Source organism: Alteromonas sp. BMJM2 (assembly GCF_027257845.1).
Lineage (GTDB): Bacteria > Pseudomonadota > Gammaproteobacteria > Enterobacterales > Alteromonadaceae > Alteromonas.
Genome location: NZ_JAPVOT010000025.1, coordinates 1 through 42,595, shown reverse-complemented (window position 1 = coordinate 42,595; position 42,595 = coordinate 1). Strand labels below are relative to the sequence as shown.

Here is a 42,595-nt window from a genome sequence, read left to right as displayed (position 1 = left end):
ATTTGCCTAACATCAACCATGACAGACGAAGTAAACGAGTTCTAAAAAGGCAACGGTATTGATCTTGAAATAGCGGTCAAAGGGCTATCTTTTTTCATTGACAGCCCGGAGGCTCATATGTGTTATATGCCATTGCTGAACTTTACCTTTTCTGCCAATAAAGGTGACCAAGGAATAAATAAAGGGTGATCATCTTTACTATCTTCAATTTCTAATTTGGCTACTTCGTGGCCCAAACATGTAAGTATTTCTATATCGATTATTTTTTCCAACTCGACTGACCTAAAATGTCTAGACCGCCCAAACAACAAATTGTCCCCTTCGATTCTAGCAGAGCATGACAAAAACTTGTTTGCAAAAGGAACTGCGCCAATTGCATATTCTGACTGATAGAAGTATGAATTTTTGATGCTTTTCCCGAAACTATCTAAGAATTTTGAATGGTGTCGCCTATAGCGATAGATTTTAAAAAAGAATATAACAGCAATAGCTAAAAGAGAAAGAAAAGCTGATAACCAGAGGTTTAGGCCATATAGCATTGAGACAACTAGCACACAAAAAGCAGGTAACACGAAAAGAGCAACTGATTGAGCGACTCTCTGGTGTTTGGGAAAATTTATGTCCATTACATCCTTATGGCATATAACTTTAAGCTAAGGGGCGCTAGCGCGTGGGCTAAAATCCGAACGAAGTGAGTCAGCCCGCGTGTTAGCGTCCCAGCGACCGAAGGGAGTGAACTTGAGCGCTTTGTTAGAAGCAGAGCCTGTTCCCTTGGCATTTTTAAAAACTAATAAAGCCAGCATACGATTGATTATTAACACAAACAAGTAAAACGACGGTGCGGTGATGTTTTTGATTTGACTGAAGCAAGCTGCCCTATGAATTACCAAGTGCAATGGCGCTTGCTGACTGAAAATAAGAACTTGGCGATAAAGCGCCTATTGCGCAACCTGTGAAGTTGAAGCGGCGAAGTTAAAACCACCAAAAGCCAGAGCGATTTTTGAAACAGCAGGTGAGGGCGGTTGAACTGTTATTTGTATTAAGCCAAACGTAGTTTAGGCTGACGCCTTCTAACACCCCAAGAAGGGGCAATTACACGTGGGCTATAATACGGAACGAAGTGACGGGAGCCCACGTGTTATTGTCCCGCTTACTTGGTTTGTTATGTTTCATTTACTCTGTATCTGGGTACTCTGATAAAAATAACTCAATACCTAGCTTTGCCATTATTTCCATAGATTTTGTGCTCAAAACGGCACCTCCTCCGCATGCATCTTTTCGAATATCAAATCCCACATCCGCAACATACTTACCAGTTGGTAACGTGTGCTGGTTTTCTATGAGCCACGTCTCCAAATCATCTATTTGAGTTGGAAGTTCCCAGGAATCATCACTTAGCCAAGCAACCCTCTCTGAATTATCACTGTTGTAAATATTTACTGGCAAAAATTACCTCTAGGAAACTTTTCAATAACGGGCGCAGGCACGTAGGGCATAATGGCGAAGCCGCCCTGCGTGTATGCGTCCCAGCGAACGAAGTGAGTGGGTTTATTGTGTTGTTAGCTGCCGGCGATTTCAAAATAGACTCTTGGTAGGTTTGAACCCCAAGATTGATTTTCGAAAGCCATCATTTTTTCGAAATCGAAACCTGAGATTACAAATTCCTCGTTACTTTTCCAAGTAATCTGATAGCTTACTTGGTCCGGCCTACCTTTTAACCTTATTAATTGACCAGTCTCATTAATTGTAAAAGGTGACAAGGATCTATTTTTTACGCGCTCAACGTATATCTGAGTTGATGGAGTACTAAAACCGCCACAACCCGCCAGTAACACGTATGCTCGATATTCTCCGTTGGGCGAATACAACTCTTCAACTTCGTCCCAAGAACATGCAGTGGCCATTAACATGCCAATTGAAGTTGCTCCTATATACAGAACTGCGCACAACCAAAATATGGCAGCGCCTGAATGCCATAAAAATTTCAAAAATCTTTTCATGCCAAATTCCCTTAAGGCAGCTAACATAACAATTTAATGTACGGAAAAAATCTTTTATGCAAGGTGGAAAATTTCCGTATATCACCAAAATAATCCCACTACCTTCGCACATAACTGCATTTGTATCAACATCCTACGCTTTCTTATAAATCGTTCAGGGGCGAAAAGCGGAAAATGTCCTTTTTATTTTTCGTCTGAATCAAATTTGCAGTTACTGTGTTTGTATACAGTTATATTGTTTGTCTAAGAAGGCTTAAATTTCTCGTATCGTGTTTTGTCGCTAACGCTTAATATTTTCGCTAACACCGCGCAAACGCTTTTGAAACCTACGCGATACGGAGAAGGGCATCACATCAGATTCGTGGGTTTTACTTAAAATGTGCTCACAGGCGTGGGTTATTTCAAACTCAAACCCGCTGCCTTTGCGTTCATCCGAAAAATGCGCTTCTTCCTCTAATCCTTTATAGAGTATGCATTCTGTTGCCTTCCAAAAGTCCGGTATCTTTATGGTTCCTTCAGTGCCAATAAGAAGCGCGTCATTTCCTAAGTTGCTTTTAAAACTGCTGTGTAGCACCGACACAACTTCGTTATATCGATACATCCAAAGTACATCGTTGTCAGCGCCATTTGGTGCTACATCGCTGTTTAGTACCACACAGGGCGCATCATCTGTATTAAAAAGCGCATCTAAAGCAATAGGGTATATCCCCATATCTAGCAAGCACCCGCCTCCTAACTCACGGGCATACTCTCGACTTGTAGCAGAGTAGGGCATGGTAAATCCAAAGCTAGCTTTAACGTGAAGCAGTTTGCCTATTCGGCCGGCGTTAACCCACGCTAGCGCCTCATTAATTGCTGGTAAGAAGTAGGTCCACATGGCCTCCATGAAAAACCGATCTTCTGTTTTCGCCACGCTTATAATACGCTCTAACTCTTCCGGTGACGTCGTAGCAGGCTTTTCACATAACACATGTTTGCCCGCCTTAAGTGCGGCTATCGCATTGTCTGCATGAAGGGTATGAGGGGTGGCAATGTATATGGCATCAATATGTGGGTCGTTGAGTAAATCTTCATAACTGCCGTACGCATGAGGTATACCGTGCGCTGCTGCAAATTCTTGCGCGCTATCGAGGTGCCGAGAGCCTACTGCCACTAACTTGGCGCTTTCACAGTGCGCAATGTCTTTTGCAAATGTATGGGCAATTCTCGCTGTTGATAATATTCCCCAGTTAACCGTTGTTTTCGACATTCGTTAAACCCTTTATTGCCTGTATAAGCGTTGAAATTCTACTAGCGATAGAATTCGCTTTGCGTTGGCACTATAACAACATGCTTGCTCGCTATTGCCAATACAATACTAACGCAATGTGCTTTATGAGATGTTTTTTTAAGAAGCTTTTATCAAGAAGCGTTGTTAAGAAGCTTTGTGATCAAGTTTTGCTAAGAGACTGTGTAATTCTATTTTGACTTTGCGTCTTTTAGGCGGCAAATATCTTCCGCTAACCAGTTCCTTTTTCTCCGCTTTTTCTGTTCACTTCGATGTCGCTTGGCGAATTGTCATTACCATGGCCGCCCTTTATCCCACTCACTCCATGTCATTTGTACCAATTCACATCAACAAAAAGCGTAAAAACCTTGGTGTAAAAATTGCTATACAACGTTAATAGTAGGGTATTACGTACTGATTTAGTCCATCCTCGCCGCTTTTTTGACGGGCAGGTTGATAACACTAAAACCTGGCGTTATTCGAAACCGCGCTTTATTTGGAAACGTATTATGTTTAAACCGCTTAACATCAAGGCATACAGAAGTGCTGCGCAAGTTGTTGCAATGAGTGCTGCAATAGCCGTTGCCGTAACGGGGTGCTCATCGTCAAGTAACGACAATGCACAGAGAATTCAGTCAGACCCCTCCATTTCTGCGTTAGGCAATGTGGAATATTACACATACATGCTGGCCAACGAGCTGTTTTCAGATGTGCGCACACCCCGCCAATCTCGCTATGCAGTTGTTGGTTTCGTTCCGGTCGATACAATGAAATATAACGCTGAACACCAACACCCTCTCATGTTGCTCGGCCATCAGCTCGAACAGGGAATGATAACAGAGGCCACAAAAAGAGGCTTTTCTACTCAAGAATTTAAGTTATCGAACGATATAATTGTTAGTGAAGAAAGCGATAGGATCCTGACACGGGATATCGAAAACCTCTCGGGTATTGAACGGGTCGATTTTTACATCACCGGTACTATGGTGTACCAAGAGTCTGGCGCCATGGTAAACGCCCGCGTTATTGATGCCCGAAATAAAGATATTGTTGCTGCTGCTACACGCTTCTTTCCTGCGGAAATTTTTTGGCAAAAAGAGCAAGTCACAACCCGCAATGGAAAGCTGTACAGAACTGAAGGTGTAAGGTAAGCCCATGAAAAAATTTAATAGCTCGGTAGCCTATATTCTATCCGCATCATTTTTAAGCCTTAGTGGCTGTTCTATGATGATGGGCGATGAAGAAGTAGCAGAACAGGTACCTGCGCGTCCAGCAATGAATGTTATAGATATTACAGCTGAAGATCGCGCGCCTGCAATGCCTCGCAAAGCTGATGACGAGACACAAGAGCAGGGGATGGATGCCTATGGCGCCATTGGTCAGCCGCCACTGTATTCAAGTGTACAGGGTGCATATAAAGGCCGCCCGTTAACTAAACATATTGGCGATTACGTAAAGAATATGACGCAAGATCTCATTGCCAATATGGAATACGTAAACAACAAAACGGCCATTGGCGTTACACACTTTGCGTTATTAGACACAGACCTTCAGCAAACGGATTTACTAGGCCGACAAATGGCTGAGTCGTTTGTGCATGAGCTGCATAAGTTTCGCGTGCCGGTTATCGATTTTAAAGCTACTGAGTATATTCGCATTACCGAGGGTGGCGACTTTGTATTAAGCCGCGATTATCTCGAACTTAGCAGTAGCCTGCCTATTGAGTATGTATTAACGGGCACCATGACTAAGCATCAAGGCGGTGTATTAGTTAATGCTCGCATCTTAGGAATGGAGTCTCGCGCAGTAGTAGCTAGCGCACAAATGCTTGTGCCATTTTACGTGGTCGATGCTCTTATACCCAGCGATGGTAGCGAGAGCAGCACCATGCGGGATGGCGTAAAGTTAAGCCGAGGCTAATGATGAAACTAACAGCGTTTTTTTCTATTGCAGCTGTATCAAGCGTTTTAACACTAACGGGGTGCTCAAGCACGGAATCAATCGGTTCGTTTTGGTTAGGCGAAGACGGTGAAATTACCCATGATGCAGAGCCTGTTTCGGTACCAAGTCGCTCTGGTCTGGTTTACACCCCAGACTCTAGAGACAGAGAGTATCAGCAACATGTTGCGGTAAACCCTGGGTATAAAGACCCTATTCATTCAGGTTTTTTTCCTGCTAAAACCCACAAAGCATTAAACGATTACGCGTCGCAGTTGGCGATGGAGCTAATGGGCAACGCCACAAAACTCACTCAGCAGCACACTGTGGGTATTGCGAGTTTTGTACGTTTAAATGCGGGGCTAAGCGACAGTACAGTGCTGGGCAACCAATTATCTGAATACTTGATCACTGAACTGCAAGACTTTGGCTTAGCCATCGTCGATTTTAAATTGACTGATGGCATAACAGTGACGCCGCAGGGCGACTTTGTGATGTCGCGTAGCGGTAAGCGTTTGGCCAAAAGCGTTGAGATGGACCATGTAGTAACGGGCACCATCATTGAAGACGATAGAGGCGTTAGAGTGAATGCCAGGATCGTTTCACTGCAAAACAAGCAAATTGTTGCCAGCGCAAATGTGTATATCCCAGCGTTTATCGTAATGGATCTGAATAAGATGGCGCGTGTTGAAGCGCCATCATTCATCAATGAGTAAATTTAGAACTCGCCGCGCACGGCCTCACGCACCATAAAGCGTGAGGTGTTAACCGCATTAAGTAAATCGTTGTTCAGCGGTAGTGGCTCTCTTAACAATGTGCTTGCCAATACTTCGGCTAAAAGTGGGGCAGTAGTGAGGCCTCTTGAGCCTAAGCAACTTAATGTAGACACATTGCTCTGCGGTAACGTACTCACCTGTTGAAAGGGTTTTCCTACGCCTAAATCGGCATACTCTTGTTTTAGCGTTTTAAAATTATGCAGTGCGCCAACCACAGGTTGATGATCTGGCGAGCCAAGTCGCGTCGCCGCTCTCGCCGTACCGTCATGCTTTAGTTGGCTCACTATATCTGTGTTCGCAAGAGCCTGTTCATGAGTAGCGAGGTTTTGCTCGCTTTCTTCTTCGCGAGGCTCAACGGCCAAATCATTTTTCACATAGGTAGAGCCCAGTGCATGGCGTCCTTCCATAGCAGGGGTCATATACCCTTTGTGGCAAAGCACTGTTTTTAATGCGTCAATAGGTTGTTGTGATGCAATGGCTTCAACCTGTCCTCGCACAGGCCGCAAAGGAAGACTATCGAATGCATCTGTGCCCACGGCTCCCGCGCCTAATGCAAGCACCACATGATCTGCCTTTATGCTCTTACCATGCGTAAATTCAACGTCTCCATCGCTAGTATGAGACACATAACAATGGTTGGGTTTAAGCGTTAGCTTTCCTGTTGTCTTGGCCAAATCGATAATATCGCTAACAAGTTGCGGGGGCGACAACCATCCGCCTTTGGGAATAAACAAACCTTCATAGGGTAAATCAACCCCAGCAATACGGCGTACTTCTTCACTGTCTACGTGCCTAATAAGCTCTGAAGGCCACACGTCGTCGTTCACCAATTTCGCTTGTCGTACACCCACTTTGTCATTAAATCGAAGCTGAATAACGCCACAAAAATCGTATTTATTCTCTTCTTTTGTGGGCTTTTTATCGTTTGCTTTAGTGATAGTTTCGGTACTGGTTTGCAATTGAATATTGCTGTTAACGCTGTCGTAATAATCTCTTGCATATAAAAAGCAGTGGGCCTGCAAACGACTGGCGATACTCGCTTCACTATGAAGCTGAGGGTAGAAGCCACCCTGAGGATTACCCGAAGCGCCTTGTGCTAGACTATCGCCGTCAAAGCAAAGCGTTACGCGAATATCGCGCTTAGTTAGTGCCAAACACATTGTTGCAGCCGCAAGGCCAGAACCCACCACAACAACATGGCTATCTTCTTTGAGGGGGGCATTGCTGTAACGATAATAAGGCCCCTCTGGCAGTCGCCATTTCTGAGAAGGCTTTTTTTGTGTGGCTTTAGGTACAGACTGAGTAGAATATTGGCGCTCTGGCTCAGGTGATGGCTGCACCACCGTTTCTAAATTGATGTTCTCATTTTCACTTGCCGATGTAAGTTGAAAATAACCGGTAAGCATATCTCGTTTGCGACCAAATCCTGCGCGTTTGTTTATCACAAATCCAACATTGGCCAACCCACGCTTTACAATACCCGCCGCCGTAAAGGTACCAAATGTGGTGTCATTTTTTGACAGCCTAGCCATTTGTGAAAACAAGGCATCGGTCCACATGTCAGGGTTTTTACTTGGCGCAAACCCATCTAAAAACCATGCATCTACAAGCCCTTCTTCTGGTGAATGCCATTGCCCAAGTAACTGATGCACATCGCCTATCCACAAGTCTAGGGTGGTATCAAATGCAGTAAAATGCAGCCGATGGCACCCGTCAAGCCCCATCGGATATAGCGCTATTAATGCCTCTGTTTCGGCCCGTAGCGACGGAAACGTTGATAACGCACGCTGAATATCGGCCTTTGGTAGTGGGTACTTTTCGGTAGTGATAAAAAACAACCGCTTGAGAGGGTGGTGAGGGTTTGCCTGTCTAAACTGCTTAAATTCATGCATGGCTACCAAGAAGTTTAAACCAGTACCAAAACCGGTTTCAGCAATAGTAAAGTGTGGTTTATCCCATAACGCCCAGCGCTGATGAAGGTCATTACCTTTTATAAAAACATGCTGGGTTTCATTAATGCCACTGTCGTTAGAAAAATAAACGTCATCAAAATGATCGGCAATGGGTATGCCGTTTTCATTAAAATGTACTTGCGCATGTTTAGACTTCACTACTTATCTAACCTCTTCTTAAGCTATGTATTTCGTTGTGTTTCTGCGTGTCATAATGGCGTCACTTGCCTGAACTATATTCTACAAGGCCTCAAAAAACTTTACCGTAAAAGTTTTTAATTTATCTAAAGCGCGTTAGCCATTGCCTAACAAATTGTGATGTGCAGCGTGTATAAAAGCGTTAATGAAAGCTTTTTCATTTTCTTACAGCGTTGAGGCAGTGCGATATTCTAAGCCGAAGTTTCATGCTACCTTAAGTACAAGCTGTTTACACAGCGACAGCGTTACCGATAGAAGTAACGCATTAACAATCAAGGTGCGGGGATTGGATTTAACCGTTACAGGTGTTCATAAAAAAGGGTTTTGCGTTGAAGTGCAAAGCAGACCACTTTATTCCGTAAAATCGTTAACATATGCCGCATCAACGCAAAGGGTAAACTATGAGAAGAGCAGTTATCACCGGTCTCGGTATTGTATCGAGCATCGGCGTAAATAAAGAGGACGTACTTGCATCACTAAAAGCAGGTAAGTCTGGGATCACATTTTCAGAGCAGTTCGCCGAGATGGGCCTGCGCAGTCAGGTGTGGGGTAATCTTGATATTGACTTAAAAGAGCACATCGACCGCAAAGCCATGCGCTTTATGGGTGATGCGGCTGCATACGCTTATGTTGCCATGCAGCAGGCTATTGCAGATTCTGGCCTTGAAGAAAGTGATATTTCAAATGATCGCACAGGTATTATTGCCGGCTCTGGCGGTGCGTCTTCTGAAAACCAAGTGCTATCTGCTGATATTCTTCGCGAAAAAGGGGTTAAACGCGTAGGGCCATATATGGTTCCACGATGCATGGCGTCTACGGTGTCTGCATGTTTAGCCACACCGTTTAAAATTCGCGGTGTTAACTATTCAATCGCATCAGCCTGTGCCACAAGTGCACACTGTATTGGTAACGCACTAGAGCTTATTCAGCTTGGTAAACAAGATGTAGTGTTTGCCGGTGGCGGTGAAGAGCTTCATTGGTCGCTCTCAAGTCAGTTCGACGCTATGGGCGCACTAAGCTCAAAGTACAACGACAACCCATCGGTAGCCTCTCGTACCTATGATGCAGCACGAGATGGCTTTGTTAGCTCTGGTGGCGGCGGTATGGTTGTTGTTGAAGAGCTTGCGCACGCTCTCGCTCGTGGCGCGACAATTTACGGCGAAGTAACCGGTTACGGCGCTACCTCAGACGGCTTCGACATGGTCGCTCCTTCAGGTGAAGGCGCTATTCGCTGTATGAAAATGGCGATGCAAAACGTAGACGGTCCAATTGACTACCTAAACACTCACGGCACATCAACGCCTGTTGGTGATGTAAAAGAGTTAGCGGCTATTCAGGAAGTGTTTGGCTCATCGGGCGTGCCCATCAGTGCAACGAAATCTCTCACTGGCCATGCGCTAGGTGCTGCTGGTGTCAACGAAGCTATTTACAGTTTGCTTATGATGCAAAACAATTTCATCGCACCGTCAATCAATATCGACACGCTAGATGACGCAGCCAAAGGCCTTGATATTGTTACTGAGGCAAGAGACGCTCAGCTAAATACGGTTATGTCTAACAGCTTCGGCTTTGGCGGCACAAATGCTACCTTAGTTATGCAGCGCTACAACCGCTAAAACGGTTTGTGCTTTTAATAAAAGCAATGTTGTAGTTCAGACGGCCTAATAAAAATCCCCCAACGAGCTTAATCGTTCTTGGGGGATTTTTTTATGCACTATTTTTCATGCCCCATTTTTTATGTACCATAAATAACCCCGTTATTTTGCGGCTACCTAAATCTGTAGTCGTGAAACAGTTTGTCGGGGTTGGGAATAGTTATCTTACCGTAGTGTAATAAAACGAGGCCTTCTTGCTGCAGCTCACCTAACAGCCGATTCACGGTTTGTCGACAGCTATTTATCATTTGCGCCAGTGACTCTTGAGATAGTGTTAATGTAATGGCGCTGTTTTCAGGCACGTGCTGCCCGTAGCTAGTAGTCAACATTAGAAGCCGCTTTACCAATTGATGCTTCAAACTCAACCCTGTACTTGAATCGATAAACTGAAACGCGCTTCGAACTCTTGCGCAAAGTAGCCTAGCGAAATAAGGGTACAGTTCTGGAAATTTTTTCAGCAGTTCGTTAAACGCATTTTTAGGGATAACGGCAATAGTACTGTCGGTTTCGCAGAAATTATCGTGGGTGCGTGGAAGGTTGTCGAACATAGATATTTCTCCAAACCACGTCCCCGGGCCTAATAGTGCAAATAGCATCTCGCTGCCATCCACACCAATCGTGGTTACGCGAAGTCGTCCTTCACATATTCCGTAAAAACCAACGCCGTCCTCGCCTTTCGCATGAAGCTGTTGACCCGCTTTGAAGTGCTTAAGTCGCGTTTTGCCCAATAGCTCGCTTTGTAAAAGTGCGGGTAGCGACGAAAACCAAGAAGAGCTTGTTAGTACAGGTTTGAAATGTTCCATTTAACAAAATTATTACAATGTCGTTGTAACGACAGTTTATACCGGTTTTCAGGGGTAAGGTAGCAAAAAATTACAACACTATTTGAGGTGAGTTATGAGTGAATCTGTAAAGTCTCAGGTGAGCGAAGAAGAGTGGCAGACCCGTGTAGATTTAGCCGCATGTTATCGAGCTGTGGCCATGTATGGCTGGGACGACCTTATTTTTACTCACATATCTGCACGTGTGCCCGGACCAGAGCATCATTTTCTTATTAATCCATATGGAATGATGTTCGACGAGGTAACGGCATCTAGCTTGGTAAAAGTCGATCTGCACGGCAATAAAGTGATGGACAGTGAGTACGACATTAATCCTGCAGGGTTTACCATTCACAGTGCAGTGCACGAAGCCCGCGATGATGCAAAGTGCGTCATGCACCTTCACACTACAGAGGGCGTTGCAGTATCAGTACTCGAAGACGGGCTTCAGGCCTATTCACAGCAATCGCTATTTCCGCTGGCGTCGCTGTCTTATCATTCCTATGAAGGCGTTGCCTTAAACCCCGATGAAAAAGCACGCTTAGTAAGAGATTTGGGCGATACCCAATTTATGATTTTGCGCAATCATGGTTTGCTAACCTGTGCAGATACCATCGCAGACGCATTCCTATTTATGTTTATTATGCAGCGAGCCTGCGAAATTCAGTTAAAAGCCCAGGCCACAGGCCAAAAGCTTATTCCTATCCACTCTGCAATACTGCAGGGGATTAAAGCTCAGGCAGCCCAAGTCACAAAACAGGCTGGTGGTTCGTTGGCATGGCCTGGTATAAAGCGCAGAGTAGAAAGACGTTTCCCAGGCTTTGACGCCTAAATAAAGAAGCACAACAAACGACCTTTTTCTGATTAAAGCAAGCCTGAAGAAAAATGTTCGATTAAAAAAACGCCTAGCGCACTCAGCGCAAAGCGTGAGCACAAGTTTACCCGTCTAATTGGGTTACTATCGCCCTATTTTGGGGTAAACTTGTGGCTATGAAAATACTTCTTGAAGACACTATCCCATTTGGCGAAAGCTACCTCCATAATGTAGGAGAGGTAAGCACCTACGCATGGCAAAATTTAGCGGCAAGCGACCTTGCTGATATCGATATTTTAGCCCTTCGCTCTACCACAAAGGTAACGCCTGAGCTGCTTAAAGATGCAAACAAACTTCAGTTTGTTACTACCGCCACCGCTGGAACCAATCACATCGATAAGGCCTGTTTAGACGCTAACAATATAGCGCACAGTTCAGCCGCTGGTTGCAATGCTGTGGCGGTTGCAGAATATGTTCTAAGCGTATTGCTGCATGCCCAAAAAAGCAAAAAGCTGGATTTATACTCGGCAACGGTAGGTATTGTGGGCGCAGGTAATGTGGGTACTGCACTTTCTGTATTGCTCGATGCTATCGGCGTGCGTTACAAGCTGTGCGATCCGCCGCTTCAAGAAGCAGGAGATAAAAGAGCGTTTGTAGGAATGGATGACATTGCCGGTTGCGATGTGATTACGCTGCACGTGCCGTTTGTACGTGGCGGGCCTTATCCAACGGGTAATTTGATTGATAGTACATTTTTACGTCTACTTAATGATCATCAGTTACTCATTAATGCCTGTCGCGGCGAAGTCATAGACGAACTCGCTTTGCACGCTCGTTTAGCGTCACCAAACGCACCAACCGTGGTACTTGATGTTTTTAATAACGAGCCTGCTATCGATACCCGTCTTTTCGAATGCTGCTGGTTTGTTACGCCGCATATAGCGGGTCATTCTGTTGAGGGTAAAGTACGCGGTACTCAGATGATATACGAGCAAATTTGCCACCGCACCGGCCAAAAAGCGACTAAGACACTGTCTGATTTCCTACAGTCAATTCCGCCTATCAGGGTTGCGTTACAACACCCAACGGCAACGTGTTTATCTGTTGAGGATTTAATTGATGTGTTTCACCGCATCTACGATATCTCAATTGACGACAAAGACATGAGACAGTCTTTAGAAAAAGTACAAATGGCAAACGATAATGCGCAAAGCGAAAACGTAAGCGCGCACTTTGCCGCATTACGAAAGCAGTATCGGGTGCGAAGAGAGTGCAGTGCGCACATATTAATAGTGCCAAATAACACCAGTAAGGAAATTATGAAAACCTTTGAATGCCTTGGGTTTTCTATACAGCTTGAGCAAGAATAGAGGCGTTTAATTCGAATTTATTGCAAAGCTGTACTACACACTTTAATTAACAGCAATGCTGATGAAAGTGTCGTTATACCCATAATTTAGACACCATATTACATGAACGCATAAAGCGTTTACCAAAATTAGGAGAAGAAAACATTATGTCGCAAGCGTTTGACGTTGCCGTTCTTGGCGCAACAGGTTTAGTGGGGCAAACGATGATTGAGCTATTGGAAGAGCGTGGCTTTCCGATTAACCGTTTATACCCTTTAGCTAGTAAACGCTCTGCAGGCAGCACAGTATCTTTTAAAGGCGAGGATATTGAAGTTGAAGATGCTGATGAATTCGATTGGTCACGTGTCCAATTTGGTTTTTTCTCAGCAGGCGGCAGCATATCAGCTAAATTTGCGCCGCTAGCGGCCGAAGAGGGCTGTATTGTTATCGACAATACCTCGGAATTTCGTTACGACCCCGATATTCCTTTAGTGGTGCCAGAGGTAAACGCACACGCTCTCGCTGATTTTCGCAATCGCAACATTATTGCTAATCCTAACTGCTCCACTATTCAGATGATGGTGGCGTTAAAGCCAATTCAAGACGCAGTGGGTATATCACGCATTAACGTATGCACATATCAATCGGTGTCTGGCGCAGGTAAAGACGCCATGGAAGAGCTAGCAAAGCAAACTGCTGGCCTTCTGAATGCTCGTGAAGTGAAACCCGATGCTTTTAGTCGTCAAATTGCGTTTAATGCTATTCCTCAAATAGATGCGTTCCAAGATAATGATTACACTAAAGAAGAAATGAAAATGGTGTGGGAAACGCAGAAAATAATGGGCGACAATAGCATTTTAGTGAACGCAACGGCAGTGCGTGTGCCTGTGTTTTACGGTCATGCTGAGGCTATCCATTTAGAAACGCATTCCCCCATTGATGCAGAGCAGGTTAAGCAGTTGCTTGCTGATGCACCAGGCGTAACCCTTTACGAAAGTGCAGAACAGTTTCCAACACAGGTTAGCAGTGCCAGCGGGAATGATATGGTGCATGTGGGGCGTATAAGAAATGATATTACGCATCCTTGCGGCCTAAACCTCTGGGTAGTGTCGGATAACATTCGAAAAGGTGCTGCTACAAACAGTATTCAGATAGCAGAAACGCTCATTCGCGACTATATGTAGCAGCACAGTGCTATCACAGGAACAGCACAGTAGCATCACAGTAACAGGGGGGCCGTAAGCGCTAGATAACGTTAGGCCCTAGATAGGCAGTTGTATCGGTAAGTAAATAATAAACATTTTTCACTACTTGCCGATATGACACTATGAGAAGTACTCGCTACTCGTTATACCGGTATGTTCCAAATTAGAATGTTCCAAGCGAGTGGTTTTGAACTGTCAGGTAAGAAAAGGGCACTCAGCACGCATTGAGTGAAAATACCGCTAAAACGGCACCGCTTACTAGATTGCCCTGGTTAACTGGTTTATAGTCTAAAGATTGGGCTTTTAAACTTGCGAAAATTAGTATTCAGTCAGACACTTAGCGAAGCCATTTGCTCTTTTTTGTATTAGGCAAATGACCAAGACAACATTTAGATCGCCATTCACTGTGAATGACGACCCGAAATTGAAAATAAAAATAAAAGCCAGCACGCTTTAGATAAGATAAGTTGGCGCAAAAATCCATCAACCTAAAAGGGTGGTAAAGACGCTTGAGGGCATATAGGACTGCTATGAAATTGCATTTGACGGGCTTACTCGTACTCACATTTTGTTTGTGTGCCCCTATCTCTTCAGTAAATGCGCAAGAAACAGCGACCTTATTGAAAGGACCGAAAGACGCTAGCGATCAATTCTCTGGCCTTGAATACGGTCCCATCGACTCTAACGATACGCTTTGGCGCATAGCCGAGCGCTACAGACAGAACAATAATCTTAGCGTGTATCAGGTTATGACAGCGATTTACGAGCTGAACCCCGATGCCTTTGAAAACGGTAACCTTAACCTGCTAGTTAATGGCGCAACGCTCAAACTTCCTTCAGAGCGTTACATAGCACGCATCAGTAAAGAGCAGGCCCAATTGCGCGCCGAGCAAGATGAGCGTGCCTTTGCTGAAGCCCTTAATAAACCGGGTAGCAGTGTCAAAAATATCAAACCGTCTTCACCACTTGTCAATCAAAACGACCTTTCACAAACGCAAACTGACATCGAGAAAAAAATAACGCGTTTAGATGCAGAACAAACCCGTCAGTTTGACGAGCTGCGCATGCAGTTCGCAGCGTCACTTGAAAACGTTCAAGAAATACTTAATGAAAACAGAAAATTATATGAACGGGTTGAAGCGGTAAACGGCGAACTTGAATCGTTAAGAGGGCAAGTAGAGGGCGACGTAAAAGAACAGCTAGACACGCAAGTGGCGTTACAGCAACAGCTGCTTGATATGATGAAAGCGGAGCAGGCGCAAAGAGCCGCCGAAAAACAAGACTCCCTTGTAAACAAGTTGATGAGCCCTATTAGCTTGCTAATAGGTACCGCGCTGCTGTCTTTGCTGTTAGTTGGGGGGCTTATTGCATGGCTGCTCAAGCGCAACAGTAAGCCTGAAGAATCGCCAATAGCACCGGAAAATACACTGAGCGACGATGACGATGTGCCTGTTCCCGACAGCGATTTAGGCGATCTTTCAAGCGCCCTTGCGCCCGACTTAGGTGACAGTAACGAACTCACTGACGACGACCTATTTAACGACGACGACTTGCTCGATGACGTATTAACATCAGACCTAGAAGAAAGCTTAGACGACGAGCTTGAAAACTTTGCCGACCTCGAAGACGATTTGTTGGTACCAGATGATGATACAGACGACTTATTCGAAGCGGGTGATGATGAGCTTGATCAAAGTGAACTAGACAGTCTATTCGATGATGACGATTTGTCTGACAAAGTGCTGAATGAAAATGAAACTGAAGGTTTAGACGGTATCGACTTATCTGAAGACGATGATCTGTTTAATGAAAGCAGCGACAGTGATGATGACTCTGATGATACAGAAGGTACTGACGCTGAAGACAGCACATCTTCTTCAGACGATGATTTTGATATTGACGATTTGTTAGATGATGTTCAAAGCCAGGCTTCAGCAGAAGAGGAGGTATCAGAAGAGGACTCATCAGAAGAAGTAGACCCTGACGATATATTAGACCTGTTCGGCGAAGACGACTCTTCCGCGAACGAAGATGTGGATGTAGATGACATAGATGCGCTGCTTGAAAACAGTGGGGGCGATGCATCACAAGACGATATTGACGATTTATTAGATAGTGCTACAGAAACGGCGTCACGACCTACTGTTGACGATGAAGACGAAAAGCCCGAAATCAGCATTGACGATCTGCTAGAAGAAAACGCGCCAGATACTTCACTGACTGACGAATTAGACAGCAAAGATGATCTCATTGATGAAGAAATGCTCGAAAAACTCGACGACGAGATACATCAACAAGACAAAGAAATAAATAAAATTACCGACGATTTACTCAATGAAATTGAGCAAATTGAAATGATGGGCGGGCTTGATGACGATGAAGACTTTGACGAGGACGAATTAGAAGAAGAAATTACAACAGCAGCACCTTCGCCTCAATCAATACAAAGCTTTGACTCTATTACTGACGATCTTGACGAAATTTTAAGTGATGATGTTGAAGATGAAGCGCTTGATGACAGTAGTCTAGAGAGTGACGACTTTGTAAATGATGATATTAAAGTCGACGATATAGAAAACGCCGACGATTTCTCAGACCCATTATCCGATGAGCTAATTGCCGAGCTACAAAGCGAAATGCCTGATGAGGATGAGTCTGATACAGAGAAGGCCGCCCCTCAAGAGGAAAACTTTAATGATTCGCTTTCTGATGACCTATTAGCAGAGCTAGAGGCAGAATTAGAGCCAGAGCCTGAAGACAATATAGAAAGCGAGGGCAACGATGAGGGCGAGCCGTACCCTGCCAACTTAGATGATGACGCTGCTTTTGAACAAGAAATAAGCGACCCGTTAACTGATGAATTGCTTGCAGAATTAGAATCTGAAAGCTCAAGCTCTGATGATATACAAGAGCCATCAGCCGAAGAAGAGCCCTCAGCGGAAAATGAGCCCTCAGCGGAAAATGAGCCTTCAGCGGAAGAAGAGCCATCAGCGGAACAAGAGCCTTCAGCGGAACAAGAGCCTTCAGCGGAACAAGAGCCTTCAGCGGAAGAAGAGCCTTCAGCGGAAGAAGAGCCTTCAGCGGAAGAAGAGCCTTCAGCGGAAGAAGAGCCATCAGCGGAAGAAGAGCCATCAGCGAAACAAGAGCCTTCACAAGACCCATTAGATGATGCGTTAAACGACTTCGAAAAAGACATGATGGACGATATTCCCTCATTTGGAGACCCAGAGCCTGATTCAACCGAGCCCGATTCAACAGAAAGTGAGCCTGCTGAGCCTGAAGGAACCGAATCCGAGTCTTCAAAAGAGCAGGACGAAAATGACTATGACGATAGTATTCTTGATGATGCATTCGACGACGTAGACGCGTTTTCGCTGGAGCAAGAAATTGATGGCGAAGAGCCAAATAAAAACAAAGAGTCTGAACTTCAGCAACAACCTGAACAACAAGAGCAATCAAACGACTCAGCTGACTCAGAAAAAAGCGATGACAATATTAACGAGCTGGGCGATGTGCCTGGTCTTGATGATTGGCTGTCTGGTGAAAGTGATGGCGATATTGAAGATGAAGAGATTTTCGATGAATTAGATAGTGCCGAGTTTGACGAATTACTTGAAAGCTTAGAGGCAGATATTCCTGCAGATTCGAATACTGATCAAAACAGTGAACAATCTGGTGATGCATCACAAGAATCACAGAGCCAACCAGTTTCTAAGGCAGCACAGGATGGTCCTAGTACCGATGAATCAACCGGCGAGCCAGCAGAAGAAGACGATACATTCGCGCTGGATGATGACGCTTTAGACCTCGAGGGTGATGAATTTGAGTTAGAGAGTGCATTTGAATTAGATGATGATGACAGCGAGCTGGATGACCTATCATTGCCTGATATCGACATCGATGATATTGGCGAAAATGATAGCTCAGAAGATTCTTCGCTAGAAGCGATAGATCAGGGAAATAAAGAAGCGCTAAAGTTAGACAATCCAGATCTTGATTTAGAAGCGCTGCTCAGTGATGTGCCCTCTATTGAGATGGGTGGCGATAACAAAGAAACTGAAGACTTTTTAGATGTGGAAGCCCTTATGGATGACGGGGATGATGCAACATTCACTGACCCTGATAGTCAGCCTCTTGATTTAGACGTCAGTCTATCTGACTTTACAGGCGTTAGCGATACAGATTCCGTTATCGATATTGATAGAGATGCGGGACAAAACGCGAACCTAGATTTAGCGCGTGCTTATCTTGAAATGGATGATGTAGAAGCAGCAAAGGAGCTTTTAGAAGAAGTCATGCGAGAGGGAAACGAAGAACAAAAGCAGGAAGCTGACACTATCTTGAAGTCCATCGACTAACTGCTTGTTACGTGCCGCGTGAAGGCGTGTTAAGTGTCATAGGATTGCATGTTAAGTGCCATATGACTACACTTAGCGGCTTTTAGTTAAGAGGTAGCAAAATCATGGGGCGAATTGCTTTAGGGATTGAATACGACGGTGCTGCTGTTTTTGGTTGGCAACGCCAACGAGAAGTGCCCAGTGTCCAAGAGCATCTTGAAAAAGCCTTATCAAAAGTGGCTAATCAGCCAATTCAAGTTCAGTGTGCAGGTAGAACCGATGCCGGTGTGCACGCCACAGGGCAGGTGGTTCATTTCGACTGCGATGTCTCTCGCGCTGAACGCGCTTGGACTCTAGGTGTTAACGCCAACTTGCCAGACTCTATCGCCGTAACTTGGGCACAAGATGTCGATGATAATTTTCATGCTCGCTTTTCTGCTACACACCGCCGCTACAGGTACATTATCCACAACAATAAAGTGCGACCGGCAATACTGAATCACGGTGTAACTCACGTTCACAAGCCGTTAGATGCTGCAAAAATGCATGAGGCTGCTCAAGCGTTACTCGGCGAGCAAGACTTCACGTCTTTTAGAGCTTCTCTGTGCCAAAGCAAAACCCCCTTTAGAAACGTAACAAATGTGGATGTCTATCGACAGGGGCGCTATGTCATTATTGATATAAAGGCGAATGCTTTCTTACATCACATGGTGCGCAATATTACCGGCTCGCTGGTTGAAATTGGGGCAGGGGAACAACCTGTTGAATGGATCAAGGAATTATTAGCACTAAAAGACAGAAGCAAGGCAGCCTCTACGGCAAAGCCCAATGGTCTCTATCTTGTAGATGTGACTTATCCCGATGAACATAGGCTTCCCAAAGGGCCGCTTGGTCCACTATTCTTGCCGGAAAGCTAACGTTAGAACCTTATGCATAATTCTAGCGCTGAAGCCTAGGACCAAGGCACAAAGCTCAAGCTCACATTTAGCGTTATAATGCCACACTATAAGCTGACTGCTTAAATACAGCTACCACACAATCAAAACTGGTCCGAGCTAACTTCTTAGACCAGTTTTGTTTTTTCCATTTCGTTGTATTGTGGTCTAATAGCGCGCTATATTAGATAGCTGCTTTTTCAGGTTACGCATTTTTTCTTGTAACATTGTCAAAGACATAAATTAATGTATTGCTGGTACTCAAGATTAAAAACAAATACCGGCAGTCTAAACAAAGGATTCAATTTCCATGAGCTGGATTCAAAAAATACTTCCGCGCACGCAAACTTCAACGAAGGGCAATGTACCTGAGGGGATTTGGACGAAGTGTGGCTCTTGCCAGGCGGTATTGTACAAAACTGAATTAGAAAAATTACAAGAAGTCTGCCCTAAGTGCGACCACCATATGCGCATTACCGCCCGCCGCCGTCTTGATGCGTTTTTAGATGAGGGCGACCGTGTTGAACTTGGGGCTGAGCATGAACCGCAAGACTTATTGAAATTTAAAGATTCAAAGCGTTATAAAGACCGTATTGCCGCGGCGCAGAAATCGACTAATGAAAAAGACGCCTTAGTGGTTATGCAAGGAAAAGTGAAAGGCATGCCTGTTGTAGTAGCGTGTTTTGAATTTGCTTTTATGGGAGGCTCAATGGCCTCAGTAGTTGGTGCGCGGTTTGTTGCCGCAGTGAATGCGTGCCTCGAAAACAATACTCCGCTTATTTGTTTCTCTGCTAGTGGCGGTGCGCGTATGCAAGAAGCCCTTATGTCGCTAATGCAAATGGCGAAAACCTCTGCTGCACTGGCCAAAATGAGTAAGAAAGGTTTGCCATATATATCAGTACTTACTGACCCAACAATGGGCGGTGTATCTGCAAGTTTAGCCATGCTGGGTGACGTCAACGTTGCCGAGCCTAAAGCCTTAATTGGTTTTGCGGGTCCTCGCGTTATTGAACAAACCGTTCGTGAAAAACTTCCTGAAGGGTTTCAGCGCAGTGAATTTCTCGTGGAAAAAGGCGCAATCGATATGATTGTTGACCGCAGAGATATGCGTGATAAATTACACGGCTTGTTGACCAAGTTGCATTACAAAAATTAGTGAATAACGAAAACAATAAAAACATCGGCTCAGAGCAAACGCCACCTGGTGATAAAAAAAGCCTGGGCCAATGGCTATCCTACCTAGAATCAATTCATCCTAGCGCCATTGATATGGGGTTAGAAAGAGTGAAGGACGTGGCAAACGCCATGTTGCTTAACCTTAGTGAATCGCTTGTCATTACCGTTGCCGGTACCAATGGCAAGGGCACAACATGCCGTCTTCTCGAACAGTCGTTGCTGTCCCAGGGAAAAACGGTAGCAGTGTACAGTTCTCCCCACCTTATTGATTATTGTGAGCGCGTTCGTATTAATGGTGAACTTGCCCAACAGCAAGCTTTTGTTGATGCGTTTGAATTTATAGAAAATGCAAGGGGCGACATAACACTCACTTACTTCGAGTTTAGCACCCTTGCCGCAATGAAAATGATGCAAGATTGGCAGGTGGATATCGCCATATTAGAAGTAGGCTTGGGTGGAAGGCTAGACGCCACAAATATTATCGACCCCGATTTAGCTGTGATTACCACCATTGACCTCGACCACCAAGATTGGCTTGGCAATACGCGTGAAAAAATAGCTCGTGAGAAAGCGGGTATAATGCGGTTAAACGGCAATGCAGTTATCGGGGATTTGTTCCCACCGTCAACATTGTATGACGTTGTCGATGAGTTACAGGTGAACGCTCGCTGGGCAACAAAAGATTTCACCGCTGCTGTAGAAGCCGATCATAGTGAATGGCAGTGGAAAGGGGCAAAGCATACTTTTGCAAAGCTTCCTTACCCGAATATTCCGCTTCAAAATGCCAGCACTGCATTAGCGGCCCTGGAAATGCTTGGTTTATTACCCGACGCTACTTCATTGCAAGGTATTTTGCGCAACACAACCATGCCGGGGCGTCAGCAACAAATAAGCGAGCAACCTCTTGTGGTAGTAGATGTGGCGCATAACCCTCAAGCCACAGCGTCAATGCAAGAGTGGCTATCTCGGTATAAGGTCGATAAGTATCGCGTTGTGGTAGGGATGTTGAAAGACAAATCAATCGCTGAAACGCTAGCACCCTTATCGTCACTCAATGCTTCTTGGTACGTTGCAAGTACCCAAGGTTTTAGGGGCTGTGAAGCGCAGGTTCTTGAAAATGCCCTTGTGAATGCCGGCACAACCATAGAGAATATAGCCACATACAACAATGTTACCCTAGCTTATGAAAGTGCACTTGCAGATTATCAAGCAAATGAGCTTATTTTAGTGTTTGGATCATTTGTTACCGTGGCAGAAGTGCTTGTAAAGCAAAGCCAATAAATCGCGAATTCGCCCTTTCAATTGTTAAAGGGAACGGGCGCAGTCATTCAAGCAGGAGACAGCAGTGACATCGGCATTAAAGAATAGATTGGTAGGAACCATTATCATAGTGGCCCTTGCCGTTATTTTCTTACCTGACTTTCTCGATGGCAAAAAACAGACGAACCGAGAGCCTTTCGTTTCAGTGCCTGCAAAGCCACCGATAAAGCCAATAGTAGAGCCTGAGCCATTTCCTTCTGAGCGCGTTGCACGAGCCGCCGTACCAGAAGTAGAAGTTGAAGAAGCCGAAGCACTGGATGATGTATATGAGTCCCAAGAGACGGCAGAGTTGCCGGCCTACGAATTGCAAGCAAGCGAAGACACTCAACCATCATCTTCTTTGCCTGAGCCTAAAGACGAACTTGCCAGCCAAACTGTAGTAGAAGCTAGTAATAAGCTGGCCGAAGAAGACGCTGGGTGGGTTATTCAATTAGGCAGCTTCAGACACGAAAAGAATGTAAAGAGCCTATTGTCCAAGCTTGAGCGTGCTGGCTATCGCGCATTTAGCCGTAAAATACAAACCAGTTCTGGTTTGCTGAATAAAGTATTTATTGGTCCGGATTTAGACAAACAAAAGCTCGAGTCGGCCCTGCCGCATTTAAAGGAACTCACAAATCTGAAGGGCAAGGTTACGACCTTCAAAGTAGAATAACCTGAAAATTAAAGGCGCGTTTTTGTACTAATGGAAGAGCTAATTTGTCACAGACTGTTTACTACAGACTAGTAATATTTTCGGCTTCTGTTAGAATGCGCGCCATCTCGCCAACGGCATTTTGTCTAGCATAGTTTAGGCAACATCAACGCAATAAAGAGACAATGAACTGGGTTGACTTCACCATATTGGGTATCATTGCGGTATCGACTTTAATAAGCCTTATTAGAGGGTTTGTTAAAGAAGCCATTTCGCTAGTGGTGTGGTTTTCTGCACTCTTCATTTCGAGCAATTTTTACGCCGACCTTGCCATTTACTTTACTGCCATTGACGATCCTTACATTAAAAATGGTGCTGCGATAGCGGCATTATTTGTTTCTACACTTATACTAGGTGGCATGGTTAATTATGTGTTTAATCAGCTAGTAAAAGCCACAGGCTTATCAGGCACCGATCGTGCGCTAGGCATTGTATTTGGCGCATTGCGCGGTGTTCTCATTGTTAGCGCTTTACTCTTTTTTATGGATACCTTCACTGGTGCAGCAAGCGCACTGTGGTGGCAGGCGTCGGTACTTATTCCTGAGTTTGGTGTCATTATTGAGTGGTTCTTCACATATGTGAAAGGCTCATCCAGTTTCTTAAATCCCGTTTAAAATAGGTAACGCACATGTGTGGTATTGTCGGAATAGTTGGTAAAACCCCCGTAGCTCAGTCTCTTTATGACGGCTTAACGGTTATTCAGCACCGCGGGCAGGATGCTGCGGGTATAATGACTATCGATCAGAATATGTTTAACCTGCGCAAGGCCAATGGCTTGGTGCGAGACGTTTTCCACACCCGCCATATGAAGCGTTTAACCGGCAACATGGGTATTGGGCATGTTAGATACCCAACAGCGGGAACATCAAGTTCAGCAGAGGCACAGCCTTTCTATGTTAACTCACCGTTTGGAATAGCCTTCGCCCATAACGGTAACCTAACCAATGCCCACGACCTTCAGCAGGAAGTGTTCCGCATTGCCCGTCGCCATATCAATACCACGTCAGACTCTGAGCTACTGCTCAATATCTTAGCCCATGAATTACAGCAAGTTGCTGGCTTAAGCGTAAGTGCCGAGCATATTTTTGAAGTGGTCACAAAGGTACATAAGAAAATTCGCGGTGCTTATGCGGTGGTTGCAGCCATCATCGGACAGGGTATTGTTGCTTTCCGTGACCCCCACGGCATTCGCCCCCTTGCGTTAGGTAAGCGCATGACAGAAGTGGGCGAAGAGTGGATGGTTGCCTCTGAAAGTGTCGCTATTGATGCAGTAGGCTTTCAGTTTGTTCGCGACGTTTCGCCAGGTGAAGCTGTATTTATCACCGAAGAAGGCCAGTTGCATACTCGTCAGTGTGCAGAAAACCCAATCACCTCTCCCTGTATTTTTGAGTTTGTATATTTTGCGCGCCCCGACAGCTTTATCGACGGCATTTCCGTTTATGCGTCACGTGTAAATATGGGCCGAAAACTCGGTGAAAAGATTAAGCGTGAATGGTCTGATTTGGATATTGACGTAGTAATCCCAATTCCTGAAACGTCGATGGATGTAGCGCTGCAAATTGCTACTACCCTTGATTTACCTTACAGACAAGGTTTTGTGAAAAACCGCTATATTGGCCGTACTTTTATAATGCCTGGTCAAACGCTACGTAAAAAGTCGGTTCGCCGTAAGCTAAACGCTATATCCTCTGAGTTTAAAGGCAAAAGCGTACTGCTAGTCGATGACTCCATTGTTCGCGGCACTACGTCAGGCCAGATTATTGAGATGGCAAGAGAGTCGGGTGCTAAAAAAGTGTATTTTGCTTCGGCAGCGCCAGAAATTCGCTTCCCTAATGTGTACGGCATAGATATGCCATCAGCTAACGAGCTCATTGCCTATGGGCGTGAGATTGATCAAATAGCAGACTTGATCCAGGCAGATGGCCTTATCTTTCAAGACATATCAGACCTAGTAGAAGCGGTTCGTGAAGAAAATGAAAGTATTCAGCGTTTTGAAACATCAGTGTTTGACGGAAACTATATTACCGCAGATATTGACCAAGAATATTTAGAGCGAATTGACATGTCTCGCGGCGAAAAATCGAATCAAGCGCCTACTATGCAGGCTGAGCTTAGCAATTTAGATGTTCACAATATGGATTCTAACTAATCAGTGGGCTAACGAGTACTTTCGTGAATACTGTATTGCAGACTTGTTTATAGTATTGTGAAGGCCATTGTGCAGAGATGATCCTCTGAAAAAAACATTAAAAATGCCGCTTTAAAAGCGGCATTTTTGTGTTTATGGCTAATTCGATAACGTCTTTTCACCTAAGCTTTATAGCGGATTAAATTAACCAAAAATAGCGTACACAGGGTTAACCTCAAAGCGCTAGCCTCAAATCTGCTAATATCAGTAAGCTAGTGAATAAAAACAGGCCCGCCTGATAATCCCCATACTAACACCGAACCAGTCATTAGTATTACTAACAGTACAAGGCCGCAGGTTACCACCGAGCTAGAGTAGATAAAGCCCTTATCTTCGTGCATATGCATAAGAATAGGTACGCCAGAATAAAGCAAATAAACCGAGTAGCTAATACCCACTAACAGTGCCGTCATCACCACCCATAATTCGGGGTAAAGACCAGCTAGGCCTACCATAAATAGGGGAGTGGCTGTGTAAGCGGCAAGTTCAAGTGATTGTGTATAGGTAGGCGAGCTGTCAAACGCTTTTGCAAGCTCATGAATTAAAAGCGCCAAAGCAACTACCCCTGCGATTAAACCGAAGTACATACCTATGCCCATCATAATAGCGCTGTTTTCGCTAAGTCTTATAACGTCGCCGGCACCAATACTCCAGCCAGTATGGGCACTTGAATAATAAGCGACAACAGAAGGAATAAGTGCAATAAATGCAATATGGGTAAGCGCGTAAAAATAGTTTTCGTGTTTAGTATCAATTGTCTGCCACTCTTCTCTTGGATGAGTGTAGATACCGATGAGGTGATTGAGAATCATAGTCCCTGCCTTCTTAACAACGTTATTAGTATAAAAACGAACGAGTGTATTGTTTTGGCAGTGAGGTTTGACCCTAAAGTGAATGCAGTATAGCGGACACAGTAAAGTGATCTCGGTAAGGCAAACACAGCGGTTTATTGATATGTAAACCAGTGACCGCCTGTTATTGACTCAAAATACATAAAGCGTGCTTGCTGTTTCTCAAGTTTTGAAATCTTTAGCTTCCAAGTTCTCGAGTTTTCCAGCTTTCGAAGCTGTAAGTTCCAAACTTGCAGTTTTCTAACTTACATTGGCGCTTACATAAGAACTTATATAAGAACTTACATAAGAACTTAATTTAGCACGCTGCTAACTGCCGTTAACAATATTTTTACAATTTTAGTGTGCAGTAAGATCACACGGGCGTCAATGAATATTGACTAAATAATCATCTGTTTGGTGGGGGCGGCAATAACGCCGCCAAATTCAAAGTATCGTTGTAAGTAAAGGCACAGGTACAGCTACTGGTTTAAGCGCGGGGGCAGAGTATCACCAGTAAAGATCAGCAATGATGTTAGGCCGCGGCAGGCATTCCAGAATGGAAGCGAAGCTCAGAGTCTTCGCTTTCAATAAGCTGCTTTTCAACATCGCCGAAAAGTGAAACCCGCTCGGTAATGTCCACGGGCGAAATCGCCGCGGCAAGGGTCAAATAGTCCTCAAAATGACGGGCTTCGGAGCGTAATAACGACACATAGAATTTGCCTAGCTCATCAGACACATGTGGAGCAAGCTTGGCAAAACGCTCACAAGAGCGCGCTTCAATGTAAGCGCCGCAAATTAGCTTATCCACTAACTTTTCAGGCTCGTAGGTACGAACGTGTTTAAGCAACCCGTTAGCGTAGCGACTAGAGGTTACCGATTTATACTCATACCCAAGGCGATGCATTATCTCAAGTACTTGATAAAAATGGTGCAGCTCTTCTTTAATCAACATGACCATCTTATCCAACATGTCTTTTTTAACGTTGTCTAAGCCATCAACATTGAACACGCTCTTTGACAAATGCTTTGTGTTTAGAGACTGCCAGTCGCCAACGTGTCTATACGTAAAGTCTTCATAAGGTTTAAGCCAGCCTAATAGTACTTTACTGGTTTCTTCATCTGCTACATAGCGGCGAAGCAAGTACATTGCGCTCTGGGCAGCTTTTAACTCACAAATTAAGTGGTCGGTAAGTAGCATACGAAGGTTCTCTTCTTTCTTTGCTTCATCTAACCATGCGTCTGGCGTATTACATTGCAAAAATGCGTTTACTGGCTCAAGGAGAGAAGATATTTCTGAAGATGATATTGCAGACATTAATGTACTTACCTGATGAAATGACGTGAAAACTGTTACGATTAGCACTCTTGTAATAATGCTGGATGCATGTACTGACAGCGTAAGCGCTGACGACTTGGCAGCGTTGCTGACCATTCATTGCAAATTTTACCTGATGGCCCCTGTTACACACAACCGAAATAAGAACCAAACGACATTATGAATTATTTAGCTCATCTTTTTCTCGCTAAACCAACGGCAGATTCCCAATTTGGTAATTTGCTAGGCGACTTTCGTCGGGGAGTCGATGTCACTTCTTTCTCATCGGATGTGCGGCGGGGGCTTGAGAATCATTATGCAGTGGACAAATTCACTGACCAACACGACTTAGTAAAAGAAGCGAAAACACTCTTTCATCAAAGCAGACGTCGATACGCTCCCGTCGCAATTGATATCTATTTTGATCACCTGTTAATTAAACATTGGTCTCGTTTTTCTGACCAGTCATTTTCATCATTTTGCTCTCAGCGATTTGAACTGCTAGAAACGCGGCTGCCGCAAATGCCACGCACAATGCAGCATAGCGTTGGCCATATGATCACTCATAACTGGTTCGACGATTACGCAAGAGAAGAGGGAATTGCTAAGGCCATTACGGTGGTAGCAAAACGCATTCGCTTTAAAAACGACTTTCATAAAAGTGTGGATGATATTGCAAGCAATAAAGCTAAATTAGAGAGTGTGTTTCTTTCGTTTCTTCCTGAGCTTATTGAGCATGTTAATGAAAAGGCGATAGAAAATTAATCGCCCGTTGCGGAATCGCCCTCTCTGCCAGTATATGTGTGAATAAGCCTATACAGAGGTATATCGACTAATTTCGTTAACTTATCGTTCTAATTAGAGAGATTGAGCTGCGAGGGTTATAGTGATTGTGTCGATAATCCAAACAAAAAGAAGCGTGTATGAAAATGACAATATCCTACTCAAACACTTGTAAAACAGCAGCGTCGTATTGTCTGCTGTTTCTTTCATTATTTACGTTTAACGCTATTGCACAAGAACACGACCGTGCTATCGAAATAGACAGTAAAGTCGTTACCGAACATGAGACAAAAATTTTAGGCAAGCGCGTTAAATACAGCGCGACCACTGGCACCCAGCCAGTATGGAATGATAAGGATGAAGCGGTTGCAACGCTTTTCTATACTTACTACAAGCGCACTGATGTAAAAGATGATGCCAAAAGACCCCTGATCATTTCATTTAACGGCGGGCCTGGCTCGGCGTCAGTATGGATGCATGTGGCGTATACTGGGCCTCGTATTCTTAATATTGACGATGAAGGCTATCCAGTTCAACCTTATGGCGTGCAAACCAACCCATACTCAGTATTAGATGCCGCTGACATTGTGTTTGTTAACCCGGTTAATACAGGCTATAGCAGAGTATTGCCTAATGCCGAGGGCAAAATGCCGTCACAGGAAGAGCAGAAAAAAATGTTCTTCGGCGTTAATGCCGATATTAGCTACTTGGCAGATTGGGTAAATACCTTCGTTACCAGAAACAATCGCTGGCGCTCTCCTAAATACCTCATCGGCGAAAGCTACGGTACTACGCGGGTGTCAGGCCTTGCACTTGAGTTACAAGAACGCCAGTGGATGTATCTAAATGGCGTTATTTTAGTTTCTCCAACTGATATTGGCATTGAACGAAACGGCCCGGTAAAAGCCGCTAACCGCTTACCGTATTTTGCCGCTGCAGCGTGGTACCACAATAAGCTTGATTCAGAGCTTCAAAGCAAGGACCTGCTTGAATTACTGCCAGAAGTAGAAGACTTTACTATTAACAAGCTAATACCGGCATTAGCGAAAGGCGGCTTCATCGAGCCAGAAGAGAAGCGCAAAGTGTTGGCAAAAATGGCCCGTTACTCTGGGTTAAGTGAAGACGCCGTTTCTCAGAATAATTTAGATGTGAGTACCGCGTTTTTCTGGAAAGAGTTGCTGCGCGACGAAGGCAAAACCCTTGGCAGACTAGACAGTCGTTATTTAGGTATTGATGCGAAGCAAAGTGGTGATAGACCAGACTACTGGGCCGAACTGACTTCTTGGTTGCATTCGTTTACGCCAGCTATTAATTACTACCTTCGCGAGGAATTGGCGTATAAAACTGACATAAAATACAACTTGTTTGGTCCTGTTCATCCGTGGGACAGAAGTAATAATAATACAGGAAGTAATTTGCGCCTTGCGATGGCTCAAAACCCCTATTTAAACGTGATGATTCAAGCTGGTTATTACGATGGTGCGACCAACTATTTTGATGCCAAATACACCATGTGGCAGCTAGATAACAGCGGTGCAATGAAAGACCGTTTAAGTTTTAAAGGGTATAGAAGTGGGCATATGATGTACCTTCGTCGTGATGACTTGAAAACATCGAATCAAGATTTACGGGAGTTCATTAAAAACAGTACGCCTGGTGAAGGTATGCCTGCTATGTATAAACGGTAAGTAAGGAGTTGATAATGAAGGCCGTAGGCTACACTCGCTCGTTAGCGATAGAAGAAGAAAGTGCGCTAGAAGATATCGAAGTAGAAAAGCCCAGTGTAACAGGCACCGATTTACTTGTAAAAATTAGTGCCATTGCCGTTAATCCAGTAGATTGCAAAATTCGGCAACGGGTTGAGCCACAAGGACAACCAAAAATACTTGGTTGGGATGCCGTTGGCGTAGTGGAAGAGGTAGGAAGCAATGTTACGGCATTCGCGGTGGGCGATCGCGTGTATTATGCAGGAGACCTTACTCGTCAAGGCACTAACGCAGAGTATCAATTGGTTGATGAGCGTATTGTGGCATTAGCGCCAAAGTCGCTGTCTGATAGCGAGGCGGCAGCGCTGCCGCTTACTACCATTACGGCTTACGAATTACTGTTTGATCACCTGTTGCTAAAACAGCAACAAGAAAAAAGTAATGAAGTGGTGCTCGTGGTTGGAGCAGCAGGCGGAGTAGGCTCTATTATGCTGCAGCTATTGAAGGTGCTAACTGGCGCTACAGTTATCGCCACAGCGTCTCGAGATGAGACGAAATCATGGGTTAAATCCCTCGGCGCTGATCATATTATCGACCACAGTAAACCTATGGCCGAGCAAATAAAGGCACTTAATGTAGGGCAGGTAACGCATGTTGCCAGCTTAACTAATTCCGAAGCCAATATAGAGATGTTTGTTGAGGTAATGAAACCGAAAGGCAAGCTGGCGTTAATTGACGACCCTGAAAGTATTGATGTATCGAAGCTTAAGCAAAAAAGTTTGTCGCTGCATTGGGAGTTTATGTTCACTCGCTCAATGTTTGAAACCGACGATATGATTGAACAGCACCGTCTGCTAAAACATGTCGCCGATTTGGTTGATAATAAAAAAATCAAAACCACAGTAGGTAAGCATTTAGGGAAAATAAATGCCGAAAACCTTATTACTGCGCACAAGCAGCTTGAGGCCGGAACCGCTGTCGGTAAACTCGTGCTAGAGGGTTTTTAAAAAATACCTATCACTAAGTGACAAAAAGGGCGTTTATACGCCCTTTTTTGTGCCTCACTCGTAGACATCTGATTACACATATTTGGAGCGCTAATGCACTATTGACGCAGCGTTAGTGGAATCAGTTGAATTTTGGCGGTAAAAGACTATTTTTTAAAAAGAGATAAATATTAATAGTAGTGCGGAGTAGAGGTTGGAGAACGTGAACGATATTACTGACGGTTCAAAAGGGGTTACTGATTTAGAACAAGAGAAAGATAATATCGATAAACCATCAATTCTCTGCGTAGACGATGAAGTGTTTATATTGCACGCTTTGCGCCGGCAGCTTCGCTTTCTTGGCGACATTCACATTGAGGAATCTTGTCTCAGTGCACTTGAACTTATTAAGTCTCAAACCTTCGATATTATAATTACTGATATGAAGCTACCCGACATGACTGGTGCTGAATTTTTAGCAGATGTGAACGGGTTGGAGCTTGATGATGTTCCAGAGTGTCTCCTCATTACAGGGTATTCAGATAGCGATTCGTTGGAATCAGCGATTAATACCGGTTTGGTTCAGCGGTTTTTAAATAAACCATGGAAACAAAACGAATTAATCGTTGCCGTTCAAGATCTTCTTCAAAAACGAAAACTAAAAAAGGAGAACCGAAAGTTAAGCCTTGAAATACATCAACGCAACCAGCAATTAAATAGCACAAATAAGCGGCTCACTCGCGCTCAAGTATTGGTCGATAAGTATGTCCTATCTGCCAATATTAACGCTGACGGACGTATTGCTCACGTGTCTACTGCGTTTTCTGAGCTTACCGGTTTTAGTTCTTATGACCTTGTTGGAGAGACTCATAAAGTGCTTTGCGAGCAAGATACACCCTCTGATGTGTTAAATGATATGTATTCTACCCTGCTGAATGGCAAGGCGTGGTCAGGTGAAATTACTGCACGGTCAAAAGATAACACGATGATTTATGTGGATGCGTCCATCGAGCCAGAAACTGATAGTACGGATAAATTACTAGGCTTCACTGGGTTCTATCAAGATATTACCGATAAGAAGCGCATTGAGTTGCTGTCTGTTACCGACCAACTTACTGGAATTTATAATCGTAGAAAACTTGAGCTTGAATTAGAGCATGAGTTAAGTAGGGCGAATCGCTATGAAAATAGCCTGTCGATAATAGTAATTGATATCGACTTATTCAAACAGGTTAATGATACTTATGGTCATCAAGTTGGTGATAAGATTTTAGTGTCAGTGGCAAATCTCATAAAAGACAATATTCGGCGCTCAGATATTCTTGCCCGCTGGGGCGGTGAAGAGTTCATTATTATGAGTACACAAACTGCACTGGCCGGCGCGTTAACTTTGGCTGAAAAAGTGCGAGGCTTATTAGCGTCTTGCAAGATGGATGTAGTAGGCACCATTACCGCTAGCTTTGGCGTAGCAGAGTATCGACAAAATGAATCTACAGAGAGCCTGTTTAAGCGAGCAGATACCTTACTTTATAAAGCGAAAGAAGCGGGTCGTAATCGAGTTGAAGGTGAGTCACTTTCACTTGATGAGAAAAGTCATCTCGATGGCTGAATGTGTGCATAGTAGATATAACTAACAAGCTGGCGATATCACCGTGCTGAAATCCATAAACACTAATTTTTAATCTATCCCCCTTAAATCAATATAAATAGATGTTATTACAAGTTTTATTTAGCCTGATATTACTGCTATGCTATTTTTAATATAACGTTTACAACCCTCTGTAAATGTTCTTCCCAATGAGTGAGAAGAGTTTGGCCTTAACTAATATTAGTAGCGATCATTACCTCTTCACTGAATTAAAAGATTTATTAAAAAGTGATGACCGCTTGTTTAACTTCATTGAGAGTTCTGCTCTTGATGGGGTTTGGTTTTGGGATTTGGAAAATCCTGAAAAAGGCTGGATGAGTCCCACCTTCTGGAAAATACTCGGTTACGACCCTACCAGTAAACAACACCTTCGGTCGGAGTGGCAAAATATTGTTAATCAAGACGACGTTAAATTAGCCCTTCAAAATCTAGAAAATCATTATGCCGATGAGAGCTCAATCTTCGATCAGGTCATGAGATACACCCATAAATCGGGACACACTATTTGGGTTCGCTGTCGAGGCATATCAATCAGAAACAGTGAAGGCAAGCCTATTCGGATGCTTGGCGCGCAAACGGATGTTTCCGACATTAAAGAGCAGGAACGCTCGCGAACAGAGGATGAGGAAAAACAGAAACTTGCTTTTCAAAAGCAGGCTACGCTGCTAGATGAACTCGAAAAAACCGCCAATATCGGTACGTGGGAAGTCAATTTACAAACAAGTAATGTAGTGTGGAGCGACCAAACAAAACGCATTCATGAGGTGCCTCTCGACTACGAACCGAATCTAGAAGAAGGCATCAATTTTTATAAGCCAGGAGAAAGCCAAAGGCTTATTACTGAAGCGGTAGAGAAGGGGGTTAGCAAAGGTGAGCCTTGGAACTTGGAGCTTGAACTTGTTACTGCAACTGGGCGAAACATTTGGGTAAGGGCTCAAGGAAGGCCTCAATTTGAAAATGGCGAGTGCACCGGGCTATTTGGCGTTTTTCAAGATATAACGCCGCAAAAGCAAATAGAGGCACAGAAACAAAAAGTTCGCGAGCGGGCGGTAGCAGAATCAATACGGCTACAGGTCGCTAACGATGCCCTTGGTATGGGAGTGTGGGAGTTCGACCTTATTACCGAAGAGTTGCTTTGGGATAAGTGGATGTATTTGCTTTACGGTGTGTCCGAAGAGCAGTTTACCGGTGCGTTTGAAGCATGGGAAAACACCATCCACCCGGATGACATTGATGATGCAAAAGCATTACTCGACTATTCAATAGAAAACGATATTAAATTTGACACCCAGTTTCGTGTGGTAATGCCAAACGGTAACATTAAGCACCTTAAGGCCAACGCTATTATTCTTCGTAACGACGCAGGGGAGCCAGTAAAAGCCATTGGTGTTAACTACGATATTACCGATAAAGTCGAAACTATGAAGGTGCTCGAGCAAGAAAAGCAGCGGGCAGAGGCAGCAGCAAAAGCGAAAAGTGATTTTCTTGCCAATATGAGCCATGAAATACGCACACCTATGAATGCCATTCTTGGTGGTCTTCAATTGTTGAGAAACTCCGATATCCAAGGAAACCTTCGTACCATTCTCGATAACTCCGCATTCTCAGCACAAAGTTTGCTCACCATTATCAACGATATTCTCGACTATTCAAAAATTGACTCGAATAAACTCAGTATAGAGCTTGCACCATTTTCGTTGCTAGAGGTACTCGATGCCGTTAAATATGACATGGATGAAATGCTAAGCAGCAAGGGCGTGGCCTTTTCTGTCGAAATCGATAAAAACTTTCAAGATGGCTGGATTGGGGACATTGTTAGGGTAAAACAAATAATTTTGAATCTTGTTTCGAATGCTGTGAAGTTCACCAGTAATGGCTCGGTGAGAATAAACGTTGCCAATAGTGAACGCAAAGGCAAACAAGTGATAGCCATAAAAGTTATCGACTCTGGCATAGGCATGAGCAAAGAAGCCCAACAGCGGATATTCGAGCGGTTTTCACAAGCCGACGCCAGCACCACACGGCGCTATGGCGGCACAGGACTTGGAATGGCTATTACATTAAGCTTAATAGACTTAATGAAAGGAGATATTAAGCTCAACAGTATTGAAGGTACGGGCACAACAGTAACCGTATTGTTGCCACTTGAGCCAACACAATTTGATACGCAAACTAGAGCCAAAAAATCATTGTCTGCCCCATTGATGTCTAACAAAAAGATACTGATTGCTGAAGACAACGCTATTAATCAAGTGGTTATTCAAACCATGCTAGAAGAGACGATGGCTGCAATAACCATGGTAGATAACGGCAAACAAGCGGTTGATGCGGTACAAAAAGAAGACTTTGACCTCATTCTTATGGATATACATATGCCGGAAATGGATGGTGTGGAAGCCCATAGACAAATAAGCGCAATGAAAAAGCATATTCCTGTTATTGCGCTTACCGCTAATGTGATGCCTGAAGACGTAGCTCGCTACCTAAAAGAAGGGTTTGACAGCCACTTAGGCAAACCAATAGACATGAATCAATTGTTTGGCATGTTAAAGCAATACAGTCGATAGTTTGCCTTTAAGCGTTACAGTTATTGTTTTCGGCTGTAGGCCTTTTAATCACTCACATCTTAAAAAGTGCATTAGACTCCTGTCTTTTGCACTTTCGCCTTTTGCACTTTCGCCTTTTGAATCCTTGGCTATAGGTCTAAATTTACAAGTGTACGACCAGACAACTGACCTTTTAAAATAGCGTCAATTTTTTCGTCTAGCTGAGATAAACCGACCTCAGTGGTTAATGCTTCAAGTTGATTGAGTTTCCAATCACCGGCAAGCTTATCCCATAGCCTTATTCTAGGAGGCATAGGGCACTGTACTGAGTCTATGCCTAGTAATGACACTCCGCGCAATATAAAGGGAAATACGCTTACATCAAGCTGAGCTGAAGCGGTAAGCCCGCAACAGGTAACAACACCACCGTATTGAGTCGACTTAATTGCCTGAGCAAGAAACTCACCGCCGACTGTATCCACCACACCAGCGTATTGCTCTTTAAGCATTGGGCGCTCTTTATTCTCTAGCAAGCTATCGCGATTTATCACACGGGCAGCGCCTAAAGATATAAGGAAGTCGGCCTGTGAGTCTTTGCCTGTGCAGCCTACCACGCTAAACCCTGCTTGGGCGAGCAACGCCACGGCGACGCTTCCAACGCCTCCCGTTGCACCTGTTACAAGTATTTCGCCGTCTTCTGGCGTTACATTGTTTTCAACTAGCCCTTGTACAGACAATCCAGCAGTAAAGCCTGCAGTGCCTAAAACCATAGCTTCTTTTAACGACAGGCCGTCAGGTTTAGCAACCGCCCATGACGAAGGAATTCGGATATATTCTGCAAACCCTCCAGAGGTATTCATACCCAGATCGTAGCCCGTAATGATGACATCATCACCTTCGTTAAACGCGTTATCATCGCAAGACACAACAGTGCCTGCTGCATCAATGCCTGGAGTGTGAGGAAAGTTTCGGCTTACGCCAGGATTGCCTGAAGCAGAAAGCGCATCTTTATAGTTAAGCGAGGAGTATTTTACTTTTACAAGAAGCGCCCCTTCAGGAAGTTCATCCACATGTCGCTCAACCACAGAACGTGAAAAGGTTTTATCTTCAGATTTCTCTACAAGCAATGCTTGAAATGTTGTCATTGTAGCTTTCCTTAACTGTTATTTACTTGCACTCCATTCTGACGGTAAATTTATTTTGTGCAAGTATGCACTTTTTAGTAGGGTAGTACCCAAAATGATACTATTGAGCTTTATTGAGGGTGCAGCATGGCGCAAGTATTAAAAACGGACAGTGCTCGCTTAAGTGAGCATAAGAGTGAGCTCGAAATAGAAAATGAAAGCGAGCGTGAGAGCAATCAAGACACTCCGCAATATATTTGCGGTGTGGCTGTCTCACTTGAGATTATTGGTGGTAAGTGGAAAGGCGTAATTTTATGGCATTTATGCCACAAAACACTTCGATTCAGCCAGTTAAGACGCCGACTGCAAGGGGTGACACAAAAAATGCTCACCCAGCAGCTGCGAGAATTAGAGCGAGATAAACTCGTAAATCGTAAAGTTTATGCCGAAGTGCCACCGCGGGTAGAATATTCGTTAACTGAGCTTGGGCGAACATTAGAGCCCACGTTGCGTCAGTTATGTGAATGGGGAAAAGATTACAACGACGATCATCGCTAAACGCCGGTCATAAACAGAAAATTGCTTTTAAAAAAGCACAGGTTAGTGAATATACTTTCAATACGCATGTGAAAATATTGGCTGAACCTACACCACGCAAATAAAAGGTGCTTTTAAGAAATACTTTCAAAATAAGTTTCTCAAAGCAAGCCTCTAAATCCAAAGCTCTTAATGAAAGAAAGGCCCGAAACCGAAGTTTCGAGCCTTTTGTATTGACGGAATCCGTAGTGTCTTCGCTGTAATTAGCCTAACAGCTCACTAATTTTTATTGTAGACGCTTTTTCTGCGTCTTTAATATGGATAGCGGCATTCACAGCATTAATATCAGTAGCATTAAAGTCGATTTCAAGACGAGCGCTATCTCCTTGATTTTCCCAGTTCAAAGCAAGCAGGCTATCTTCATACGACACAGAAAAATCACCATTAAAAGCGTTGCTGTGATTTCGTAACTTAATGAGCTCAAACAACCCTTTAACGACCGGCTTTTCAATGGCTTCTTCTACTGTTTTAGTCGACAAATACGGGCGGTTTATATCGCGGCCTACATTCGTCTTAGCCAAAAGCTCCTTGTCGTTATCGGCGGCGAGTAGCCCTCCATAGTAAACTTGTGGAATACCAGGGCTGAAGAATTGGATGGCGCGGGCTAAAAGATAGCTAAAATCGTTCTTACCCAGAGCATCGTAATAAGTACAGTTTACCTGATACAAATCCACATTATTCGCTGCAGCCCCTGTAGCTTTTCTCGACTCGCCGTTTGAATTTGTATGTATTTGTTCAACAAGCGCGTTTATCGCCTCGTTTTCAAGGAGTCCGGGCTTGTCGCCATTTGCACCAACATCAACAATGCCAATACCGTCGTGAGTGTCTAGTACAGTAAAACAGTTGCGTGGAGAAATAGACAACCAGTGGGCTAGGGCACTTGCATCTTGGGTAAATAGGGTATGCAACACCAGTGGTGGCAACGCAAAGTCATACACGCTGTCGCAGCGCTCTGCAATTTCAATTTGTGTTTGATAATGACTGTGAATTTCAACAAGACACTGCATGTTCATAGAGCGTGCTCGTGTGCTTAATTCTTCAATAAACGCAAAAGTCTCTTCAAGCATAAAGCAGTTAGTGCCCGCTCGTTTGATAGCATAACCGGCAGCATCAAGACGGATCAGGTCCACATTATTATCGGTAAACGAAGTAAGGATTGACGATAAGTAGTCTTTCCCAAGGTCAGACTCAACGTCTATGTCAATTTGATTTGAGGTGAATGTGGTCCAAAAAGGCGCCGATTCATTGCCTGCAATATTATAGTCGCTAAAAAACGGTGTTGGACGAGGTCTAAAAACCTGCGCAATTTGCGCATCAGTTTCATCGTCGTCGTTGCTAGTAAAAACGTCTTGTTTAGTCAAAAAGAGAGGCCAGTATTTGGAGTCTCTACCGTGCTGTAGTACATCACGAAACTGCTGACTCTGCGCTGACATATGATTAACAATAAGGTCTGCCATAATATCAACAGACTCCCCCATTTTTTTCACATGGCCCCAATCGCCAAGACGCTTATCGACACTTGTATGATCAATAGGGTCGAAACCGGCATCTTCACCATCAAAGGGATAATAAAATGGTAATAAATGCACACCCTTAAATAAGTTCGCCAGTGCACCATTTAAAAGGCTATTAAGGCTTTCGATACTGCCATCGCCCAATCTATCTGCATAAGTAATTAACTGAACGCCGTTGCTTATAGACATTGAAATTCTCCGAAAATACGGTTGTTACAGTAGGCGCAGTAAGTACGCCTTGGTATGTAATGAATACCATTAAGCAAGAACCGCTTTATTAAAGTCACTTTTAATAAGGTAGAGGTTTAGCTTAACAATCAGTGACACGAGAGTAGAGTCGTTAATCCTAACGACCTTATAACTCGAACTTTTCTTAATCGATTAAGTTGCTGAGGAAGAATATAGCAATGGAATACCTGCTTGTAAATAAGATGTTTACTTCTCCTATCGAGAGTAGAGAGTTAGTTAAAGCGTCAATTTTCTAAGCTCAATTCGTTTGTGCAAAATAGTAATCAGTATGATCATGCCGATTATTAACTAATGGCATATTTGTGAAAGGTAATGAGTATTACATTAATTTTATTTAATGTTTTGTGATTTTTCAACTCAATCGGTCGGTTAAAATTTTACAAATGTCGCTCTGGGGCACCCTTTTTGATGAGACTAGTTAACATTTATCTGATTTTAAAGATTTCTAGGGCTCGATGACAATAAGTTTCACTGGAGTTTCAATTGATAATTTTTTGTTGAATGTTGGTTGATTTCCTGTAGGTTTACTTCGAAAAATTACAGAGAAATATTCAGGGAAGAAAGATGAAAAAAAACTTGCTTAATATGTCAACCGCAATACTGTCAGCCTTGTGGATTAGCGGACTTTCAACCAACACCTTAGCAACAGAAGACGTAGAGCCGATCGTTGAATGGGAAAAGAAGCAAAACGCTGAAGAGCGTCTTGAAGTTTTCGGTGATGGATTTTTGGGTGACTCGATTGACCCTCACACTGGGTCACTGTCGTTTAGTCATACAGATATTGAACTTCCTGGAAATTCATCACTTAGCGTTTCACTTCGCAGACAGCGAACAAGCGGAATGCAGTATAGGACGGTGTAGATGTCGAGTTTGGTGATTGGAGCATGCAAGTTCCACGTATCTCAGTTACATCATTGGATCTCCGTCCATGGGTAGGTAACCGCTGCAGTAGTAGCACATCTGAAATCTTACGACCTTATTCCACTAAACATAACTACATGAACGCTAGAGACTATTCAAATGGTATTCAAGTAGAGATACCTGGTCAGGGTTCGCAACAACTTCTTGATGACAATGGGTCTCAAATTTGGCCATCTTCTGCTAAAAAAGTAACAAAAGCTAACTGGTATTTTACTTGTATATCTTCCAATGATGGGGGACAAGGCTTTTTGGGACATGCTCCAAATGGAGATGTTTACCGTTTTAATCATGCGTACATCGTTGACGCTCCTAGAATGGGCTTCATAAGAGCAAACCCACTAGAGCGAAATGTTTACATCATCGCTGCCACCGAGGTAAAAGATAAATACGGAAACTGGGTCAAGTATCAATATGACAGTTTAAATCGCCTAAAAAAGATATACAGTAATGATAATCGCGTCATATCTTTAGGTTACAGTGGCTCATCAAAATTAGTACGTTCAGCTTCTGCGGGTGGAGAATCATGGCACTTTGAGTATACGAAAAATAGTTATACAAGAAAACAATGGATGCCCTCGGCTTTTAAACCGTTGCATGGTCATTCTTTAAATAAAGTTGTTAGGCCAGATATGTCGTTTTGGTCAATGAACCTTGATGATTTAAGTGCATCTCCAGCGCCTAGCGGACGCGATTACTGCCAGAAATTTCAACATACTGTTTCCATCACCCATCCATATGGTGCTACTGGTACTTTTACTCTTAAAGATATTGAACACCGACATGTTCTTGCTTCACAGGTCAGGCGTACTGAAACTTGTATGACTGGCGAGCCAGAAGCCACATCCCCCGGCTTTGGTCCAGCCTTGCCATTAGATAATGATGTAACTACGTCCACAATGGCTCTTATTAGAAAAGAGGTGACTGGTGGATCGATTGATACTGCAGTTTGGACTTATGAATATGAGAATGATAAAGGACCATCTGGTTCATCTTCCTCAGATAGAACAAACTGGACCAGGGTTACTGCACCTGACGCTCACTACACTTACTATCATGCGTGGGTAAGCGAGCCGCTTTCAGGAAAGTTGGTCAAGAAGGAAACTCGAGAAACTTCTACAGGACCTTCTCTCAGGACAGAAGATTACACTTATGTTAAAGAAAGTGCAGTCGGTCATTCCTACGTTATAACCTACCCAGGACCAAGCGACTCTAATACACCGGTACATACTACAAAAATAGTCACGACGCAAAATGGTGATACTTTCACGCAAGAATCAACATTCAATATAAATCACAATTCAACAGATTATTCATACTCCTATCCCGTTAGCCAATCGATAAAATCTAATGTGTCGACTACGAAGCGAACTACAATTACCGAATATTTTCACAATAAAAGTTTGTGGAAACTAGGGCTACCAAAGAAGCAATTGGTCAATGGGCGTTTGATTCAAGAGAATTCATATAACCCTAAAGGCTTGAAGGTTATTGAAAAGCGAAATGGAGCTTTTTATGCAGAATATGGTTACCACAATGATGGTAATTTTGCGTGGGTTAGGGACGGTGAAGATCGTAAGATTTATGCAGCTGAATATAAGCGCGGTACTCCACAAACTGTAACTCGCGCTGATGGGGTTGAAGTAAAGCAGATGGTTGATTATTTTGGTCGAGTTATATCGATTGAAGATGGAAATGGTAACATTACAGCTTATAATCGCGACGAAATGGGGAGGCTTAAAGAAGTAGATTTCCCTGGGAATTGGGCTAACGTGAGGCATAGCTATGTGTTCGGGTCTAATCCTGTCCATTCCATTACAAGATCCAATGCTAAGACAATTATCACTTACGACTCAATGTTCAGGCCGATATTAGTCGAGACAAAAGACTTTCTTACAAATAAATCATCATACGTGAGAACGCAATATGATGAGGCAGGGCGGAAGGTGTTTGAATCTTTTCCATCGCGAAGCAGCACTGCTAATGAAGGTACAAAATCAGAATATGATGGGTTAAACCGTTTAATTAAAACACATGAGACGGTAGCTCCTTTTTCGCAAACAACAATAAGTTATCACGGTCAGCACAAGCGTACTGTAACCGATAGTGACGGTTATCAAACTCACTATTACCACTATGGATACGATGGTCCTGACTACAAAGATATCAAGGCAATTCATTCCCCAATGGGAGTGTTTACAACCATAGATAAAAACGTTTGGGGCGAAGTTGTTTCAGTCACTCAGGTTGGTGATGGTGAATATGGCTCACCTCAAAATGGGACTGGAAACGATGATGATTCTGATAGTGGTAACGGTGACAGTGGTTCTGGAAGTATTGGGTCAGGTGGAAATGGAACAGTCTCGCCTATTGGTCCTATTACAATAGGACCAGGAAACCCCGGTTCAGGAATATCTAGTGCTAGTAATAGTGACAATGAGACAAAAATGTTTACACGTCGCTATTATTATAACAACAAGCGCTTACTTTGCCGTATAAGTGAGCCTGAAGTTGGTGACACACTTTATCAGTACGACAATTCTAATTGGTTAAAAGCGTATCAGAAAGGGGCGAGTAAAGGCACGAGTTGCAGTTTACCAAGCGGCGGAGCGAAAGTTAGTCTCGAGCGTTACGATACAGGACTTATTAAACGTAGAAACTATGCGAGTAGCTCTACTCCTGATGTCTACTTTACTTACGATAACAATAACAACTTAAAAACTGTGCAGCGAAGCGGTGTTAACTGGTCGTACAGTTATAATAACCTGGGCTTACTGAATAGTGAGCGCTTGAGTGTTGATGGACGCCAATACAACATTGATTATGCTTATAATAGTGCAGCGCACCTAGTTTCTATGGGATACCCAAGTTCTAAAACAATTAGATTTAACCCAGATGGCTTAGGGCGAGCTCGTCAAGCATATGACGGCTCAGTCTATTATGCCAATAACATTTCCTACCATCCGAATAGTACTTTGAGTAAATTAAATTACGGCAATGGCCACCGTTTTGAGCAGACTCTTAATGCAAGTTTGCTACCGGAACGCTTAACTGTCGCTAAAAATAATATAAAGGCCCTTGATTTGGCTTATTCTTATGACAAACGCAAATTGGTGACAAACATCAAAGACCGAGCGATGAGCGGTAACGATCGAACATTGGATTATGATGGCCTAGAGCGCCTGACAACTTCTACAGGACCATGGGGAACTGGGATTGTCGAATACGATACCTTAGGTAATATAATTCGAAAAAAATTGGGTACCCGGCAAGTAAACATGACGTATGATTCAAATAATCGTTTGAATCGTGCGATCGATTCGGGTGGGATCGGTGGTACGACAGGCGATCGTAGTTTCTTCTACGACAGTCGCGGTAATGTTACTTCTGCTGGTAATCAAGACTTTGTTTATGATTATGCTGATCAACCTATATCACTGAATGGCGAGGCTGTTGGTAGCTATCGCTATGATGGAAATATGAAGCGTGTGAAATCTACAGTCGAAGGCAAAACTATATACAATGTCTTTAACCTTGCTGGAAAGTTAGTACACATCGATAATGTTTCAGAGAGTAAGCGAACGGACTATGTACGTGCTGGTGGTATAACTATCGCACGTTTAGTAAATAACACATATGAGCCTCCGGGCTGTCAATGAAAAAAGATAGCCCTTTGACCGCTATTTCAAGATCAATACCGTTGCCTTTTTAGAACTCGTTTACTTCGTCTGTCATGGTTGATGTTAGGCAAATT

General features: G+C 43.8%; 32 protein-coding genes. 22 read left to right on the top strand and 10 right to left on the bottom strand.

Going from position 1 to position 42,595, the window contains the following annotated elements; all coding sequences use genetic code 11:
* Nucleotides 1-122 precede the first annotated feature (122 nt).
* The 4 genes from O9X84_RS17735 to O9X84_RS17720 all read right to left on the bottom strand — a co-directional run bounded on the left by O9X84_RS17735 (nucleotide 123) and on the right by O9X84_RS17720 (nucleotide 3,249).
* On the bottom strand, nucleotides 123-626 hold the full coding sequence (locus tag O9X84_RS17735) for a hypothetical protein (protein WP_269521012.1): 504 nt from the start codon (nucleotides 624-626) through the stop codon (nucleotides 123-125).
* Between the two features lie 547 nt (nucleotides 627-1,173).
* Nucleotides 1,174-1,446, bottom strand: a complete 273-nt coding sequence (locus O9X84_RS17730; RefSeq protein ID WP_025256685.1) for a hypothetical protein — start codon at nucleotides 1,444-1,446, stop codon at nucleotides 1,174-1,176.
* Nucleotides 1,447-1,559: 113 nt separating this feature from the next.
* Nucleotides 1,560-2,000 (bottom strand): hypothetical protein, encoded by a 441-nt coding sequence (locus tag O9X84_RS17725; protein ID WP_269521011.1) that lies wholly within the window; start codon nucleotides 1,998-2,000, stop codon nucleotides 1,560-1,562.
* Nucleotides 2,001-2,280: 280 nt separating this feature from the next.
* Nucleotides 2,281-3,249, bottom strand: coding sequence for a Gfo/Idh/MocA family protein (locus tag O9X84_RS17720; protein WP_269521010.1), 969 nt, complete (start codon nucleotides 3,247-3,249; stop codon nucleotides 2,281-2,283).
* A 581-nt stretch (nucleotides 3,250-3,830) separates the two neighbouring features.
* Between O9X84_RS17720 and O9X84_RS17715 the strand changes: the two genes are divergently transcribed.
* The 3 genes from O9X84_RS17715 to O9X84_RS17705 are packed head-to-tail and all read left to right on the top strand — an operon-like array spanning nucleotide 3,831 to nucleotide 5,921.
* The gene (locus tag O9X84_RS17715; protein WP_442864559.1) at nucleotides 3,831-4,418 is read left to right on the top strand and encodes a FlgO family outer membrane protein; all 588 of its coding nucleotides are present in this window, start codon (nucleotides 3,831-3,833) and stop codon (nucleotides 4,416-4,418) included.
* 4 nt (nucleotides 4,419-4,422) lie between these two features.
* Entirely contained in the window at nucleotides 4,423-5,187 is a 765-nt protein-coding gene (locus O9X84_RS17710) for a FlgO family outer membrane protein (protein WP_269521008.1), read from the top strand.
* The gene (locus tag O9X84_RS17705; protein WP_269521007.1) at nucleotides 5,187-5,921 is read left to right on the top strand and encodes a FlgO family outer membrane protein; all 735 of its coding nucleotides are present in this window, start codon (nucleotides 5,187-5,189) and stop codon (nucleotides 5,919-5,921) included. Before O9X84_RS17710 ends, O9X84_RS17705 begins: the two co-directional genes overlap by 1 nt.
* Nucleotides 5,922-5,923: 2 nt before the next feature.
* On the opposite strand, the gene mnmC is transcribed toward O9X84_RS17705, so the two are convergent.
* On the bottom strand, nucleotides 5,924-8,092 hold the full coding sequence (mnmC, locus tag O9X84_RS17700; protein ID WP_269521006.1) for an FAD-dependent 5-carboxymethylaminomethyl-2-thiouridine(34) oxidoreductase MnmC: 2,169 nt from the start codon (nucleotides 8,090-8,092) through the stop codon (nucleotides 5,924-5,926).
* Between the two features lie 440 nt (nucleotides 8,093-8,532).
* Between mnmC and fabB the strand changes: the two genes are divergently transcribed.
* Complete coding sequence (fabB, locus tag O9X84_RS17695; protein WP_269521005.1) at nucleotides 8,533-9,747, top strand: beta-ketoacyl-ACP synthase I; 1,215 nt, start codon at nucleotides 8,533-8,535, stop codon at nucleotides 9,745-9,747.
* 152 nt (nucleotides 9,748-9,899) lie between these two features.
* On the opposite strand, the gene O9X84_RS17690 is transcribed toward fabB, so the two are convergent.
* A complete protein-coding gene (locus O9X84_RS17690; RefSeq protein WP_269521004.1) occupies nucleotides 9,900-10,589 on the bottom strand; it encodes a Crp/Fnr family transcriptional regulator in 690 nt (229 codons plus the stop codon).
* Nucleotides 10,590-10,683: 94 nt separating this feature from the next.
* Here O9X84_RS17690 and O9X84_RS17685 point away from each other — a divergent pair, with 94 nt between their 5' ends.
* From O9X84_RS17685 to purF, 10 genes are all read left to right on the top strand, one after another.
* On the top strand, nucleotides 10,684-11,439 hold the full coding sequence (locus O9X84_RS17685) for a class II aldolase/adducin family protein (RefSeq protein WP_269521003.1): 756 nt from the start codon (nucleotides 10,684-10,686) through the stop codon (nucleotides 11,437-11,439).
* A 158-nt stretch (nucleotides 11,440-11,597) separates the two neighbouring features.
* Nucleotides 11,598-12,791, top strand: coding sequence for a 4-phosphoerythronate dehydrogenase (locus O9X84_RS17680; RefSeq protein ID WP_269521002.1), 1,194 nt, complete (start codon nucleotides 11,598-11,600; stop codon nucleotides 12,789-12,791).
* A gap of 146 nt (nucleotides 12,792-12,937) precedes the next feature.
* Nucleotides 12,938-13,954, top strand: a complete 1,017-nt coding sequence (locus O9X84_RS17675) for an aspartate-semialdehyde dehydrogenase (protein ID WP_269521001.1) — start codon at nucleotides 12,938-12,940, stop codon at nucleotides 13,952-13,954.
* A 551-nt stretch (nucleotides 13,955-14,505) separates the two neighbouring features.
* A complete protein-coding gene (locus tag O9X84_RS17670) occupies nucleotides 14,506-18,333 on the top strand; it encodes a FimV/HubP family polar landmark protein (RefSeq protein ID WP_269521000.1) in 3,828 nt (1,275 codons plus the stop codon).
* A gap of 104 nt (nucleotides 18,334-18,437) precedes the next feature.
* On the top strand, nucleotides 18,438-19,229 hold the full coding sequence (truA, locus tag O9X84_RS17665) for a tRNA pseudouridine(38-40) synthase TruA (RefSeq protein WP_269520999.1): 792 nt from the start codon (nucleotides 18,438-18,440) through the stop codon (nucleotides 19,227-19,229).
* 328 nt (nucleotides 19,230-19,557) lie between these two features.
* A complete protein-coding gene (gene accD, locus O9X84_RS17660) occupies nucleotides 19,558-20,403 on the top strand; it encodes an acetyl-CoA carboxylase, carboxyltransferase subunit beta (RefSeq protein WP_269520998.1) in 846 nt (281 codons plus the stop codon).
* The gene (folC, locus tag O9X84_RS17655) at nucleotides 20,403-21,704 is read left to right on the top strand and encodes a bifunctional tetrahydrofolate synthase/dihydrofolate synthase (protein WP_269520997.1); all 1,302 of its coding nucleotides are present in this window, start codon (nucleotides 20,403-20,405) and stop codon (nucleotides 21,702-21,704) included. Before accD ends, folC begins: the two co-directional genes overlap by 1 nt.
* A 64-nt stretch (nucleotides 21,705-21,768) precedes the next feature.
* Complete coding sequence (locus O9X84_RS17650) at nucleotides 21,769-22,395, top strand: SPOR domain-containing protein (RefSeq protein ID WP_269520996.1); 627 nt, start codon at nucleotides 21,769-21,771, stop codon at nucleotides 22,393-22,395.
* Between the two features lie 164 nt (nucleotides 22,396-22,559).
* Entirely contained in the window at nucleotides 22,560-23,048 is a 489-nt protein-coding gene (locus O9X84_RS17645; RefSeq protein WP_269520995.1) for a CvpA family protein, read from the top strand.
* A gap of 14 nt (nucleotides 23,049-23,062) precedes the next feature.
* A complete protein-coding gene (gene purF, locus O9X84_RS17640) occupies nucleotides 23,063-24,583 on the top strand; it encodes an amidophosphoribosyltransferase (protein WP_032096729.1) in 1,521 nt (506 codons plus the stop codon).
* A 251-nt stretch (nucleotides 24,584-24,834) separates the two neighbouring features.
* Here purF and O9X84_RS17635 read toward each other — a convergent pair whose 3' ends face one another.
* On the bottom strand, nucleotides 24,835-25,434 hold the full coding sequence (locus tag O9X84_RS17635) for a Yip1 family protein (protein WP_269520994.1): 600 nt from the start codon (nucleotides 25,432-25,434) through the stop codon (nucleotides 24,835-24,837).
* 553 nt (nucleotides 25,435-25,987) lie between these two features.
* Entirely contained in the window at nucleotides 25,988-26,770 is a 783-nt protein-coding gene (miaE, locus tag O9X84_RS17630) for a tRNA isopentenyl-2-thiomethyl-A-37 hydroxylase MiaE (protein ID WP_269520993.1), read from the bottom strand.
* Nucleotides 26,771-26,950: 180 nt separating this feature from the next.
* Between miaE and O9X84_RS17625 the strand changes: the two genes are divergently transcribed.
* The 5 genes from O9X84_RS17625 to O9X84_RS17605 all read left to right on the top strand — a co-directional run bounded on the left by O9X84_RS17625 (nucleotide 26,951) and on the right by O9X84_RS17605 (nucleotide 34,460).
* Nucleotides 26,951-27,535: an acyl carrier protein phosphodiesterase gene (locus O9X84_RS17625; RefSeq protein ID WP_269520992.1), complete on the top strand. Its 585-nt coding sequence runs from the start codon at nucleotides 26,951-26,953 to the stop codon at nucleotides 27,533-27,535.
* A gap of 164 nt (nucleotides 27,536-27,699) precedes the next feature.
* Nucleotides 27,700-29,241: a S10 family peptidase gene (locus O9X84_RS17620; protein WP_442864558.1), complete on the top strand. Its 1,542-nt coding sequence runs from the start codon at nucleotides 27,700-27,702 to the stop codon at nucleotides 29,239-29,241.
* Between the two features lie 14 nt (nucleotides 29,242-29,255).
* A complete protein-coding gene (locus tag O9X84_RS17615; RefSeq protein WP_269520990.1) occupies nucleotides 29,256-30,266 on the top strand; it encodes a zinc-binding alcohol dehydrogenase family protein in 1,011 nt (336 codons plus the stop codon).
* Nucleotides 30,267-30,468: 202 nt separating this feature from the next.
* On the top strand, nucleotides 30,469-31,854 hold the full coding sequence (locus tag O9X84_RS17610) for a GGDEF domain-containing response regulator (RefSeq protein ID WP_269520989.1): 1,386 nt from the start codon (nucleotides 30,469-30,471) through the stop codon (nucleotides 31,852-31,854).
* A gap of 203 nt (nucleotides 31,855-32,057) precedes the next feature.
* Entirely contained in the window at nucleotides 32,058-34,460 is a 2,403-nt protein-coding gene (locus O9X84_RS17605) for a PAS domain-containing protein (protein ID WP_269520988.1), read from the top strand.
* 128 nt (nucleotides 34,461-34,588) lie between these two features.
* Here the strand turns inward: O9X84_RS17605 and O9X84_RS17600 are convergent, their stop codons facing one another.
* Nucleotides 34,589-35,584, bottom strand: coding sequence for a YhdH/YhfP family quinone oxidoreductase (locus O9X84_RS17600; RefSeq protein WP_269520987.1), 996 nt, complete (start codon nucleotides 35,582-35,584; stop codon nucleotides 34,589-34,591).
* Nucleotides 35,585-35,710: 126 nt separating this feature from the next.
* On the opposite strand from O9X84_RS17600, the gene O9X84_RS17595 reads away from it, so the two are divergent.
* Nucleotides 35,711-36,121: a winged helix-turn-helix transcriptional regulator gene (locus O9X84_RS17595; RefSeq protein ID WP_269520986.1), complete on the top strand. Its 411-nt coding sequence runs from the start codon at nucleotides 35,711-35,713 to the stop codon at nucleotides 36,119-36,121.
* Nucleotides 36,122-36,363: 242 nt separating this feature from the next.
* On the opposite strand, the gene gtfA is transcribed toward O9X84_RS17595, so the two are convergent.
* Entirely contained in the window at nucleotides 36,364-37,863 is a 1,500-nt protein-coding gene (gene gtfA / locus O9X84_RS17590; protein WP_269520985.1) for a sucrose phosphorylase, read from the bottom strand.
* Nucleotides 37,864-38,487: 624 nt separating this feature from the next.
* Here gtfA and O9X84_RS17585 point away from each other — a divergent pair.
* Nucleotides 38,488-38,784 carry a hypothetical protein gene (locus O9X84_RS17585; RefSeq protein WP_269520984.1) on the top strand — a complete coding sequence of 99 codons (297 nt, stop codon included), beginning with the start codon at nucleotides 38,488-38,490 and terminating at the stop codon, nucleotides 38,782-38,784.
* 137 nt (nucleotides 38,785-38,921) lie between these two features.
* Nucleotides 38,922-42,500 (top strand): RHS repeat domain-containing protein, encoded by a 3,579-nt coding sequence (locus O9X84_RS17580; protein WP_269520983.1) that lies wholly within the window; start codon nucleotides 38,922-38,924, stop codon nucleotides 42,498-42,500.
* Nucleotides 42,501-42,595 lie beyond the last annotated feature (95 nt).

Excerpts from the sequence above, each read along its gene's own strand:
- O9X84_RS17735 (WP_269521012.1), bottom strand. The coding sequence starts at position 626 with ATGGACATAAATTTTCCCAAACACCAGAGAGTCGCTCAATCAGTTGCT.
- O9X84_RS17725 (WP_269521011.1), bottom strand. The coding sequence starts at position 2,000 with ATGAAAAGATTTTTGAAATTTTTATGGCATTCAGGCGCTGCCATATTT.
- O9X84_RS17720 (WP_269521010.1), bottom strand. The coding sequence starts at position 3,249 with ATGTCGAAAACAACGGTTAACTGGGGAATATTATCAACAGCGAGAATT.
- O9X84_RS17715 (WP_442864559.1), top strand. The coding sequence starts at position 3,831 with ATGAGTGCTGCAATAGCCGTTGCCGTAACGGGGTGCTCATCGTCAAGT.
- O9X84_RS17710 (WP_269521008.1), top strand. The coding sequence starts at position 4,423 with ATGAAAAAATTTAATAGCTCGGTAGCCTATATTCTATCCGCATCATTT.
- O9X84_RS17705 (WP_269521007.1), top strand. The coding sequence starts at position 5,187 with ATGATGAAACTAACAGCGTTTTTTTCTATTGCAGCTGTATCAAGCGTT.
- fabB (WP_269521005.1), top strand. The coding sequence starts at position 8,533 with ATGAGAAGAGCAGTTATCACCGGTCTCGGTATTGTATCGAGCATCGGC.
- O9X84_RS17690 (WP_269521004.1), bottom strand. The coding sequence starts at position 10,589 with ATGGAACATTTCAAACCTGTACTAACAAGCTCTTCTTGGTTTTCGTCG.
- O9X84_RS17685 (WP_269521003.1), top strand. The coding sequence starts at position 10,684 with ATGAGTGAATCTGTAAAGTCTCAGGTGAGCGAAGAAGAGTGGCAGACC.
- O9X84_RS17680 (WP_269521002.1), top strand. The coding sequence starts at position 11,598 with ATGAAAATACTTCTTGAAGACACTATCCCATTTGGCGAAAGCTACCTC.
- O9X84_RS17675 (WP_269521001.1), top strand. The coding sequence starts at position 12,938 with ATGTCGCAAGCGTTTGACGTTGCCGTTCTTGGCGCAACAGGTTTAGTG.
- O9X84_RS17670 (WP_269521000.1), top strand. The coding sequence starts at position 14,506 with ATGAAATTGCATTTGACGGGCTTACTCGTACTCACATTTTGTTTGTGT.
- truA (WP_269520999.1), top strand. The coding sequence starts at position 18,438 with ATGGGGCGAATTGCTTTAGGGATTGAATACGACGGTGCTGCTGTTTTT.
- accD (WP_269520998.1), top strand. The coding sequence starts at position 19,558 with ATGAGCTGGATTCAAAAAATACTTCCGCGCACGCAAACTTCAACGAAG.
- O9X84_RS17645 (WP_269520995.1), top strand. The coding sequence starts at position 22,560 with ATGAACTGGGTTGACTTCACCATATTGGGTATCATTGCGGTATCGACT.
- purF (WP_032096729.1), top strand. The coding sequence starts at position 23,063 with ATGTGTGGTATTGTCGGAATAGTTGGTAAAACCCCCGTAGCTCAGTCT.
- O9X84_RS17635 (WP_269520994.1), bottom strand. The coding sequence starts at position 25,434 with ATGATTCTCAATCACCTCATCGGTATCTACACTCATCCAAGAGAAGAG.
- miaE (WP_269520993.1), bottom strand. The coding sequence starts at position 26,770 with ATGTCTGCAATATCATCTTCAGAAATATCTTCTCTCCTTGAGCCAGTA.
- O9X84_RS17625 (WP_269520992.1), top strand. The coding sequence starts at position 26,951 with ATGAATTATTTAGCTCATCTTTTTCTCGCTAAACCAACGGCAGATTCC.
- O9X84_RS17620 (WP_442864558.1), top strand. The coding sequence starts at position 27,700 with ATGACAATATCCTACTCAAACACTTGTAAAACAGCAGCGTCGTATTGT.
- O9X84_RS17615 (WP_269520990.1), top strand. The coding sequence starts at position 29,256 with ATGAAGGCCGTAGGCTACACTCGCTCGTTAGCGATAGAAGAAGAAAGT.
- O9X84_RS17600 (WP_269520987.1), bottom strand. The coding sequence starts at position 35,584 with ATGACAACATTTCAAGCATTGCTTGTAGAGAAATCTGAAGATAAAACC.
- O9X84_RS17595 (WP_269520986.1), top strand. The coding sequence starts at position 35,711 with ATGGCGCAAGTATTAAAAACGGACAGTGCTCGCTTAAGTGAGCATAAG.
- gtfA (WP_269520985.1), bottom strand. The coding sequence starts at position 37,863 with ATGTCTATAAGCAACGGCGTTCAGTTAATTACTTATGCAGATAGATTG.
- O9X84_RS17585 (WP_269520984.1), top strand. The coding sequence starts at position 38,488 with ATGAAAAAAAACTTGCTTAATATGTCAACCGCAATACTGTCAGCCTTG.
- O9X84_RS17580 (WP_269520983.1), top strand. The coding sequence starts at position 38,922 with ATGAACGCTAGAGACTATTCAAATGGTATTCAAGTAGAGATACCTGGT.